General features: G+C 68.4%; 54 protein-coding genes (1 of these 54 running past the window's edge). 38 read left to right on the top strand and 16 right to left on the bottom strand.

Translation table 11 applies throughout. The annotated features are described in order from the left end of the window. Together alaS and B7L05_RS02000 are read left to right on the top strand one after the other, a co-directional pair. On the top strand, positions 1–102 hold the final stretch of the coding sequence (alaS, locus tag B7L05_RS02005) for an alanine--tRNA ligase (protein WP_085808559.1). The gene continues 2,562 nt to the left of window position 1, outside the view; only the last 102 of its 2,664 coding nucleotides appear in the window; the start codon falls outside the window, past its left edge; it ends in the stop codon at positions 100–102. A gap of 87 nt (positions 103–189) precedes the next feature. Further along, positions 190–408: a DUF2945 domain-containing protein gene (locus B7L05_RS02000; protein WP_085808558.1), complete on the top strand. Its 219-nt coding sequence runs from the start codon at positions 190–192 to the stop codon at positions 406–408. 265 nt (positions 409–673) lie between these two features. Here the strand turns inward: B7L05_RS02000 and B7L05_RS01995 are convergent, their stop codons facing one another. After that, on the bottom strand, positions 674–1,237 hold the full coding sequence (locus B7L05_RS01995; protein ID WP_256926568.1) for a hypothetical protein: 564 nt from the start codon (positions 1,235–1,237) through the stop codon (positions 674–676). Between the two features lie 183 nt (positions 1,238–1,420). Here B7L05_RS01995 and B7L05_RS01990 point away from each other — a divergent pair, with 183 nt between their 5' ends. After that, complete coding sequence (locus B7L05_RS01990; RefSeq protein WP_085808557.1) at positions 1,421–2,125, top strand: glutathione S-transferase N-terminal domain-containing protein; 705 nt, start codon at positions 1,421–1,423, stop codon at positions 2,123–2,125. A 30-nt stretch (positions 2,126–2,155) separates the two neighbouring features. Here the strand turns inward: B7L05_RS01990 and B7L05_RS01985 are convergent, their stop codons facing one another. Genes B7L05_RS01985 through B7L05_RS01975 form a run of 3 tightly spaced genes read right to left on the bottom strand, consistent with a single transcriptional unit; the run spans position 2,156 to position 3,308 of the window. Beyond that, positions 2,156–2,644, bottom strand: coding sequence for a DNA-deoxyinosine glycosylase (locus B7L05_RS01985; protein ID WP_085808556.1), 489 nt, complete (start codon positions 2,642–2,644; stop codon positions 2,156–2,158). Beyond that, positions 2,641–3,033 carry a type II toxin-antitoxin system VapC family toxin gene (locus B7L05_RS01980; RefSeq protein ID WP_085808555.1) on the bottom strand — a complete coding sequence of 131 codons (393 nt, stop codon included), beginning with the start codon at positions 3,031–3,033 and terminating at the stop codon, positions 2,641–2,643. Before B7L05_RS01980 ends, B7L05_RS01985 begins: the two co-directional genes overlap by 4 nt. Beyond that, positions 3,030–3,308, bottom strand: coding sequence for a type II toxin-antitoxin system VapB family antitoxin (locus B7L05_RS01975; protein WP_179187094.1), 279 nt, complete (start codon positions 3,306–3,308; stop codon positions 3,030–3,032). Before B7L05_RS01975 ends, B7L05_RS01980 begins: the two co-directional genes overlap by 4 nt. 99 nt (positions 3,309–3,407) lie before the next feature. Between B7L05_RS01975 and B7L05_RS01970 the strand changes: the two genes are divergently transcribed. From B7L05_RS01970 to B7L05_RS01875, 21 genes are all read left to right on the top strand, one after another. Then, positions 3,408–4,388 (top strand): cysteine synthase A, encoded by a 981-nt coding sequence (locus B7L05_RS01970; protein WP_085808553.1) that lies wholly within the window; start codon positions 3,408–3,410, stop codon positions 4,386–4,388. A gap of 48 nt (positions 4,389–4,436) precedes the next feature. Continuing rightward, on the top strand, positions 4,437–4,721 hold the full coding sequence (locus B7L05_RS01965) for a hypothetical protein (RefSeq protein ID WP_085809045.1): 285 nt from the start codon (positions 4,437–4,439) through the stop codon (positions 4,719–4,721). A gap of 322 nt (positions 4,722–5,043) precedes the next feature. After that, positions 5,044–5,547, top strand: coding sequence for a division/cell wall cluster transcriptional repressor MraZ (locus tag B7L05_RS01960; protein ID WP_085809044.1), 504 nt, complete (start codon positions 5,044–5,046; stop codon positions 5,545–5,547). Next, positions 5,544–6,551 (top strand): 16S rRNA (cytosine(1402)-N(4))-methyltransferase RsmH, encoded by a 1,008-nt coding sequence (rsmH, locus tag B7L05_RS01955; protein ID WP_085808552.1) that lies wholly within the window; start codon positions 5,544–5,546, stop codon positions 6,549–6,551. Before B7L05_RS01960 ends, rsmH begins: the two co-directional genes overlap by 4 nt. Beyond that, on the top strand, positions 6,552–7,238 hold the full coding sequence (locus tag B7L05_RS01950) for a hypothetical protein (RefSeq protein WP_085808551.1): 687 nt from the start codon (positions 6,552–6,554) through the stop codon (positions 7,236–7,238). It begins immediately after the preceding gene. Then, the gene (locus B7L05_RS01945) at positions 7,235–8,962 is read left to right on the top strand and encodes a peptidoglycan D,D-transpeptidase FtsI family protein (protein WP_375601240.1); all 1,728 of its coding nucleotides are present in this window, start codon (positions 7,235–7,237) and stop codon (positions 8,960–8,962) included. Before B7L05_RS01950 ends, B7L05_RS01945 begins: the two co-directional genes overlap by 4 nt. Next, a complete protein-coding gene (locus B7L05_RS01940) occupies positions 8,959–10,380 on the top strand; it encodes a UDP-N-acetylmuramoyl-L-alanyl-D-glutamate--2,6-diaminopimelate ligase (protein WP_085808550.1) in 1,422 nt (473 codons plus the stop codon). The genes B7L05_RS01945 and B7L05_RS01940 overlap by 4 nt, the downstream gene beginning before the upstream one ends. Beyond that, on the top strand, positions 10,370–10,498 hold the full coding sequence (locus tag B7L05_RS17635) for a hypothetical protein (protein ID WP_256926567.1): 129 nt from the start codon (positions 10,370–10,372) through the stop codon (positions 10,496–10,498). The genes B7L05_RS01940 and B7L05_RS17635 overlap by 11 nt, the downstream gene beginning before the upstream one ends. Positions 10,499–10,611: 113 nt before the next feature. After that, a complete protein-coding gene (gene murF / locus B7L05_RS01935; protein WP_085808549.1) occupies positions 10,612–11,985 on the top strand; it encodes a UDP-N-acetylmuramoyl-tripeptide--D-alanyl-D-alanine ligase in 1,374 nt (457 codons plus the stop codon). Continuing rightward, entirely contained in the window at positions 11,985–13,055 is a 1,071-nt protein-coding gene (gene mraY / locus B7L05_RS01930) for a phospho-N-acetylmuramoyl-pentapeptide-transferase (RefSeq protein WP_085808548.1), read from the top strand. The genes murF and mraY overlap by 1 nt, the downstream gene beginning before the upstream one ends. Continuing rightward, entirely contained in the window at positions 13,052–14,344 is a 1,293-nt protein-coding gene (gene murD / locus B7L05_RS01925; protein WP_085808547.1) for a UDP-N-acetylmuramoyl-L-alanine--D-glutamate ligase, read from the top strand. The genes mraY and murD overlap by 4 nt, the downstream gene beginning before the upstream one ends. Positions 14,345–14,349: 5 nt before the next feature. Beyond that, a complete protein-coding gene (locus B7L05_RS01920; protein ID WP_085808546.1) occupies positions 14,350–15,567 on the top strand; it encodes a putative peptidoglycan glycosyltransferase FtsW in 1,218 nt (405 codons plus the stop codon). Next, on the top strand, positions 15,564–16,709 hold the full coding sequence (murG, locus tag B7L05_RS01915) for an undecaprenyldiphospho-muramoylpentapeptide beta-N-acetylglucosaminyltransferase (protein WP_085808545.1): 1,146 nt from the start codon (positions 15,564–15,566) through the stop codon (positions 16,707–16,709). Before B7L05_RS01920 ends, murG begins: the two co-directional genes overlap by 4 nt. Before the next feature lie 52 nt (positions 16,710–16,761). Further along, positions 16,762–18,180 carry a UDP-N-acetylmuramate--L-alanine ligase gene (murC, locus tag B7L05_RS01910; protein WP_085808544.1) on the top strand — a complete coding sequence of 473 codons (1,419 nt, stop codon included), beginning with the start codon at positions 16,762–16,764 and terminating at the stop codon, positions 18,178–18,180. Then, positions 18,177–19,130 (top strand): UDP-N-acetylmuramate dehydrogenase, encoded by a 954-nt coding sequence (gene murB / locus B7L05_RS01905; protein ID WP_085809042.1) that lies wholly within the window; start codon positions 18,177–18,179, stop codon positions 19,128–19,130. Before murC ends, murB begins: the two co-directional genes overlap by 4 nt. Then, positions 19,127–20,089 (top strand): D-alanine--D-alanine ligase, encoded by a 963-nt coding sequence (locus tag B7L05_RS01900; protein ID WP_256926566.1) that lies wholly within the window; start codon positions 19,127–19,129, stop codon positions 20,087–20,089. Before murB ends, B7L05_RS01900 begins: the two co-directional genes overlap by 4 nt. Then, positions 20,086–21,003 (top strand): cell division protein FtsQ/DivIB, encoded by a 918-nt coding sequence (locus tag B7L05_RS01895; RefSeq protein ID WP_085808543.1) that lies wholly within the window; start codon positions 20,086–20,088, stop codon positions 21,001–21,003. The genes B7L05_RS01900 and B7L05_RS01895 overlap by 4 nt, the downstream gene beginning before the upstream one ends. A gap of 37 nt (positions 21,004–21,040) precedes the next feature. Beyond that, the gene (gene ftsA, locus B7L05_RS01890; RefSeq protein WP_085808542.1) at positions 21,041–22,300 is read left to right on the top strand and encodes a cell division protein FtsA; all 1,260 of its coding nucleotides are present in this window, start codon (positions 21,041–21,043) and stop codon (positions 22,298–22,300) included. A gap of 108 nt (positions 22,301–22,408) precedes the next feature. Then, the gene (ftsZ, locus tag B7L05_RS01885) at positions 22,409–23,920 is read left to right on the top strand and encodes a cell division protein FtsZ (protein ID WP_085808541.1); all 1,512 of its coding nucleotides are present in this window, start codon (positions 22,409–22,411) and stop codon (positions 23,918–23,920) included. Positions 23,921–24,033: 113 nt separating this feature from the next. Then, entirely contained in the window at positions 24,034–26,688 is a 2,655-nt protein-coding gene (locus tag B7L05_RS01880) for an SPOR domain-containing protein (RefSeq protein WP_085808540.1), read from the top strand. Further along, entirely contained in the window at positions 26,685–27,872 is a 1,188-nt protein-coding gene (locus B7L05_RS01875) for a deoxyguanosinetriphosphate triphosphohydrolase (RefSeq protein WP_085808539.1), read from the top strand. Before B7L05_RS01880 ends, B7L05_RS01875 begins: the two co-directional genes overlap by 4 nt. A 37-nt stretch (positions 27,873–27,909) precedes the next feature. On the opposite strand, the gene B7L05_RS01870 is transcribed toward B7L05_RS01875, so the two are convergent. Next, on the bottom strand, positions 27,910–28,761 hold the full coding sequence (locus B7L05_RS01870; RefSeq protein ID WP_085808538.1) for an ABC transporter permease: 852 nt from the start codon (positions 28,759–28,761) through the stop codon (positions 27,910–27,912). A gap of 67 nt (positions 28,762–28,828) precedes the next feature. Between B7L05_RS01870 and B7L05_RS01865 the strand changes: the two genes are divergently transcribed. The 3 genes from B7L05_RS01865 (at position 28,829) to B7L05_RS01855 (ending at position 31,817) form a co-directional block, all read left to right on the top strand. Then, the gene (locus B7L05_RS01865) at positions 28,829–29,563 is read left to right on the top strand and encodes a GcrA family cell cycle regulator (RefSeq protein WP_085808537.1); all 735 of its coding nucleotides are present in this window, start codon (positions 28,829–28,831) and stop codon (positions 29,561–29,563) included. 170 nt (positions 29,564–29,733) lie between these two features. After that, a complete protein-coding gene (locus B7L05_RS01860; RefSeq protein ID WP_179187093.1) occupies positions 29,734–30,132 on the top strand; it encodes a TadE/TadG family type IV pilus assembly protein in 399 nt (132 codons plus the stop codon). Then, entirely contained in the window at positions 30,132–31,817 is a 1,686-nt protein-coding gene (locus tag B7L05_RS01855; protein WP_085808535.1) for a pilus assembly protein TadG-related protein, read from the top strand. Before B7L05_RS01860 ends, B7L05_RS01855 begins: the two co-directional genes overlap by 1 nt. Before the next feature lie 15 nt (positions 31,818–31,832). Here B7L05_RS01855 and B7L05_RS01850 read toward each other — a convergent pair whose 3' ends face one another. After that, entirely contained in the window at positions 31,833–32,696 is an 864-nt protein-coding gene (locus tag B7L05_RS01850) for an outer membrane protein (protein WP_085808534.1), read from the bottom strand. A gap of 158 nt (positions 32,697–32,854) precedes the next feature. On the opposite strand from B7L05_RS01850, the gene parE reads away from it, so the two are divergent. From parE to B7L05_RS01835, 3 genes are read left to right on the top strand one after another with little or no spacing between them, the layout of a single operon-like run. Continuing rightward, the gene (gene parE / locus B7L05_RS01845; RefSeq protein ID WP_085809040.1) at positions 32,855–34,834 is read left to right on the top strand and encodes a DNA topoisomerase IV subunit B; all 1,980 of its coding nucleotides are present in this window, start codon (positions 32,855–32,857) and stop codon (positions 34,832–34,834) included. A 31-nt stretch (positions 34,835–34,865) separates the two neighbouring features. Beyond that, positions 34,866–37,103, top strand: a complete 2,238-nt coding sequence (locus tag B7L05_RS01840; protein ID WP_144037083.1) for a ribonuclease R family protein — start codon at positions 34,866–34,868, stop codon at positions 37,101–37,103. A 2-nt stretch (positions 37,104–37,105) separates the two neighbouring features. Next, a complete protein-coding gene (locus B7L05_RS01835; protein ID WP_144037082.1) occupies positions 37,106–37,414 on the top strand; it encodes a hypothetical protein in 309 nt (102 codons plus the stop codon). 44 nt (positions 37,415–37,458) lie between these two features. Here B7L05_RS01835 and B7L05_RS01830 read toward each other — a convergent pair whose 3' ends face one another. Next, positions 37,459–38,631 carry a trans-acting enoyl reductase family protein gene (locus B7L05_RS01830; protein ID WP_085808531.1) on the bottom strand — a complete coding sequence of 391 codons (1,173 nt, stop codon included), beginning with the start codon at positions 38,629–38,631 and terminating at the stop codon, positions 37,459–37,461. 14 nt (positions 38,632–38,645) lie between these two features. After that, a complete protein-coding gene (locus B7L05_RS01825; RefSeq protein ID WP_085808530.1) occupies positions 38,646–40,424 on the bottom strand; it encodes an ABC transporter transmembrane domain-containing protein in 1,779 nt (592 codons plus the stop codon). A 129-nt stretch (positions 40,425–40,553) separates the two neighbouring features. Between B7L05_RS01825 and B7L05_RS01820 the strand changes: the two genes are divergently transcribed. Next, on the top strand, positions 40,554–41,771 hold the full coding sequence (locus tag B7L05_RS01820; protein WP_085808529.1) for a polyhydroxyalkanoate depolymerase: 1,218 nt from the start codon (positions 40,554–40,556) through the stop codon (positions 41,769–41,771). Positions 41,772–42,020: 249 nt separating this feature from the next. On the opposite strand, the gene B7L05_RS01815 is transcribed toward B7L05_RS01820, so the two are convergent. The 3 genes from B7L05_RS01815 to B7L05_RS01805 form a co-directional block, all read right to left on the bottom strand. Beyond that, positions 42,021–42,497, bottom strand: coding sequence for a pyridoxamine 5'-phosphate oxidase family protein (locus tag B7L05_RS01815; protein WP_085808528.1), 477 nt, complete (start codon positions 42,495–42,497; stop codon positions 42,021–42,023). 162 nt (positions 42,498–42,659) lie between these two features. Continuing rightward, positions 42,660–43,838, bottom strand: coding sequence for an acetyl-CoA C-acyltransferase (locus B7L05_RS01810; protein WP_085808527.1), 1,179 nt, complete (start codon positions 43,836–43,838; stop codon positions 42,660–42,662). A gap of 90 nt (positions 43,839–43,928) precedes the next feature. Continuing rightward, positions 43,929–44,363 (bottom strand): MaoC family dehydratase, encoded by a 435-nt coding sequence (locus B7L05_RS01805; RefSeq protein WP_085808526.1) that lies wholly within the window; start codon positions 44,361–44,363, stop codon positions 43,929–43,931. Positions 44,364–44,619: 256 nt separating this feature from the next. Between B7L05_RS01805 and B7L05_RS01800 the strand changes: the two genes are divergently transcribed. Both B7L05_RS01800 and rpiA read left to right on the top strand, forming a co-directional pair. Beyond that, positions 44,620–45,513, top strand: coding sequence for a crotonase/enoyl-CoA hydratase family protein (locus B7L05_RS01800; RefSeq protein ID WP_085808525.1), 894 nt, complete (start codon positions 44,620–44,622; stop codon positions 45,511–45,513). A gap of 33 nt (positions 45,514–45,546) precedes the next feature. Beyond that, a complete protein-coding gene (rpiA, locus tag B7L05_RS01795; protein WP_085808524.1) occupies positions 45,547–46,212 on the top strand; it encodes a ribose-5-phosphate isomerase RpiA in 666 nt (221 codons plus the stop codon). Here the strand turns inward: rpiA and B7L05_RS01790 are convergent. Continuing rightward, positions 46,209–46,925, bottom strand: coding sequence for a CPBP family intramembrane glutamic endopeptidase (locus B7L05_RS01790; RefSeq protein ID WP_085808523.1), 717 nt, complete (start codon positions 46,923–46,925; stop codon positions 46,209–46,211). The two genes, rpiA and B7L05_RS01790, sit on opposite strands and share 4 nt — an antisense overlap. Positions 46,926–47,105: 180 nt before the next feature. On the opposite strand from B7L05_RS01790, the gene tkt reads away from it, so the two are divergent. The 5 genes from tkt to B7L05_RS01765 all read left to right on the top strand — a co-directional run bounded on the left by tkt (position 47,106) and on the right by B7L05_RS01765 (position 53,065). Continuing rightward, complete coding sequence (tkt, locus tag B7L05_RS01785; protein ID WP_085808522.1) at positions 47,106–49,169, top strand: transketolase; 2,064 nt, start codon at positions 47,106–47,108, stop codon at positions 49,167–49,169. Positions 49,170–49,283: 114 nt separating this feature from the next. Then, complete coding sequence (gene tal / locus B7L05_RS01780) at positions 49,284–50,393, top strand: transaldolase (protein ID WP_085808521.1); 1,110 nt, start codon at positions 49,284–49,286, stop codon at positions 50,391–50,393. A gap of 131 nt (positions 50,394–50,524) precedes the next feature. Further along, positions 50,525–51,511, top strand: coding sequence for a phosphogluconate dehydrogenase (NAD(+)-dependent, decarboxylating) (gene gnd / locus B7L05_RS01775; RefSeq protein ID WP_085808520.1), 987 nt, complete (start codon positions 50,525–50,527; stop codon positions 51,509–51,511). A gap of 10 nt (positions 51,512–51,521) precedes the next feature. Further along, the gene (locus B7L05_RS01770) at positions 51,522–52,322 is read left to right on the top strand and encodes a Cof-type HAD-IIB family hydrolase (RefSeq protein ID WP_085808519.1); all 801 of its coding nucleotides are present in this window, start codon (positions 51,522–51,524) and stop codon (positions 52,320–52,322) included. Continuing rightward, entirely contained in the window at positions 52,319–53,065 is a 747-nt protein-coding gene (locus B7L05_RS01765; protein ID WP_085808518.1) for an HAD-IIB family hydrolase, read from the top strand. The genes B7L05_RS01770 and B7L05_RS01765 overlap by 4 nt, the downstream gene beginning before the upstream one ends. A gap of 58 nt (positions 53,066–53,123) precedes the next feature. Here the strand turns inward: B7L05_RS01765 and B7L05_RS01760 are convergent, their stop codons facing one another. The 4 genes from B7L05_RS01760 to ubiA form a co-directional block, all read right to left on the bottom strand. Beyond that, on the bottom strand, positions 53,124–53,912 hold the full coding sequence (locus B7L05_RS01760) for a 3'(2'),5'-bisphosphate nucleotidase CysQ (RefSeq protein ID WP_085808517.1): 789 nt from the start codon (positions 53,910–53,912) through the stop codon (positions 53,124–53,126). Continuing rightward, positions 53,905–55,251 (bottom strand): TldD/PmbA family protein, encoded by a 1,347-nt coding sequence (locus B7L05_RS01755; protein WP_085808516.1) that lies wholly within the window; start codon positions 55,249–55,251, stop codon positions 53,905–53,907. The genes B7L05_RS01760 and B7L05_RS01755 overlap by 8 nt, the downstream gene beginning before the upstream one ends. A gap of 82 nt (positions 55,252–55,333) precedes the next feature. After that, a complete protein-coding gene (locus B7L05_RS01750; RefSeq protein ID WP_085808515.1) occupies positions 55,334–55,825 on the bottom strand; it encodes an ATP-binding protein in 492 nt (163 codons plus the stop codon). A 173-nt stretch (positions 55,826–55,998) separates the two neighbouring features. Further along, positions 55,999–56,919: a 4-hydroxybenzoate octaprenyltransferase gene (gene ubiA / locus B7L05_RS01745; RefSeq protein WP_085808514.1), complete on the bottom strand. Its 921-nt coding sequence runs from the start codon at positions 56,917–56,919 to the stop codon at positions 55,999–56,001. Between the last annotated feature and the right edge of the window lie 119 nt (positions 56,920–57,038).

Here is a 57,038-nt window from a genome sequence, read left to right as displayed (position 1 = left end):
CGGCCCGACATGGCGCAGGGCGGCGGGCCGGATGGCGCCAAGGCGGCCGACGCAATCGCCGCGGTGCGCGCGGCGCTGGAGGCGGCGAAGGAAGTCGCCTGATTGAGCGTCACCTTGCCGATTCTGCGCGGCGGCGTGCAGCCCCGCGGGGTTGCCCGCGTTGTTCATTGTTCCAACAGGAGGCGATGAATGGCGAACAGCTTCAAGAAGGGTGACAAGGTCTCGTGGTCGTGGGGCAACGGCAAGGCGCACGGCAAAGTCGAGGAGAAGTTCGAGCGGCGCGTGCAGCGGACGATCAAGGGATCCAAGGTCGTTAAGAACGGGACCAAGGACAATCCAGCGTATGAGGTGTCGCAGGACGACGGCGGCAAGGTGCTGAAGCGCGGCTCCGAGCTCGAGAAGGGCTGAACGCGGCGTTGCGCCCGGGGTCGCGCTCAGGTCGCGGTCGTTGTCACTTAAGCGTGCGTAAGGCGAAACGGGGGCAACACGAGCTGTGAGTAACTCCCGATAAAAGCGCTGAGAAGCAACAAATTTGTCGAGGGCGGATGCCTCGGCGCTTGACGCGCGTATTGCATAACGATTGCGGTAGGCATCGGTAGCGAAGCTGATCTTGCTCAAGGCAAATGCAGGGCGGCACGCTGTGCCGCCCTGCCTCGCGATCCGCAGATTCGCGTTACTTGCCGCCCATCGCAGCCTGAAGCTGCGCCGCCGTCATCCCGATGGTGACGCCCTGCGCGCCCGGGCCGAACGAGCCGACCGGGATCTTCGCGTCGCCCTTCGGCGTCGTCAGCGTCACGAACTGCGCGTCTATGGTCTTGATCGTGCCGAGCGACGCGCCGCCGGTGCCGTAGACGGTGGTGCCGGCAACGAGCTTCGACTTGAAGTCGGCGGTCGCCTGCGCGGTCGCCTGGCCGGCGGCGGCGTCAAGCTCCGCCTTGGTCATGCCGAGTGTCGGACCCTTGGGGCTGGTGCCGAACGACGTCAGCGGCACGGCGGCTTTGTTGGTGCCGGTATCGACGACGGCGTTGGTGCCGTCGGTCGACGCGATCGTGCCGACGACACCGCCCTGCGCGTCATAGATCGTGGCACCGACGGTCGGTGCGGCGCCAGTGGCGGCTGCGGGTGCTGCGCCCGTCGCCGGGGCTGCCTGGGTTGCCGCCTCGGGAGCCGGTGCGGCAGTCTGCGCATGTGCGGCGAGCGGCGTCGCAGCCAGCAGGACGAATGCGTAACGGTACATAAAAACTCCTCGTTGTTGCATCACATAGGCAACGAGGGTCCAGCAGCAGGGTTCCTTGCAAGTGGCGCGCGATGGATCGGCTCCTCGGCCCGGTGAATGGAGTGGCCGTCGGATCGAGATTGCAGAAGATTGGTTCGTCGCACAGTGAATGAATAGAAGATGAACAATCATTGGAGATAGAGGGTGGCGGATCTTTCGACTTATGCGATCACGCGGCGCTGGGCGCCACAACATGCCGATCGTCTACAATATTACGGTTTGCCGACGCCCAATGGCGTCAAGGTGTCGATCATGCTTGAGGAGACGGGTCTGTCGTACGACGCGCATCTGATCGATTTTGCCATCAACGATCAGAAATCGCCTGAATTCCTATCGCTCAATCCCAATGGCAAGATTCCCGCGATCCTCGATCCCGACGGGCCGGACGGCGCGCCGCTGGCGTTGTTCGAGAGCGGGGCGATCCTGCTGTATCTCGCCGAGAAGACGGGGCGCTTTCTGCCGGCGGATGCCGCGCGCCGCTGGCAAACCGTGCAGTGGGTGATGTTCCAGATGGGCGGCGTCGGGCCGATGTTCGGCCAGCTCGGCTTCTTCCACAAGTTCGCGGGCAAGGAGTGGGAGGACAAGCGCCCGCTGCAGCGCTACGCCGACGAGACCAAGCGGCTGCTTGGCGTGATGGACACGGCGCTCGACGGGCGGGCGTGGTTCATGGGGGACGACTATAGCATCGCCGACATTTCGATGCTGGGCTGGGTCAACGGGCTGGTCAATTTCTACGAGGCGGGGGCGCTCGTAGGGTTCGACCAGCATCGCAACGTCGCGGCGTGGCTGGAGCGCGGGCTTGCGCGGCCGGCGGTGCAGCGCGGGTTGAAGATACCGGCGCGCGGTTAGGCGTCGCAGGCCCGCGGCATTGCGGCTGGACTAGGCGAGATAGTCGACAATTGCGTTCCAGGCGGGTTGCTTGGCAACGCGGCCGATCGTGTGCAGCGGGCTCGACGAGGGGAGCGCGAGGATCGCGACCGGTCGATCGGCGACAAGCGGCCGGCCGATCGCCAGCGCGCTGCCACCATTGAACGCCACCGCGCGCAGATCGGGCAGGCGGGCGAGCAGCGCGGGCAGATCATTGGCGGCAGCGTCGCGGATCGCGGCGTCGCTGCTGCCGGTGCGCCGCGCAGTGGCGACGACGTCCCACAGCGCGATGCGTGCGGCGATCAGCGCCGCGAGGCGATCGTCGTACGATAGCGCCGGCAGATCTTGCCCTACGATCGGGGCGAGTAGGTGCCAGAACTGGTTCTGCGGATGCGCGTAATAGCGCTGCTGCGCGAGGCTGCGGTCCCCCGGCAGGCTGCCGAGGATCAGCACGCGCGCGTCGGCGCGGGCGACCGGGGGGAAGGAGGCCTTGAGGGTCACGCGGCAGGTGTGACGTCGGTCCGGGTGAAATCGGCGCCTTTGTAGAGCAGTGGGCGGCCGGTTTCCTTGGCGAGCGCGTAGGCGAAGCAATCGCCGAAGTTGAGCGCGGCGGGATGGCGCCCCTTACCGAACTGGCGATAGGCGGTGCGCGCGAGCCGCGCCTGCTCGGGGGTGACGGGTGCGACTGCGATGTGCCAGAATTCGATCACGGCATCGAAGCGCTCGCTAAGCGCTGGATTGTTGTTAGCATCTATAACGATTGCAGTTTCGAGATAATTCGCGGCCGATATCGTGATTTCGTCGGCGGACTCGGCAAGTGCGTGAACAAAGCGGCCATGATCCGGCTCTTCGCGCAGCAGACATATCAATACTGATGTGTCGACGATCACCGTGGCAGGCCGCCCGCATCATAGAGGACGTCGCCGTGATCCTGCGTCAGCGCGGCCGGGTGCCACAGTTGGCGCGCGCCTTTGATCAGGGCTTCAAAATCACGCGTCCGCGCCTCGGCATGATCGCGGTCGGCAGCGGAAACGCGCCGTGCTTCCACGAGCTGTTTGCGCAACGCGTCGACCACGACCTCTGTCACGCTCCTGCCAGTGAGCCGTGCGAGATCGAGCGCCAGCTTGCGGGCTTCTTCGCTCTTTATATTGAGCTGGCTAACCATTCTACCTCCATTGCTAGCTGTTCTACCATGCGCTGCACTATCCGCCAACAAAGGCCGTCGGCGGTTGCCGCCCGGCGGCCTGCGCGCCATCTAGGTGCGATGCATATCGCCAACGACACGCTCTCGCTCATCGGCCACACTCCGCTCGTCCGGCTGAAGGGGCCCAGCGAGGCAACAGGCTGCGACATTTTCGGCAAGTGCGAGTTCGCCAATCCCGGCGCGAGCGTGAAGGATCGCGCGGCGCTGTTCATCGTCGAGGATGCCGAAGCCCGCGGGGCATTGCAGCCGGGCGGGACGATCGTCGAAGGGACCGCCGGGAATACCGGGATCGGGCTGGCGCTGGTCGCCAATGCCAAGGGCTATCGTACGATCATCGTGATGCCCGACACGCAATCGAAGGAGAAGATGGACACGCTGGTCGCGCTCGGCGCCGAGTTGGTGACGGTACCCGCTGCTCCCTATTCGAGCCCGTGCCATTTCGTTCATCAGTCGCGCCGCATCGCCGAGGAGACGCCGGGTGCGATCTGGGCCAACCAGTTCGACAATATCGCCAATCGCCGCGCGCATATCGTCGGCACCGCGGAGGAGATCTGGAACCAGATGGACGGGCGGATCGACGGCTTTACCTGCGCCGCGGGAACCGGCGGGACCATCGCGGGCGTCGGGCTGGGACTGAAGGAGAAGGACGAGCGGATCACGATTGCGCTCAGCGACCCGCACGGAGCGGCGCTGTTCAACTATTACGCCAACGGCGAGTTGAAGAGCGAGGGATCGTCGGTTGCCGAGGGGATCGGGCAGGGACGGATCACCGGCAATCTCGAAGGCGCCCCGATCGATACGCAGTTCCGTATTTCGGACGACGAGGGTCTCGTTTGGGTCGACCGACTCCTCAAGGAGGAGGGACTGTGCCTTGGCCTGTCATCGGGCATCAACGTCGCCGGCGCGGTTCGGCTGGCCGAGCATCTCGGGCCGGGCAAACGCGTCGCGACGATCCTATGCGACACGGGTTTTCGCTACCTTTCGAGCCTCTACAATCCGACATGGCGCGCCGCCAAGGGACTGGCGCCCGCCCGTGACTGACCGCGCATTCGACAAAGCTGCGACGACCCGTTAACGATGCGCGGCAAAATGAAGTCTGTCGCACCACCCAGCCAGACGATGCAGCGCGTTAAGGTCGGCATGGTCGGCCTTGCCGCGGTCGTCCTTCTGATCGGCCTCGCGAGCGCTATCTTCAGCGCTGCCAATCGCGAGCGGCCGATCACCGCCGCGGGCGCGCCGCAGGCGGCCGTCGTCGCCAACATGACCATCGCCAATTCGGCGCAAGCCGCCGACCCCGCGAACGAGCCGCTCGCCGAACTGGGCGTCGCCCCCAGTGCCGCCGAATCGAACGCCGCGAAGGAGCCCGCGCGATGAAGCGCGTGACGGGCTGGGCAGCGTCGGGGAAATTCGGGGACGGTGCGGTGAGTCGGTCGAATCCGGTGCAATCCGACGCTCCTTCAAATAGAACGAAAATAGAACGTGGCGACGCGCTGTCGCAGGGGTGCAACGCTTTCCCTCCAGACTGACGTCGTTTCCCCGGTTCTCCCCGAATTTCCCTTTTCATCCCCGACGTCTGTTGATACCAATCAACGGACAGAGGGGCAGGACCACTGTTTTTTGTCGAGGGCGGCAACCGGGTGCAGTGGGAACTGCTTCTCGGAACGGGGAAGTCTTGCGCGCCTTGTGCGAGGTGGGCGTGTCGGAACGGGTGGACTATCTTGGAAAGGGGGTTGGCCTTGTCGATGACAAGGGCCGCGTCGCCATTCCAAACACCCTGCGCGCCGCGCTGGCGCAGAATGCGCCGCGCCCCGACGGTAAGGATGGCGGCACCGTACTGGTCGGCGTCCATCCCGATTTCCCCTGCCTGATCGCGCACGATCGCGGCTATCTCGATTTCGCCAAGTCGCAGCTGATCCAGCGCCAGGCCGAGGCCAATGCGGCGATCGGATCGGCCGCCTATTATGCGCCGCGCATGCGCGGCGCCTCGGTCGAGCCCGTGCCGTTCGACGGCAGCGGCCGCTTCATCCTGCCCGCGGCCGAGCGCGAACTTGCCGGGATCAGCGACATCGCCTTCTTCCTGGGCGATTACGAGAGCTTCATGATCTGGGATCCGCGCGCGCTGGTGGCGCACGACGGCGTCGACGAGATGGTGAAGCGGCACGCCATGATCATGTGCCGCGACAAGGGAATCACGCTGTGAGCGCGCCCGCTCCCGAAGCTGCGGTCCCCGAAGCCCTGCACATCCCCGTCCTGCTCGACGAGGTGGTCGAGGCGCTGGCGCCGGCGGCGGGCGAGACGATGGTCGATGCGACGTTCGGCGCCGGCGGCTATACGCGCGCGCTGCTTGCCCGCGGCGCGCGCGTGTTCGCGTTCGATCGCGATCCCGACGCGATCGTCAATGGGCGCGCGCTTGAGGCTGCCGAGGCGGGGCTGACGCTCGTCCCCGCCGAATTCTCGCGACTCGATCGCGAGCTCGCGGCGATCGGCGTCGATTCGGTCGACGGCGTGACGATGGATATCGGCGTGTCGTCGATGCATCTCGACCAGGCGGCGCGCGGCTTCTCGTTCCAACAGGATGGCCCGCTCGACATGCGCATGAGCCAGGCGGGCGAGAGCGCGGCGGATTTTCTTAACACCGCCGACGAGGCCGAGATCGCCGACGTGCTGTGGCGCTACGGCGACGAGCCCAAGTCGCGCCGCGTGGCGCGCGCGATCGTCGCCGCGCGGCCGCTGGCGACGACGGGCGAGCTGGCGCGCGTCGTGCGCAAGGCGTTGGGGCACCGGCCGCACGACAAGAAGGATCCGGCGACGCGCGCGTTCCAGGCGATCCGTATCCATGTGAACCGCGAGCTGGAGGAGCTGGCCGCGGGTCTGGAGGCGGCCGAGCGCATGCTGGCGCCCGGCGGACGGCTGGCGGTGGTGAGCTTCCACTCGCTGGAGGATCGCATGGTGAAGCGCTTCCTGCGCGAGCGGAGCGGCGCGACGCCGGCGGGATCGCGGCATCGCCCGGCAGCGGTCGCGGCACGCGCGGCAACGTTCGAAATCACGGCCCGCGCGGTGCGCGCGGGCGCGGCGGAGCTGGCGCGCAATCCGCGCGCACGCTCCGCGACCTTGCGGACCGCGCGGCGCACCGAAGCGTCGGCGTGGCGGGGCGACGACAGACAAGCAGGCATGGCGGGCGGGCCGGCGAGTGGAGACGAGTAAATGACGGCGGCGTATCGATTGAAGGGACTTGGGTGGTTCGGCGGCGTGGTGATCGTGTCGCTGAGCTTCTATCTCGTCAGCCTGCAGGTGGCGGCCGAGCGCAAGCGACTGGCGCAGGTGGATGCCAAGATCAGCGCGGCCGAGCGTGACATCCGCGCGCTAGAGACCGAGTTCGATGTGCGCGCCAACCTGGCGCAGCTCGAGCGGTGGAACGGCGACACGCTGGCGCTGGTCGCGCCGACCGCCGGCCAGTTCGTGCGCGACGAGGGGCAGCTGGCGGCGATCAGCTTCCGCCCCGGGCAACCGGGCTTCGGCGCGGGTGAGGGCGACGTGCGCACCGCACAGCTGATCGTGCCGTCGCGGCTCGGCGACGTCGTGCCGACCGCACCCGCCGTGATCGACGAGGCGCCGGCCGCCGCGCCCGCTACGCTGGTGAAAGTCGCCGTGCGCGCGCCCGCAGCGCGCCCGATCAGCGTGCGCGTCGCGATGCCGGTGACGCAGCCGCGCGCACAGGAGCAGCTCGGCCACGTAGGTGCGATCAAGGCGGTGGCGATGGTGAGCGCGCCGCCCGCCGCCTCGATCCGCAAGGCGCGCGCGGTCGCGATGCTCGACAAGTCGCTGCTGAGCGACACGACGCTGGGTGATCTGCTGAGCGGTGCGCGCTCCGAGACGAGCCGCCTTCGTTGAGCACGCTCGCCGCCCGGCAGGCCGCGCGCCCGATGCGCGCCAACGAGCAGCGCCAGGCGCTGCTCGCGACGCAGCACCAGCGGCTGATGATGCTGATGCTGCTGTTCGGGGCGGGCGTGCTGCTGATCGTTGGGCGGCTGGCGATGCTGGCGCTCGACGCCGGGCCGCGGCGGGTGGCAGCGATTGCGACCGCGCCGCGCGGCGATATCGTCGATCGCAACGGCCAGCAGCTGGCGCGCACGATCGATGCCTGGACGATCGGGGTGCACCCGGCGAAACTGCTGGGCGACCGCAACGAGATCGCCAAGCGGCTGGCGGACCTGATGCCCGATACGGGCGATCAGGCCTATTTCTATCGCATGATCACTCGGCCGGTGAATTTCACCTACCTCAACCGTCGCGCCTCGCCCGCGCTGGTGCAGGCGGTGAACGCGATCGGCGAGCCGGGCATCGTGTTCGAACGCGAGACACAGCGGCTCTACCCGCAATCGACGATGGCGGCGCACGTGCTGGGCTATATCGGCACGACGCAGAAGGACCCGACGGTGCACGGCCGTCTGGGGATGGAGCGCGCGCTCGACGAGCGGCTGACCAATCCGGCGCTGTCGGGGACGCCGGTGGCGCTGTCGATCGACAGTCGTGTCCAGGCGGCGATGGAGAGCGAGCTCGGCCGCGCGATGGCGGAGATGCAGGCGCGCGCCGCGGCGGGCGTGGTGCTCGACGTCGACACCGGCGAGGTGATCTCGATGGTGTCGCTGCCGCTGTTCAACCCCAATCGCGTCGGGATGGCGGGCAGCGAGCAGCTGCGCAACACGGTGACGCAAAGCGTGTATGAGCTGGGATCGGCGTTCAAGCCGATCGCGATGGCGACCGCGATCGACACCGGCGTCGTGACCGACATGTCGCGCCGCTTCGATGCGACCGCGCCGTTGCAGGTGGGCCGGTTCAAGATCAAGGACGATCACGCGCAGAACCGCTGGCTCAACATCCCCGAGACGCTGATCCACTCGTCCAATATCGCCACCGCGCGGATCGCCGACGAGATCGGCGCGGCGCGGATGCAGGCGATGTTCCGCAAGATGGGCTTCGATACCAAGCCGGATATCGAGCTGATCGAGAAGGGCCGTCCGTTGTGGCCGCATTACTGGGCGCGCACCACGGTGATGACGACCGCCTACGGCCACGGCATCGCGGTGACGCCGCTGCACCTCGCCAACGCTTATGCGACGCTGGTCAACGGCGGGATCTGGCGCCCGACGACGCTGTTGAAGGTGGCGCCAGGCCATGCGCCCAAGGGCCGGCGCGTGATCAAGGAGACGACCAGCGTGCGGCTACGTCAGCTGCTGCGGCTGATCGTGACCGACGGCACGGGGCGCAAGGCGGAGGCGCCGGGCTATCGCGTCGGTGGCAAGACGGGCACCGCCGAAGCCGCCGAGGCCGGCGGCTATGCGCGCAACCGCAACGTGTCCACCTTCGCCGCCGCCTTTCCGATGGATGCGCCGCGTTACGTGGTGCTGACGATGATGGACAGCCCGAAGCGGGTGGAGGCGAATTCGTTTCAGACGACCGCCGCCTATACCGCCGCCCCCGTCGTCAGCCGCGTGATCAGCCGCACCGGTGCGATGCTGGGCGTGATCCCCGATGCGCAGCGCGACATCGACATGCGCGACCTGCAGGGGCTGCTGTGGCACGCGCCGGGCGACAAGAAGGTCGAGGGCGAATGAAGCTCGGCGCGCTGATCGGCGGCGACGCGGACGCGAGCGTCACCGGCTTCGCGATCGATCACCGCAAGGTGGCGCCGGGAACGATCTTCGGCGCGTTCGAGGGCGCGCGCGTCAACGGCGAGGACTTCATTCCCGCCGCGATTGCTGCCGGCGCAGTGGCGGTGGTCGCGCGGCGTGGCGCGACGGTCGAGGGCGCAGTGCATATCGTCTCGGACAATCCGCGCGCGCGTTTCGCCGACCTTGCTGCGCAGTTCTTCGCGCCATTTCCAGCGACGTGCGTCGCGGTGACGGGGACCAACGGCAAGACCTCCACCGTCGAGCTGACGCGGCAATTGTGGAACATGGCGGGGCAGCACGCGGCGTCTATCGGCACGCTGGGCGTCACCACCAGCGACGAGCGCGTGACGACCGGGCTGACGACGCCGGACGTCGTCACCTTCCTGTCGAACGTCGCTGGTCTTGCGCGCGAGGGCGTGACTCACCTTGCTTTCGAGGCATCGAGCCACGGACTGACTCAATATCGCACCGAGGGGCTGCGCGTATCGGCGGCGGCGTTCACCAATTTGAGCCGCGACCACCTCGACTATCACGGCGACATGGCGGCGTATTTTACCGCCAAGCTGCGGCTGTTCTCGGAGGTGCTCGCGCCCGACGGGACGGCGGTTGTCTGGGCTGACGATCCGCAGTCCGACCGCGTGATCGATCTGGCGCGGCAGCGGCGCAACCGGCTGCTGACGGTGGGCGAGCATGGCGACGAACTGCGCCTCGTATCGCGTGATCCGACGCTGCTTGGGCAGGGGCTGGTGATCGCCGCCGACGGCCGCGAGCATCGCGTGACGCTGCCGCTGATCGGCGCGTATCAGGCGGCGAACGCGTTGGTCGCGGCGGGGCTGGTGATCGCGACCGGCGGCGATGTCGCGCAGACAATTGCCGGGCTCGCGCGATTGCAGCCCGTCAGGGGCCGGCTGGAGCGCGCCGTCATTACTGCGAGCGGCGCGCCGGTCTATGTCGATTACGCGCACACGCCCGACGCGCTCGAGGCAGCGATCGCCGCGCTGCGCCCGCATGTCACGGGACGGCTGATCCTGGTGTTCGGCGCCGGCGGCGACCGCGACCAGGGCAAGCGCGAGCCGATGGGCGCGGTCGCCGCGGCGCTGGCCGATGTCGCGATCGTCACCGACGATAACCCGCGTAGCGAGCAATCCGCCGCGATCCGCGCCGATATCCTGAAAGGTGCACCCAGCGCGATCGAGCACGGCGACCGGCGCGGCGCGATCCGGCTGGCGATCAGCCAGGCCGGGGCGGACGATATCGTGCTGATCGCGGGCAAGGGACACGAGCAGGGGCAGATCGTCGGCGATCTTGTCCTGCCGTTCGACGATGTGAGCGTAGCCAGGGAGGTTGCAGGTGAAGCGTAAGTTCGTTGTTCCATCGAAGCCCGCGGTTAGCGACGCCGACAAGAAGCCGCGCGAGCGACGCACGCTCGGTTTGCGCTACGAACTGGTGACGGGCGACAGCGTCAGCGGGCTGCGTTGAGCGGCGACGCGCGCCGCGACGACAGCGCGACCGGGCGCGGGCGGACGCGCGCGATGAGGCGGCGATCGATCGATTGGCGCGCGACCGGCGCGCCGCGGATGCTATAGGGCCGTATGGACACGCTCTGGACCTCGGACGCCATCGCGGTCGCCACCGACGGCACCGCGTCGGCGGACTTTTCCGCCGGCGGCGTCGCGTTCGATTCGCGCGAGGTGGGCGCGGGCGACCTGTTCGTCGCGCTGTCGGGCGAGGCGACCGACGGCCATCGCTTCCTCGATCAGGCGTTCGCGCAAGGGGCCGCCGGGGCGATCGTTTCGGCCGAAACGGCGCACCCCGCTGTGCGCGTCGGCGACACTTTTGCGGCGCTGGAGGATCTGGCCCGCGCGGCGCGCGCGCGTACCGACGCGCGGATCATCGGCGTGACCGGATCGGTCGGCAAGACATCGACCAAGGAGGCGCTGTTCGCGGCGCTCGAGCGCGGCGCGCGCGGCGCGACGCACCGTTCGGTCAAGAGTTACAACAACCATACCGGCGTGCCGCTGAGCCTGGCGCGGATGCCGGCGGCGACACGCTTCGGCGTGTTCGAGATGGGGATGAACCACCCCGGTGAACTGGCGCATCTGACGACCCTTGTCCGTCCGCACGTCGCGATCGTGACCGCGATCGCGCCGGCGCATACCGAATTCTTCCCCGACGAAAGCGCCATCGCCGACGCCAAGGGGGAGATCTTTCAGGGGCTTGAGCCGGGCGGCGTCGCGATCGTCCCCTATGACAGCCCGCATCGCGAGCGGCTGATCGCGGCGGCAGCGCCCTATGCGGCGCGGATCGTGACGTTCGGCCTGTCGCGCGAGGCGGACGTGCGCCCGATCGAGACGATGCCGCTCAAGACCGGCGGTACCTTCGTTACCGCCAAGGTCGGCGAGCGCGAACTGAGTTTCACCATCGCGCAGCCGGGCCAGCATTGGGTATCGAATGCGCTGGCGGTGATCGCCGCGGTCGACGCGGTGGATGGCGATCTGGGGCTGGCAGGCCTGGCGCTGGGCGAACTCGGCGGACTCGCGGGGCGCGGCGCGCGGCAGATGGTGCGCGTGCCGGGCGGCGAAGCGCTGGTGATCGACGAGAGCTACAACGCCAATCCCGCATCGATGGCGGCAACGCTGGCGGTCCTCGCCAATGAGCCCGGGCGGCACGTCGCGGTACTAGGCGAGATGCGCGAACTGGGCGCGGGTTCGGCGGACTATCACGCTGCGCTCGCCGCGCCGATCGTGGCGGCACGCGTCGAAGCGGCGCTGCTCGTCGGCGAAGCGATGGCGCCGCTCGCGCAGGCGCTTGAGGGACGGACCGATTTCGTCCATGTGCCCAGCGCTGCGGCGGCGCTGGAGGTTCTTCCGGGAATGCTCGCGCCGGGTGACGCGGTGCTCGTCAAGGGATCGAACGGGGTCGGGCTGTCGCGGGTCGTCGCGGCGCTCGCTGGGGGCATGTTTTAGTGTTGTACTGGATCGCCGAGCAGCTCGGGTTTCCCGGCGGGCTGAACCTCATCCGCTACCTGTCGTTCCGTGCCGGGGCGGCGGTGGCGACGGCGCTGCTGATCGGCCTCATCATCGGTCCCAAGTTCATCGGCTGGCTGCGCGTGCGGCAGGGCAAGGGGCAGCCAATCCGCGCCGACGGGCCGCAGACGCACCTCGCCAAGCGCGGCACGCCGACGATGGGCGGGCTGATGATCCTGACCAGCCTCGCGCTGTCGATCCTGCTATGGATGGACCTACGGAACCCGTTCGTCTGGGCGTGCCTGTTCGTGACGCTGGGCTTCGGCGCGATCGGCTTCCTCGACGACTATGACAAGGTGCGAAAGGCGAGCACGGCGGGCGTCTCCGGCCGGACGCGGCTGCTGCTCGAATTCGCGATCGCCGGGATCGCGGCGTGGATCATCAGCTACGAGAACGGGACGGGGCTGTTCCTGCCGTTCACCAACCGCACCTATATCGAACTCGGGTTGTTCTACCCGATCTTCGCCGCCTTCACGATCGTGGCGTTCGGCAATGCGGTGAACCTGACCGACGGGCTCGACGGCCTGGCGACGATGCCGGTGATCATCGCCAGCGTGGCGTTCATGCTGATCGTGTACCTTGCCGGCAACGTGAAGTTTGCCGACTATCTTGGCATCCCGCACGTGGCGCGCGCGGGCGATCTGGCGATCTTCTGCGGGGCGATGATCGGCGCTGGGCTCGCGTTCCTGTGGTACAATGCGCCGCCGGCGGCGGTGTTCATGGGCGATACCGGCAGCCTTGCGCTGGGCGGCGCGCTCGGCACGATCGCCGTTGTCGCGCACCACGAGATCGTGCTCGGCATCATCGGCGGGCTGTTCGTGGTCGAGGCGATGAGCGTCATCATTCAGGTGTTCTGGTACAAGCGAACGGGCAAGCGCGTGTTCCGCATGGCGCCGATCCACCATCATTTTGAGCAATTGGGCTGGAGCGAGCCGACGGTGGTGATCCGTTTCTGGATCATCAGCCTGGTGCTGGCGCTCGCCGGCCTGTCGACGTTGAAGCTGCGGTGATTACGTCGCCCGCCTGGTCCGGTAAGCGGTATGCGGTGCTCGGCCTCGCGCGGTCGGGGCTCGCCACCGTGCGCGCGCTGGCGGCGGCGGGCGCACACGTCGTCGCGTGGGACAGCGATGCCGAGGCACGCGCGCGGGCCGAAGAGATCGACGGCGTCATCGTCCACGACCTTGCGACGCTGAACCTTGAGGGCGCGGCGGGGCTGGTCGTTTCGCCCGGCGTCCCGCTCAACACGCATCCGCTGGTGGCGCAGGCACGCGCGGCGGGCGTGCCGATCGTCGGCGATATCGAGCTGTTCGCCGAGGCTAGGGGCACGCTGCCGCCGCACAAGGTGGTGGGCATCACCGGCACCAACGGCAAGTCGACGACGACAGCGCTGGTCGCGCATATCCTGCAGACGGCGGGCATGCCGGTGCTGATGGGCGGCAACATCGGGCTGCCGATCCTGGGGCAGGAGCCACTGGTGGCGGGCGGGATCTATGTGCTCGAGCTGTCGAGCTACCAGATCGATCTGACGCGCAGCCTCGACTGCGACGTGGCGGTGCTGCTCAACATCACGCCCGATCACCTCGACCGCTACGACGGGTTCGAGGGCTATGCCGCATCCAAGGCGCGGCTGTTCTCGATGCAGTCCCCCGATCACGAGGCGGTGATCGGGATCGGCGACGCGGCCTCGGCGGCGATCGCGCGCAGCCTGTCGGCCCGTGCCGAACATCTAACCAAGATCGCGCCGGGCGTGTGCATGGACCAGCGCGGCTGGCCGGCATTGCAGGGGCCGCACAATGCGCAGAACGCACTGGCGGCGATCGCCGTGGCGCAGGCGCTGGGCGTCGGCGAGGCGGACATCGATCGCGGGCTGGCGAGCTTCGGCGGACTGCCACACCGGATGGAGAAGGTGGCCGAGGTGAACGGCGTTACCTTCGTCGACGACAGCAAGGCGACCAACCCGGAGAGCAGCGCACCCGCGCTCGCCGCGTTCGATCGCGTGCACTGGATCGTCGGCGGGCGGGCGAAAGGCGACGATCTCAACGCCTGCGTGCCGCAGCTCACCCATGTCGTGCGCGCCTATACGATCGGCGAGGCCGGCGCGGTGTTCGCGCGCGATTTGGAAGGCAAGGTGGCGGTGGAGGAAGCAGGGACGCTGGCCGCCGCGGTCGCCAGCGCAGCGCGCCAGGCGCAGCCGGGGGACACGGTGCTGCTGTCGCCGGCGGCGGCATCGTTTGATCAGTTCCGCGATTACGAGCATCGCGGGCAGGCATTTCGTGAAGCGGTAGGGGGGCTGGCTTGAACGACATGTCGACCAGGGCGGGGTTCCGCGGACGACTGAAGGAACGCGGCGGGCGCGGCGATCGATCGCCGCTGGGCACGTGGTTCTGGGATACCGACCGCGTGCTGCTGCTGCTGACCTTTGCGCTGATCGCGGTCGGGCTGCTCGCGGTCGCTGCGGCATCACCGGCGAGCGCGGTGCGTTATTCGGGCGAGCAGCTGAAGATCGCGCCGCTCTATTATTTCTGGCGGCAGGTGATGTGGGTGGCGGTGTCGCTGCCGGTGATGATCGGCATCTCGATGCTGCCCGCGAACGTGGCGCGGCGCGCGGCGGTGATCGGCGCGGCGGGCTTCGGCGCGATGCTGGTGGTGGTGCTGATCCCGGGCGTCGGCGTCGAGGTGAACGGGGCGAAGCGCTGGCTGGGTGTCAGCATCGCGCAGTTCCAGCCGTCCGAATTCCTGAAGCCGTGCTTCATCGTGACGGTGGCGTGGCTGCTGTCGCTGCGATCGAAGGAAGACGGGCTGCCGCTGACCGCGATCACCTTTGCGATGACCGCGACGGTGGCGGGGCTGCTGATGCTGCAGCCCGATTTCGGGCAGACGATCGTCTTCTCGACGGTGTGGATGGTGCTGCTGATGATCGCGGGGACGCCGATCCGCACGCTGGCGGCGTTCTTCGCGATGGCGCCGGTGGGGGTCGGCGCGGCGTACCTGTTCTACGGCACGGCGCGCGCGCGCATCGACGCGTTCCTGTTCCGCGATCCCAACGAGGCGGAAGGCGCGCATTTCCAGACCGACGCGGCACACGCGACGCTGACGTCGGGCGGCTGGACCGGTACGGGGCCGGGTGCGGGCACGGTGAAGTTCGGCCTGCCCGAGGCGCATACCGACTATATCTTTTCCGTCATCGGCGAGGAATTCGGGCTGATCGCCTGCATGGTGATCGCGGTACTGTTTCTCGCGATCGTGGTGCGCGTGTTCGTCAAGATGCTCGACGAGCAGGACAGCTTCAAGCTGCTCGCCGCATCGGGCCTCGCGACTCAGTTCGGCGTGCAGGCGATGGTATCGATGGCGGTCAATACCGGCCTCGCGCCTTCGAAGGGAATGACGTTGCCGTTCATCAGTTACGGCGGCTCGTCGATGATCGCGCTGTCGATCGGGATGGGGTTGCTGCTCGCCTTTACCCGGCGCAATCCGTTTTTGCTGCGTAGCCCGTACGTCACGCGCTGGGGCGCGGCGCAGTGACGCGCGCGCGGCATTTCGTGCTCGCGGCGGGCGGGACCGGTGGGCACATGGTGCCGGCTGCTGCGTTGGCCGAGGAGCTGATGCGGCGCGGGCATCGCGTGGCGCTGGTCAGCGATGCGCGCGGCGTGCGCTTCCCCGGGCTTTTCGAGGGCGTGCAGACGCACGTGCTGCCCGCCGGGCGCTTCTCGGGCGGGCCGATCGGCTGGGCGAAGGCCGCGCGCGAGATGTGGCGCGGTCGCGCGATGGCACGGCAATTGTACCGCACGTTCAAGCCGGCGGCGGTGATCGGCTTCGGCGGCTATCCGGCGTTCCCGGCGCTGGCGGCAGCGTTCGCGGAGAAGATCCCGACCGCGGTGCACGAGCAGAATGCGGTGCTTGGCCGAGTTAACCGCCTCGTCGCCGGGCGCGTCGATGCGATCGCCACCTCCTATGCTACGACCGAGCGGCTGAAGCCGGCCTATGCGGCGAAGGCACACCATGTCGGCAATCCGGTGCGCGACAGCATCCTCGCGCTTCGTTCGCAGGCTTATCCGCTGCTGGAGGAAGACGGCATCTTCCGCGTGCTGGTGACGGGCGGATCGCAGGGCGCGAGCGTGCTGTCGAAGGTGGTGCCCGAGGGACTGGCGATGCTGCCCGTCGCATTCCGCCGGCGTCTGCAGGTGACGCATCAAGCGCGGATCGAGGATATCGACTCGGCGCGCGCCAAATATGCCGAGCTCGACATCGCGGCGACGCTGGCGACGTATCTGCCCGATCTGCCAGAGGAGCTCGGCTGGGCGCATCTGGTGATCGCGCGCGCGGGCGCCTCGACGATCTCGGAACTGACCGCCGCAGGGCGGCCGGCGATCCTGGTGCCGCTGCCCGGGGCCACGGACGATCACCAGACGGCGAACGCGCGCGAGATCACTGCGGCGGGCGGCGCTCGAACGATCCCGCAGACCGCCTTTACGCCGGCCGAACTCGCCAAGCAGATGCAGAAGCTCGGGCTCGATCCCGCCGCCTTGGAGAATGCCGCCGGGCGCGCGCGCGGCTGCGGCAAGCCCAACGCGGCAATCGATCTCGCCGATCTGGTCGAGAGCCTTGATGCGCCGCGCGCCAAGCTGCCGGTCGGCGTCGCGCGGCCCAAGGAGGCGTTCGCGTGAAAGGCCCTTCGACAAGCTCAGGACAGGCGACACCTTTCATCGGAGGGAGCCGATGAAAGGTGTCGCGACCGATATCGGCACGATCCATTTCGTCGGCATCGGCGGGATCGGCATGTCGGGCATCGCCGAGGTGATGCACAACCTCGGCTATACCGTGCAGGGCTCTGACGTTGCCGAGGGCTATGTCATCGAGGGGTTGCGCAAGCGCGGCATCGCGGTGACGATCGGGCACGATGCGGCGAACGTCGAAGGGGCGGCGGTGGTCGTTACGTCGACCGCGGTGAAGCGCGGCAACCCGGAGGTGGAGGCGGCGCTCAACCGCCGCATTCCGGTGGTGCGGCGCGCCGAGATGCTGGCCGAGCTGATGCGGCTCAAATCGACCGTCGCGGTGGCGGGCACGCACGGCAAGACGACGACGACGTCGATGGTCGCCGCGCTGCTCGACGCCGGCGGGGTCGACCCGACGGTAATCAACGGCGGAATCATCAACAGCTACGGATCGAACGCGCGGCTCGGCACCAGCGATTGGATGGTGGTGGAGGCCGACGAGAGCGACGGCAGCTTCCTGCGGCTCGACGGGACGATCGCGGTCGTCACCAACATCGATCCCGAGCATCTCGACCATTACGGCAGCTTCGAGCGCGCCAAGGACGCTTACGTTGAGTTCGTCGAGAACGTGCCGTTCTACGGCGCGGCTTTGCTGTGCCTCGACCATCCGGAGGTGCAGGCGCTGATCCCGCGCGTGCGCGACCGGCGCATCGTGACGTACGGCTTCGCGGCGAGCGCCGACGTGCGCGGGGTGAACGTTGCGCCCTATCCTGGCGGCAATCGGTTCGAGGCGATTATCCGCGGGCGCGACGGGACGACGCGCTCGATCGAGGAGATCGACCTGCCGATGCCTGGGCGGCACAATGTGCAGAACGCGCTGGCGGCGATCGGCGTGGCGCTCGAGCTCGGCATCGACGATGCGACGATCCAGCGCGGGTTCCAGAAGTTCGACGGCGTGAAGCGGCGCTTCACCAAGGTGGGCGAAGTGGCGCTCGACGGCGGCATCGCGACGGTGATCGACGATTACGGCCACCATCCGGTCGAGATCCGCGCGGTGCTGGCGGCGGCGCGCGAGAGCGCTCAAGGACGGGTGATCGCGGTGGTGCAGCCGCACCGTTACTCGCGGCTCGGCAATCTGATGGAGGATTTCCAAGGCGCGTTCAACGACGCCGACGCGGTGTACGTGACACCGGTCTATGCCGCGGGCGAGGCACCGGTGGCGGGTGTCGATGCGGACGCGCTGGTCGAAGGGCTGCGGCGGCGCGGGCATCGCGCGGCGGAGGCGGTGACCGACGCCGCAGCGCTCGCCGCCGTGCTGGCCGGCGACCTGCGCGCGGGCGATCAGGTGGTGTGCCTAGGCGCTGGCGACATCACCAAATGGGCCGCTGGCCTTGCGCCGGCGATCGAGGCGGCGCGGCGATGAGCAACAGCGCGCAACCGGCCGCCTCGTCGATCGAGGAGCGGGAAGTGGGGCAGGGCGGTGCCGTCTCGCCGGCGTCCACCCCGACACGCCTGCGGCAGAATGCGCCGCTCGCGCCGCTCGTCTGGTTCAAGAGCGGCGGCGCGGCGGATTTCTTGCTTGAGCCGGGCTCGGTCGACGATCTCGCCAAGTTCCTCGCCAACCTCGATTCGGCGGTGCCGGTGATGGCGCTTGGCCTTGGTTCCAACCTGATCGTGCGCGATGGCGGGGTGCGTGGGATCGTCGTGCGGCTGGGCAAGCCGTTCGCGACGGTCGAGCGGATCGACGCGACGACGCTGCGCTGCGGCGGCGGGGCGAGCGGCATCCTGGTGTCGTCGACGGCGCGCGATGCGGGAATCGCTGGGCTCGAATTCCTCCGCTCGATCCCCGGCACGGTCGGCGGGTTCGTGCGGATGAACGGCGGCGCCTACGGTCGCGAAACGGCCGACGTTCTGGTTGACTGCGACGTGGTGTTGAGAAGCGGCGAGCGGCACACGCTGATGGCAAGCGATCTCGGCTACACCTATCGCCACTCGGCGCTGCCCGATGGCGCGATCGTCGTCGGCGCAACCTTTCGCGGCGCGCCCGGCGATCCGGCGGCGATTCAGGCCGAGATGAACCGGATCGCGGCGAGCCGCGAAGCCTCGCAACCGCTGCGCTCGAAGACGGGCGGATCGACGTTCAAGAACCCGTCGGGGCACAAGGCGTGGCAGCTGGTCGATGCGGCCGGTTGTCGGGGCTTGCGGCGCGGCGACGCGCAGGTCAGCGAGAAGCATACCAACTTCCTCCTCAACCTCGGCAGTGCGACGAGCGCGGATATCGAGGCGCTGGGCGAGGAGGTGCGCGCTCGGGTGAAGGCGGAGAGCGGGGTGACGCTCGAGTGGGAAATCCAGCGGGTCGGAGTGGCGTCGTGAGTGCTGATCGTGCGGCCGTGGCGCCGCTCCATATCGCCGTGCTGATGGGCGGCTGGTCGGCCGAGCGCGACGTATCGCTGTCGTCGGGCGCGGGGGTCGCCGATGCGCTCGAATCGCTGGGCCACCGCGTAACGCGGATCGACATGGACCGCGACGTCGCCGCGCGACTCGCCGAGGCACGGCCCGATCTGGTGTTCAACGCGCTGCACGGGACGCCGGGCGAGGACGGATCGATCCAGGGGCTGATGGACGTGATGGGGCTGCGCTACACGCACAGCGGGCTCGCGACATCGGTGATCGCGATCGACAAGGTGCTGACGAAGCAGGCGCTGGTGCCGCACGGCGTGCCGATGCCGGGCGGGCGGATCGTGACCACTGAGGAACTGCACGCCGGCGATCCGCTGGCGCGGCCCTATGTGCTGAAGCCGGTCAACGAGGGATCGTCGGTCGGCGTCGCGATCGTCACCCAGGACGGCAATTACGGCAATCCGATCGGCCGCGACGTGGCGGGGCCGTGGCAGGAGTTCGACGAGCTGCTCGCCGAACCCTATGTGCGCGGGCGCGAGCTGACGACGGCGGTGCTGGGCGAGCGCGCGCTGGGCGTCACCGAGCTGAGGCCGAAGACCGGCTGGTACGATTACCAGTCGAAATATACCGACGGGATGACCGATCACCTGTTTCCGGCGCCGATTCCAGACGCCATTACCGAGGCGTGCATGGCGATCGCGCTGCGTGCGCATTGGCTACTCGGCTGCGCCGGGTGCAGCCGCGCCGATTTCCGCTGGGACGACGAGCGCGGCGTCGACGGGCTTTTCCTGCTCGAGGTAAACACGCAGCCGGGGATGACGCCGCTGAGCCTGGTGCCCGAGCAGGCGCGGCATATTGGCATGAGCTATCCCGACCTCGTGCAGGCGATCGTCGACGAAGCGATGCGCAAGCCGATGAAGGGCGCGGCATGAGCCGGGCGATCAAGCGCGACACGCCGCCGCGCCGCCCGGTGGTGCGCCGCCCGCCGCCTAAGAAGTCGCTCGGCGACCGGATCGTCGCGATGCTGCCGGTAAGCGAAGCGACGCTGAAGCGGATCGTGACGTGGACGATCCTTGGTGTCGCGGGGACCGCGGCAGTCGCGACCGCATCGTGGTTCGGCGTGCCCGCCGCGATCGGCACCGCGGTGGCGGACAGCACGGGGCAGCTGGGGCTGCGCGTCGAGCAGGTCGACATCACGGGGCTCAAGCGAATGAACCGCGAGACGGTGTACGCGGTTGCGCTGGAGGATCAGCCGCCGGCGATGCTGCGCGTCGATCTGACGCAGATCCGCGATCGCCTGCTCGCTTACGGCTGGGTCGAGGACGCCTATGTCTCGCGCCGGCTTCCCGACCGGCTGCTGATCCACATCGTCGAGCGTGCGCCGGCGGCGATCTGGCAGAACGGCGGCAATCTGACGCTGATCGACGCCAAGGGCGTGCCGCTGGAGGCGGTGGACCGCAACAACATGCCCGATCTGCCGCTGGTGATCGGGCCGGGGGCGGACCGGCAGGAGGCGGCGTATCAGCGATTGCTCGCCGCTGCGCCCGCGCTCAAGCCGCGGGTGAAGGCGGCGACGTGGGTCGGCAACCGCCGCTGGGACCTTACCTTTGACACCGGGGAGACGCTGGCGCTGCCGCAAGAGGGCGCGGCGAGCGCGCTGGTGCGCTTCGCGCAGCTCGACGGAGCACGCGCGCTGCTCGGCAAGGGGTGGCTGCGGTTCGACATGCGTGATCCGGCGAAGCTGGTGGCGCGCAAGCCGGGGGCGGACATGGAGCATCAGGTGCCCGACGCCGGCGACGGCGCGGCGGTCGAGCCGGAGCGGCTGGCACGGATAAGCGACGCGTAAGACGAATGGTTCGGGGCAGGGAACAGGGGCACAGGCAATGGCGAAGGCAGCACCGGAAGGTCTGATCACCGCACTCGATATCGGCACGTCGAAGGTGTCGGCGATGATCGCGCAGCGCGGCGACGGCGGCGAGCTGATCGTGCTTGGCACGGGGCAGCGCGAATCGAAGGGCGTCAAGCGCGGCTACATCGCCGACATGGCGCTGACCGAGGTAGCGGTGCGCGAGGCGGTGGCGCAGGCCGAGCGAATCGCCGGGCTCAACATCGAAAACGTCTGGGCGGGCTTCTCGGCGGGCGGGCTGGTCAGCGACGAGGCGTTCATCGAGGTCGAACTGAACGGTCATCGTATCGAGCAGCAGGACATCGACGCGCTGCTGCAGGAAGGGCGGCAGGCGATCGACCCGCAGGGGCGGATGGTGCTGCACGCGCAGCCCGCGCTCTACACGCTCGACGGGCTGACGGGGGTGAAGAAGCCGCTGGGGCTGCATGCCGACCGGCTGGGGGTGCATATCCACGTCATCGCCGCGGATGGATCGCCGGTGCGCAATCTCGACCTTACCGTGCGGTCGGCGCATCTCGAGGTGAAATCGATCATCGCCTCGCCGGTGGCGACGGGGCTCGCCTGCCTGAGTGACGAGGAGCGCGACCTTGGCGTCGCGCTGGTCGAGATCGGCGCGGGGATCACCAACGTGTCGCTGTTCGCGGGCGGGATGCTGGTGGGGCTGAAATCGCTCGCGATCGGATCGGCGGACATCACCGACGACATCGCTTCGGCGTTCGGCACGACGCGCGGGCAGGCCGAGCGGATGAAGTGTTTTCACGGCTCCGCCAATGCTTCGCCGCGCGACAATCACGAGATGATCACCATCCGCCCCGGCGTGGCGGAGGACGACGTCGATCCGCTGCAGATCACCAAGGCGGCGCTGATCTCGGTTATCCGCACCCGGCTGGAACATCTGGTATCGGAGATCCAGGCCGCGCTGAAGGAGCTGAAGTTCGACGGCCCGGTCGGGCGGCAGGTGGTGCTGACAGGCGGCGGTGCGGAGCTGAAGGGTATTGCGGATTACACGCAGCAGGTGCTCGGCCGATCGGTGCGCGTCGGGCGGCCGCGCGGGCTGACCGGACTGCCCGAGGCGCACGGCGGGCCGGGCTTTGCCACGCTCGCCGGCCTTGCCTTCTTCGCTGCGTCCGACCCGGTCGACCTGCGCGGACTGGTGCCGCAGCAGCAGATGGTGGTGCGGCAGAAGGGGCTCGGCGCGCTGAGGCGGTTGTTTCAGGCGGCGAAGGCGAATTATTGATCGCGAACGGCCGCTTTTCGGCTGGTACGCAGGTTCGCGATGCTGCACAAAGATTAATGGCGATGACGGGCCAGTGTTTCGTGCCCGAAATGACGGAGTAATTTGGCGATGGGCATCGAATTCATTGCACCCGAGGTGGACGAGCTGACCCCGAAGATTGCCGTGATCGGCGTCGGCGGCGCGGGCGGCAATGCGATCGCAAACATGATGCGCGCCGACGTGCAGGGCGTCGACTTCCTCGTTGCGAACACCGACGCGCAGGCGCTGAAACAGTCGATCGCGCCGCAGAAGATCCAGCTTGGCGCGAAGATCACGCAGGGGCTGGGCGCAGGTAGCCGGCCCGAGATCGGCCGCGCTGCGGCGGAAGAGACGATCGAGCAGGTATCTAAGCTGCTCGAAGGCGCACACATGTGCTTCATCGCCGCCGGCATGGGCGGCGGCACCGGCACGGGCGCTGCGCCGGTAATCGCCAAGGCCGCGCGCGACATGGGCATCCTGACCGTCGGCGTCGTCACCAAGCCGTTCGCGTTCGAGGGCGCGCGCCGCTCCAAATCGGCCGAGCAGGGCATCGAGGAGCTGCAGAAGTTCGTCGACACGCTGATCGTCATCCCGAACCAGAATCTGTTTTTGATCGCCAACGCCAACACCACCTTCAAGCAGGCGTTCGAACTCGCCGACGAGGTGCTGCAGCAGGGCGTGCGCGGGATTACCGACCTGATGGTGATGCCGGGCCTCATCAACCTCGACTTCGCCGACGTCCGATCGGTGATGCAGGAGATGGGCAAGGCGATGATGGGCACCGGCGAGGCGGACGGCGACGACCGCGCGCTCGTCGCGGCACAGAAGGCGATCGCCAACCCGCTGCTTGACGGGGTGAGCATGCAGGGCGCGAAGGGCGTCATCATCTCGATCACCGGCGGCGACGACATGCGCCTGCTCGAGGTGGACGAGGCGGCGAACCACATCCGCGAGCTGGTCGATCCCGAAGCCAACATCATCTGGGGTTCCGCGTTCAACCCTGAGCTCGAGGGCAAGATCCGCGTCTCGGTCGTCGCGACCGGGATCGAGGCGATCGCGCCGAGCGAGGCACCCGCCGCCGAGCCGGCGCGCGCGTTCAGCTTCGCCGCGCCGCGTCGGATCGAGACGCCGGCCGCTGCGCCCGTCGCACCGGCCGCTGCGGCACCTGCTGCCCCCGCCGCCGCGACGCCGCGCCCGAGCGGCGCCGCCGCCGGCGCGATGGCCGCCGGCGTGCCCGCGCCCGGCGCGCAGCCGCACGTCGAGTTGACACCCGCCGCGCGCCAGGTTGAGGAAGAGGCCGGCGGCGACGAGCTGCTGCTGGGCAGCGACACGATCGTTCCCGAAACGCCCGCCGCCCCGGCGGCAGCGCCCGCGCAGCCGCGCGTTTTCGGCGAGGACGCACCGGCCGAGGCGCCCAAGCGGCGCTGGCTGTCGGGCGGCGAGGCGGCGGACGACGTGCCGCCGCAACCGCGCGTGAAGCTTGGCGGTACGCTGTTCGAGCGGATGCAGAACGCGTCCCGCGGCGCACCGCGCGGCGACGAGGAAGAGGGCAAGGATTCGCTCGATATTCCGCGTTTCCTGCACCGCCAGAACAACCAATAAAGCAGCGCGGCCGCGCGCGGCCGACGTTCGTCGGTCGCCGCGTCCGGCTCGGCGCGCGCGGGGCATCCGGTTCATTGCCGTTTCAGCGTGTTTGCCCCAGATAATTGCTTCCCATGCTGATCACCCGACCCTTGATCCTCGCCGCCGCGCTGGTAGGCGCGCCGTCCGTGCTGGCGCAGGGTTTCGCCGCCGCGCCGATGCAGACGATGCCGCGTGTGACGCCGGACGCCGATGCGCTCGCAGCGGCGATGCGCCGGCTCGGCGCGAACCCGCGCGACGTGTCCGCGCTGATCGAGGCGGGCGAACTGTCGCTTCGGCTGGGCGACGTCTCAGCCGCCGCGGCGCTGTTCAAGCGCGCCGAGAACGTCGATCCGATGAACGCGCGCGTGAAGGCGGGCATGGCGCGCATCCTGGTCACGCAGGAGCGCCCCGGCGAGGCATTGCGCTATTTCGACCAGGCGACTGGCTATGGGCTCGATCCGGCAAGTTTCGCCGGGGATCGCGGGCTGGCCTATGATTTGATCGGCGAGCAGGAGCGTGCGCAGCGCGACTATCGCGCCGCACTGAAGCGCGATCGCAACGACGAGGTGCAGCGGCGTTACGCATTGTCGCTCGGCATTGCGGGCAAGCGCGATGCGGCGCTGACCGAGATCGACGACCTCGTCCGGCGCAACGATCGCGGCGCGTGGCGCGTGCGGGCGTTCATCCTGGCGATGACGGGCGACGTGCCGGGGGCGGAGAAGATTGCGGGTACGATGATGCCGCCGGGGATGGGCGCGGCGCTCGGGCCTTTCTTTGCCCGGCTTGCGACGCTGCCGGCAGTCGATCGCGCCTTTGCGGTGCATTTCGGCGAGTTGCGCGCGAGCCCGCAGCGCATGGCCGACGCGCGCATGACGCCGCCGCTGCCGGTGCTGCAGCCGGAAGCGCCGGTACAGCTTGCCGCCGTCGCGCCGCCCGTCGCGGCAAAACCCGATCCGCGCCGAGCTCGGCAGCTGGCGCGTGAGGAAGCCAAGCGTCGCCGCGAACAGGCGCGGGCGGAGCGGCTGGCGCGGCGCAACGGGCAGACGCCGCAGGGCGTCGCGCTGGCGAGCGCCGCGTCGCCCCGCCGTGTCCGGCTGGCGAGTGATGGCATGCAGCCGCCGCGCTACGGCAATGGCGTCACCTACGCGGCCCCGCGCGCGGTGGTGCAGGCGCTGCCGGCGAATACGCCGTCGGCGTTGACGGCCGGGTCGTCGGTACCTGCGGCGACGCCGGTGACGCAGACGGCGGCGCTTGACCGCCGAGGCGTAGCGGCCAACGCCGCGGCGGGGACGGTGGGGCAATCGGCCGGGCGGTCGGCTCCGGGAATGCTCGCTTCGTCGATCGGTGCGCAGGGAACGGCTGTCGTTACCGACCGAACGGCGACGACGATGGGCGGGCAGGCGCCGGTGTCGCCGAACCTTCCGAGTTCGTTGCCGTCCGCGTTGCCGTCACCGCTTGCTGGCGGTTCGCGCCTCGCGTCGGTTGCGGGCGGCAGCGCTGCGTCGCAGGCGACGAGCGGTATTCCGGGCGCTGCGCCGGTGGCCGCGTCTCCGTTGGGTGCTGTTCGAACGGCGAGCGGGGCGCCTGCCGCTCCCACAGCGCTCACGCAAGCGCCGCCGTCGGGTGTCGCGACGGTCGCGGCGTCGCCAGGTGCGGTCCAACCGACGGGCGGTGCGTCCGCGACGTCGACGCTGCTTGCGCAAGCGCCGTCGTCGGGCACCGCAACGGTCGCCGCATCGCCGCTGGATGCTGTCCGTTCCACGAGCGGCGTGTCCAGGGCGCCGGCGATGCTTACGCAGGCGCCGGTAGCAGGTGGTGCTACGCCGAGCGCACTGTCGGCAGCACCAACCCAGGGCGCCGGATCGGCAGTGTCGTCGCCCGCCGCCGGCAGCCTTGCCGCGAGCTCCGGTACCGTCACGCAGGTAGCCGCCGTGACCGCGCCAGCGACGCCGGTCGTCCCACGGGTCAGCGAGGATACGATTCTCGCCCGGATCATGGCCGGTATCTCGATTCCGGCGGAGGAGCTGGGCGTCGCGCCGGTTAGGCCGCAGCCGCAAGCGGCAGCGCCCGGCACGTCGATCGCCACGCCAGAGAGTATCGCGTCGGCCGAGGCGGCACGCCGTGCGGCGGAGGCGGAGCGGGTTGCGCGTCAGTCAAAGGCGGCCGAAGCGGCTCGTGTCGCCGCAGCCGGTGCTGCCGCGAAGCCGACGCGTTCGAAGGCAGACGGCACGAAGCTCGCTGCCGCCGATCCTGCACCAATCAAGGGTGCAAATGGTCGCGGACGCTCCAAGCCAGTCGATGATGCTGCGGGCGAAGACGAGGCGACGGCGCCAGCCAAGGTCAAGAAGCCGCTGGCGGTCGACCCGAAGAAGGCGGCGGCCGAGCGCAAGGCGGCCGAGGCGAAGAAGCTCGCCGACGCGAAGAAGGCCGAGGAGGCCAAGAAGGCGGCGGCCGAAGCCAAGTCGGCAAAGGCGGACCCGCCGCGCATCTGGGTGCAGGTAGCCGGCGGCGCGAACGAGAGCGACCTGCCCAAGGCGTGGTCCGCCGCGGCGGGCAAGGCGGCGGCGCTGAAGGGCCGCGCTGCCTATTCGACGCCGCTGCGCGCGACCAACCGCGTCGTGACCGGGCCGTTCAAGACCGATGCCGAGGCGCGCGCTTTCGTCAACACGCTCGCCAAACAGGGCGTATCGGCATTTCCCTTCACCAGCGAGAAGGGCCAGAAGATGAAGAAGCTCGACGCCAAGTGAGGACGCTGGCGCCCTGGGCTTCGGACCCGGCGCACAGCAAAGGCCGCCTTCACGAAGAACAAAGCGGGTCCGGTGGTGCAGGGCACGGGATAGAGCGCGGCCCGCGCGACGCGTATCAGCGCGATCGCGATCGCATCGTCCACTCGATCGCGTTCCGGCGCTTGCGCCACAAGACGCAGGTGTTCCTGGCGCCCGACGGCGATCACTTTCGTGTCCGGCTGACGCACAGCCTGGAAGTGGCGCAGATCGGGCGGACCATCGCGCGCGCGCTAGGCCTCAACGAAGATCTCACCGAGGCGCTGTGCCTGGCGCATGATATCGGCCACCCGCCGTTCGGCCACGCCGGCGAGGATGCGCTGAAGGCGGCGATGGCGGGGGCGGGTGGGTTCGATCACAACGGCCATACGCTGCGCACGCTGATGCGGATCGAGCGCGCCTATCCGCGGTTCGACGGGCTCAACCTGACGTGGGAGACGCTGGAGGGGCTGGCGAAACACAACGGCCCGGCGCGCCACCCCGGCTGGGCGCTGCGCGAAGCCGATACGCAAGCGTGTCTCGAGCTCGACAGCTATGCCAGCCTGGAGGCGCAGGTCGCCGCGCTCGCCGACGATATTGCGTACGACAATCACGACATCGACGATGGCGTGCGCGCGGGGCTGCTCGAAATCGATCAGCTCCTCGCCGTACCGCTGGTGGCGCAAGGCTGGGAGCGCGTGCGCGCGACCTTCGCCGATGTCAGCGTGCGGCGGCAGACGCGCGAGTTGGTACGCAGCCAGATCGGCGTGATGGTCAATGATCTGATCGCCGAAACGCGCGCCCGGGTCGCGGCGGCGGGCGTCGCGAGCGTCGCCGACGTGCGCGCCGCGGGGTGCGCGCTGGTGAGCTTTTCCGACGCGATGCGAACCGCGGAGCGCGATCTGAAGCGCTTCATGTACGCCAATCTCTATCACCATCCGCTGCAGCTGGAGGCGGCGGAGGCGGCGCACGGTGTGGTTTCCGGACTGTTCGCGGCGTTTCACGCCGATCCGGCGACGCTGCCCGAAGAGTGGCGCGCGAGCTTGCCCGGCGGCGAGCCCGCGCTGAGCCGACACATCGCCGACTATATCGCGGGGATGACCGATCGTTACGCGGTGCGCGAATATCGCCGCGTGGTCGGACCGGTAACGATGCCCGAGGGCTTCTGAGCCGTCGCGCCGTGCCGAACGGCGCCGTCTGCGCTGGTCAGTTCTTCAGCCGCCAGCCGCGCCGCAGCAGCGTGTAGCACAGGATGCCGAGCGCGACGTCGATCGCGAGGATCACCAGGCTGCCGAGCAGCACGGGCGAGTCGGCGATGCCGAGGAAGCCGTAACGGAAGCCGGAGATGATGTAGAAGAATGGGTTGGCATGGCTGATCGCCTGGAACGCGGGTGCGAGGCGATCGACCGAGTAGAAGGTGCCGGACAGCAGCGTGAGCGGCGCGATGACGAAATTGGTCACCGCCGCGGCGTGATCGAACTTCTCCGCCCAGATCGAGGTCAGCACGCCGATCAGCGCGAGGAACGTCGAGCCGAGCAGCCCGAACCATAGCACGGCGACCGGGTGGCGCGGCAGGATGTGGACGCCGGGCCACAGCAGCATAGCCAGCCACACCGTCACGCCGACGAGGAAGGCGCGCGTCACCGCGCCGCCGACCAGCGCGGCGAGCAGTTCCGCGGTCGACAGCGGCGGCATCAAATAGTCGACGATCGTGCCCTGGATCTTGCCGACGAGCAGCGAGAAGCTGGCATTGGCGAAGGCATTGTTGAGCATGCCCATGACGATGAGGCCGGGCGCGACGAAATCGGCGAACTGCACCGTGCCGCCGCCGATCGGTACCGCGCTGCGCCCGCCCAGCGCGACGGTGAAGATGACGAGATAGAGGAGCGTGGTGATCGCCGGTGCCCAGATCGTCTGGAGCTGCACCTTGAAGAAGCGGCGCACCTCCTTCACATATAGGGTCTTCAGGCCGCCCCAATTGACGTTCCGGATCGTCGGCACGCCGGGCGCGCTCCTGATCAACGATTGATCTCTGCCGATCGGGGGGTGGCTGCTCATCGCGATATCGCGTAGTCGCTGCCGCCGCCTGCCGCAACCGGCGCCAAGTGAAGGAACGACGAGGCCCATGTCCTGGACCGACGAACGCATCGATACGCTGCGCAAGATGTGGGAAGGCGGCCAGACCGCCAGCCAGATCGCCGAGGCGCTCGGCGGGGTGAGTCGCAATGCCGTGATCGGCAAGGCGCATCGCCTTGGGCTGCAGTCGCGTCCGTCGCCGGTGGTGCCCAAGGACGCCGAGGCGAAGGCCGAGCCGGCGGCGCCGGAGATCGCGGCTGCACCTGTCGAGGCAGCGCCCGAGCCGGTTGCTGCCGCACCCGCTGCGCCCGAGCCGGCACTCGAGGTGGAAGAAACCGAAGCCGACGCCGAGCCCGAGGCGACGTCCGGCCCCGTCTTCACGCAGTCGGCGGATCACCGGCCGATCACGATCACCACGCCACTTGAGCCCGAACGATCGGTCGATCAGATGCGCATGGTACGATCGGTCGGGCCGGGCGGGTTCGTGCGGCAGGCGCCGGGCGAGCAGCAGGCGCCGAGCACGCCCGCGCCGCCGCGCCGGCTGGTGCCGGCCAAGCCCTCCGCGGAGATTGCGGGCAAGACGACGCTGCTCGAACTGAGCGACAAGGTGTGCAAGTGGCCGCTCGGCCATCCGGGCGAGCCCGATTTCCACTTTTGCGGCGACAAGGTGAACCCCGGTTTCCCGTATTGCGTGTCGCACTGCGGCCATGCCTATCAAGCGCAATTGCCGCGTCGCGATCGCCGCGCCGCGCCGCTGCCCTTCGGCGGACCGCGCGCACGCTGATTGCGCATCCCGGCATCCGGAATGGTGTAAACCATGCCGGCCAAGGTACGAGGATCATACGCAATCTGCGCTGATCACGGCGTGATTGGCGCAGTGCGGCGCTAAGCTGACAAGCGGTATTCCTGCGTCCGGAAGGACCGGGGATAGCCGTGCGACAAACTGCGTCATCGTTGGCCGACAGCCGCCGCGGGGTGGCGGTGATCGAGTTCGCGCTCGTCCTGCCGCTGCTCGCGCTGCTGACGCTCGGTATCCTCAGCTACGGCCAGTATTTCCTGCTGGCCCATTCGGTGCAGCAGATTGCAAACGATGCCGCGCGGGCGACGATCGGCGGGCTGAGCCCGGCGGAACGCGTTGCGCTGGCGAATGGCACGGTGGCGCGCGAACTGCGGCAACTGCCGGCGGTGCAGTCGGGGCAAATGAGCGTCGCGGTCGAGGATGCGGGCGAGCTGACGATCGTGCGGCTGCGGCTCGATGCCGCGACGCACGGCGTGTTCGCGGCGCGCATGGTACCGATGCCCGATCCGGTGATCGAGCGGCGCGCGACGGTTCGCCAGGGCGGGATCGAGTGATGCGGCCGGCGGCCGCAGCGCGCTTCCACCCGCTCAGCGGCGTGCGGCGGTTGGTGCGCGATCGGCGGGGCGGCGTCGGGCTGATGGTGGCGGGCATGATGCCCGTGCTGGTCGGCTTCGCGGCCTTCGCGATCGATGTCGGCGCGGTGCAGCTCGAGACGCGGCGCCTGCAGGGCATCGCCGACGCCGCCGCGCTGGCGGCGGCGAGCACGACCAGCGGCGCGGCGCAGCGAGCGCAGGCGATCGTTACCGGATCGGGATGGCAACACCCGGTCGCGGTGCGCGTCGAACAGGGCGCCTATTCGGCCGATCCCACCAAGGCGCCATCGGCGCGCTTCGTGGCCAGCGCCAGCGGTGCTGATGCGGCGCGCGTGACGCTGGAAAGCACGGTGCCGACATTTTTCGCGCGCGTGTTCGGCACGCGCGAGGTGTCCATCGCCCGAACCGCGACGGCACGCCGTCAACGCTTTGCCGCCTTTTCGATCGGATCGCGGCTGGCGAGCATCGATGCCGGGCTGCTCAACGCCTATCTCGGCGCGTTGACCGGCAGCGAAGTCCGGCTGACGGCGATGGACTATGACGCGCTGGCGAGCGCGCAGGTCGATCTGTTCGCGCTGCTGCCGCTGGTGCGCAGCAGCGCAACGCTCGACGCGGTGACGTTTCGCGACATCCTGACGAGCCAGGTGGCGACGCCCAAGCTGCTCGACGCCCTGGCGCAGGCGCTGACTGGCAGCAACCAGACGACCGCGGCGGCGGCGGTGCGGCAGATCGCGACGGTGGCGGGTGGAGCCTCAGTGTCGCTCGGTGCGCTGATCGACGCCGGGCCGCTCGGTGGGCAGGCCGCGGGCGGCACGGGCATCGCGCAGGTCGATGCAATGGCGCTGGCGACGGCGATCTTGCAGCTCGCCGGGCCGCGGCGGCAGGTGGCGATCGATCTGGGGACGTCGATCCCGGGGCTCGCGTCGACCCGCCTGATGCTCGCCGTCGGCGAACGCACGCAGCAGTCGCCGTGGATCGCGATCACCGAAACCGGCACGCCGATCGTGCGTACGGCGCAGGCGAGGGCATATCTCGAGACGCTATTGTCGCGGGTGGCGCTGCCGGGACTCGGCAGCCTTGTGTCGATCAATCTGCCGGTGCTTGTCGAACTGGCGAGCGCGGAGGGGCGTCTGGCTGCGATCAATTGCGCGGCAGGTGCAGGGCGCGGGGTGACGCTGGAAGGACGGACCGATGTCGGCAGCGCGGCGATCGGGACGATCGACACAAGCCGGCTCGACGATTTCTCGACCGCGCTAGTGCCCGCGCGTGCGGCGCTGGTGGATACGCTGCTGATCGATGTGATCGGAAGCAGCCGGCTGTCGCTCGGGGCGGCCGAGCCGTGGCGGTCGCTGCGGTTCAGCGAGGGCGAGATCGCGACCCGGTCGCGCAAAACGGTGGCGAGCAGCCAGCCGCTCGGCGGCATCGTCAGCTCGCTGATCGGTCAGGCGTCGCTCAGCGTTCAAGTTATTGGGTTGCCGATTCCGATCGATCCGCTGCTGCGCGGTGTCGGTGCGGCGCTGACGCCGATCGCGCCGGCACTCGATCGCCTGCTGATGACGGCGACGGGCACGCTTGGTGTCGGGTTGGGTGAGGCGGACCTCAGCGTTACGGGGATGCGATGCGGCCAGGCGATACTCGTCGCCTGACCGCAGCGCAGCCGATCAGAAGCGGAACGCCGCCGTTGCGCGGATCGAGTGCCAGCGGAACTTGTCGTCGCTGCGACGGAAATCGGTACCGCCGGCGTTGCCGAGCAGGAACGGATTGGTCGCAGGCGTCGTACCCGAGTTGCCGGCGCGGACGCGATAGTCGTCGTCCTGATACTCGTGGAACATGTATTCCAGACCGACCGAAAAGTTGCGGCCAAGCTTCTGCTCGACGCCGCCGCCGCCGGTGATGCCCCACTGGTTGCGCTTGCCGCGCTCGGCGAAGCCGTTGGCGGTATTGGTGGTGTAGAAGCTTCGGTCGACGCGCGCGTAGCCGGGGCCGAACGTGCCGTAGAACAGCGTCGTGTCGTTGGGCGTGTAGCCGATGCGGCCGCGGATCGAGCTTTCCCACTCGATCGAGCGCGTCATCACGTACGACGCGGGCGTCGTTGAGAAAGCGGTGACGCTGTCGTTGATCTCGCTCTTGCCGAACTCGCCCAGCACGCCGACGACGATGCGGCCACGCTGCTGATCGGCGCCAATGCGCGCGTAATACGACCAGCCGTCCTTGTCGTTGCGGCAGCCGGCGGGCGCGGTGGTGTTGGTCGGCGAGGTGGCGGCGCGGGTGCTGCCGTTGCAGAAGCCACCGACCGGGCCACCGAACGCGTTCGCGCCGGTCGCGGTCGTCACCGTGTCACCGAAGCGGCCGTCGAGGTTGCGATCGAATAGGATGCGCGAGCCGATGTCGTTGCCCTGCACGTCGTAGCCGCCGGCGGCGCCGATGTAAATACCGTTGAATCCGGTTTCGTCGTCGACCGTCTGCGCGGCGACCGCGGGCGCGATCAGGGTGGCAGCAATGCCGGCGAGAATAAGGGACTTCATACGCGAACCTTTCGAATAGACTTGATCGAGGATAGCCGCAGGAACGGTGCCGCCCCGCGAAAGGATGCATGTCGAAAGGTTGCTTCGGCACCATCGCCGGAAACCGTTGCATCGATGCAACAGGTCGCCGCGCGGCGCGGATCGGCTATATGGACGAAATGCCCGATCAAGATCTGTTCCGCACGGCAGCACCGGCCGGCACGTACGACGCCTCGTCGATCGAGGTTCTCGAAGGGCTGGAACCGGTGCGGCGGCGGCCGGGCATGTACGTCGGCGGTACCGACGAGCGCGCGCTGCACCATCTGGCGGCCGAGGTGCTCGACAATGCGATGGACGAGGCAGTCGCGGGGCATGCGACGCGGATCGACGTGACGTTGGAGCCGGGCAACCGGCTGACGATCGTCGACAACGGGCGGGGCATTCCGGTCGACCCGCATCCCAAGTTTCCGGACAAGAGCGCGCTCGAGGTGATTCTGTCGACGCTGCATTCGGGCGGCAAGTTCACCGGCAAGGCCTATGCGACGTCGGGCGGACTGCACGGTGTGGGCGTGTCGGTGGTCAACGCGCTGTCGTCCGACACGGTGGTTGAGGTGGCGCGCGACCGGCAGCTGTATCGCCAGCGCTTCGCCAAGGGGCAGACGCTTGGGCCGCTGGAAGCGGTCGGCGCGGCGCCCAACCGGCGCGGTACCTCGGTCGCGTTCACGCCCGACGCGGAGATCTTCGGCCCTGAGCTCGGCTTCAAGCCGGCGCGGCTGTACCGGCTGGCACGATCCAAGGCGTATCTGTTCGCCGGCGTCGAAATCCGCTGGAAATGCGCGGCCGAGCTGATCGCCGACGATACGCCGGCGGAGGCGGTGTTCCAGTTCCCAGGCGGGCTTGCCGATCATCTGCGCGAGCAGGTGGCAGGGCGCGAATGCGCGACGGCGGACTTCTTCTCCGGCGCGCAGGACTTTCCCGGCGAGGCCGGCCGCGTCGAATGGGCGGTTGCCTGGCCCTTGTGGTCCGACGGCAGCTACAGCTGGTATTGCAACACAATTCCGACGCCCGACGGCGGCACGCACGAGCAGGGATTGCGGCAGGCGCTGGTGCGCGGGCTGCGATCGTTCGGCGAGCTGGTAAAGGACAAGCGCGTCAAGGATCTGACCGCCGACGACGTGATGGTCGGCAGCGAGCTGATGCTGTCCGTCTTCATCCGCGAACCGCAGTTCCAGTCGCAGACCAAGGACCGGCTGACCTCGCCCGAGGCAGCGGGGCTGGTCGAGAAAGCGGTGCGCGATCATTTCGACCATTGGCTGGGCCAGAACATGGACCGCGGGCGCGCGCTGCTCGGTTACGTGCTCGAGCGGATGGACGATCGGCTGCGTCGCAAGGAGGAGCGCGACGTCAAGCGCAAGACGGCGACGTCGGCGCGCAAGCTGCGGCTGCCGGGCAAGCTGACCGACTGTTCGGCCAACGCGCCGGGCGGGACCGAATTGTTCATCGTCGAGGGCGACAGCGCCGGCGGCAGCGCGAAGCAGGCGCGCGACCGCAAGACGCAGGCGATCCTGCCGATCCGCGGCAAGATCCTCAACGTCGCGTCGGCCACCAGCGCCAAGATCTTCGCCAATCAGGAGATCGCCGATCTAGGGCAGGCGCTGGGCTGCGGGACGCGCAAGGACTGCCAGCCCGACAATCTGCGCTACGAGCGCGTCATCATCATGACCGACGCCGACGTCGATGGCGCGCATATCGCGACGCTGCTGATGACATTCTTCTTCCAGGAGATGCCCGATCTGGTGCGGCGCGGGCATCTGTATCTTGCGCAGCCGCCGCTCTACCGGCTGACTGCGGGGACGAAGTCGCTCTACGCGCGCGACGATGCGCATCGCGCCGAGATCGAGCGGACGGTGTTCCGCGGCAAGAAGGTGGAGGTCGCGCGGTTCAAGGGGCTGGGCGAGATGAACCCCGGTCAGCTGCGCGAGACGACGATGGATCCCAAGACGCGCAGCCTGATCCGCATCACCCTGCCGCAGGAATATGAAGAGCGTGCCGGCGTGAAGGATCTGGTCGACCGACTGATGGGGACCAATCCGGCGCATCGCTTCGCCTTCATCCAGGAGAATGCGGCGCGGATGGACGAGGAAGCGATCGACGCGTGACCGCGGGGGATCGAGTACCTATCTAAGCTGGATGCGAAAACCACGGGCCGGGCTGCCGAGCCGCCAGCAGATCCTCGACTTCATCACCGGCAGCGATACGCCCGCGGGCAAGCGCGAGATCGCGCGCGCCTTCGGTCTGTCGGCACAGGACAAGATCGCGCTCAAGGCGCTGCTCAAGGACATGGCCGACGAGGGGCTGATCGACAGCGCGCCGGGGCGGGCGTTCCACAAGATGGGCGGGCTGCCCAAGGTGACGGTGCTGCGTATCGTCGACGTTGACGACAGCGGCACGATCTGGGCGACCCCTGAGCGGTGGGAGGCGGACACGCCGCCGCCGCGGCTGCGCGTGCGCGAGCGCAAGCGCGGCGAGAGCGGCGTCGGCATGCGCATCCTGGCGCGCACCGAGGAGGCGGGCAACGGCTGGATCGCCCATCCGCTGAAGGCGATCGCGCCGGCGGCGGAGCAGATGATCGGCGTGCTGCGCGGCGAGGGCGACCGGCTGTGGTTACAGGGCGTCGAGAAGAAGGACCGGCGCGAATATGCCGTGTCCGACGCGGGCGGCGCCGAGGCGGGCGATCTGGTGCTCGCCGAGCGCGCCGGGCGGCCGCCGCGGATCACCGCGCGCGTCGTCGAGCGGCTGGGCGATCCCTTCGCGCCAAAGAGCTTCTCGCTGATCGCGATCCACAAGCACGAGATCCCGCACGTCTTCAACCAGGAGACGCTGGACGAGGCGGCGCGCGTGGCGCGCCAGCCGCTGGGTGATCGGCGCGAGGATCTGACGCACCTGCCGATCGTCGCGATCGATCCCGCCGACGCGCGCGACCACGACGACGCGATCTGGGCCGAGCCCGACGACGATCCGGCGAACGTCGGCGGGTGGCGCGCGATCGTCGCGATCGCCGACGTCAGCTTCTACGTGCGGGCGGGCAGCGAGATTGACCGCGAGGCGCGGCGGCGCGGCAATTCGGTGTATTTCCCCGACCGCGTCGTGCCGATGCTGCCGGAGGTGTTGTCGGCGGATGTCTGCTCGCTGAAGGAGGGCGCCGATCGCGCCGCGCTCGCCTGCCACCTGCAGGTGACCAAGGCGGGGGCGCTCAAATCGTGGCGCTTCAGCCGTGCGACGGTGCGGATCGCGTCGAACATCGCGTACGAGGATGCGCAGGCGATGATCGACGGTCGCGCCGAGGCGCCGGTCGACGAGGCGTTGCTGACGGCGCTGCGTCATCTGTGGGATTGCTGGGCGGCGCTGCTGGCGGCGCGCGACAAGCGCGAGCCGCTGGCGCTCGACCTGCCCGAGCGGCAAGTGGCACTCGACGAGAAAGGGCGGCTCCTGTCGGTCGCGCCGCGCGAGCGGCTCGACGCGCACCGGCTGGTCGAGGATTACATGATCGCCGCGAACGTCGCCGCCGCCAAGGCGCTGGAGGCGAAGAAGGCGCCGGTGATGTATCGCATCCACGAGCCGCCGGCGCGCGAGAAGCTTGTCGCGCTGAAGGATTATCTCGAGACGTTCGACGTGCCCTTCGCGCTCGGCCAGGTCATCAAGCCGGCGACCTTTAACCGCATCATCGAGCGGATCGGCGACGCCGATTTCCGCCCGCAGGTGATGGAGCAGATCCTGCGCAGCCAGACGCAGGCCTATTACGGGCCGGGCAACCACGGGCATTTCGGCCTGTCACTGGGCAGCTACGCGCATTTCACCTCGCCGATCCGCCGCTATGCCGACCTTCTGGTCCATCGCGCGCTGACGAGCGCCTATGCGCTCGGCCCCGGCGGGCTGGCGGGCAACGAGGATTTCGAGCGGCTGGGCGAGACGATCAGCAAGCTCGAACGCCGCGCGATGGAGGCGGAGCGCGACACGATCGACCGCTACGTCGCCGCGTTCCTCGCCGAACGCGTCGGCGAGGTGGTCGACGCGCGAATCACGGGCATCCAGAACTTCGGCTTCTTCGCAACCGTCGAGGGTGTCGGCGGCGACGGGCTGATGCCGATCAGCGATCTCGGCGGCGAATATTTCCGCTTCGACGAGGCGGCGCGCAAGCTGGTGGGCGAGACGAGCGGCGAGGAATATACGCTGGGGCAGCGCATCAAGCTGCGGCTGGCAGAGGCCAATCCGGTGTCGGGCGCGCTGCGCTTCGAGCTGGCGGAGGGCAAGGGCGCGCCGCCGGTGCGCGGCAGCGGGCGCGACGCGCGTCCGCCGCGAGTGTTGAAGCATCGTGGGCGGCCGGCGAATATCCGGCACCAGAAGCGCGACAGAAAACGGGGGAAGTGACGATGGCGAATTTCGTGGTGCGGGCGGCGGAACGCTATTCGACCCGGGCGCAGAACCGGCTGGTCGAGCGGCTGCGCGCGGCGAACGCGCTGACCGCGGCACGTGCGATCACGCTGGCCCCCGAGGGGCGCGGTGAGACGCGGATGCTGGCGCGGATGACGGTGTTTCACGCGATCCGCGAGGAGGGCGGCCGGCACTGGCTGGACGAGCAGGCGCTGGTGCATTTTCGCAAGGAGGAGCTCGCCCGCGTACTCGGCGCGATCGCGGTGGCCGGCTTTGCCGCGGCGGGGGCGATCGCGCTGGGGCGGTGAGCGCGGAGGTGCCTCGCGCCGGTTAGCCCCAATCGCGGGCGGGCTCAGCTTGCAGTGAACGTCATTCCGGCGTGATCGATGAGGCGTTTGCGCAGTTCGGGACCCATCAGCGCGCCGGGGGTCCACACGCCACCGTCGCCCTTCACGTCGCGCACCAGGCACAGCGCGCTCTCGGCGAGCATCTTGCTGGTCGAGCCGTAGCCGGGATCGCGATCGCCGGTGACGACCGCGTCGAGCCGCGTGCCATCGGGCATCAGCCCGGCGAACAGCACGTCGTAGTGGCCGGTCTCGCGCTCCTCCTTGGTCGGGCCCTCGCCGGGCTTGGGGCCCTTGTTATCGGCGAACGGATTGAGCTTGGCGAGCGCCTCCGCCGCCGCTTTGCCAAGATCGCCGAGCCCGGTGACGACCATCTCATCGTAGACGAAATCGTCGCCGTAGTGCTGGCCGAGCAGAAAATTGGTGCGGTGAACGTTCTTGGTGTTGATCGGCGCCATGACGAACGGCGCGACCCATGCGCCGATCGTCGTGTCATATTCGGGGAGCAGCCCGGTCGGTTGATGCGGGCCATTGTGCCCCGGCGTCAGCGCGAAGGGGCTGGCGAGCAGCGGGATGAGCGACGGGTCCTTCACCGCTGCGGCCATCGTTGCCTTGAGGCTGGCCGCGGTACCGCCCGAGAAGCCGCCCTTCATCGTGCGGACGCGGCATTTGATGCGCGGGACGGGGCGGCCGAAGCGGGCGATCGCGGCCTCCTGCAGCGTCAGCACGCCGAGATCGAACGGGATTGAATCGAATCCGCAGGAGAAGACGATGCGCGCGCCGCTCGCCTTGGCGGCTTCGTGATGCGCGTCGATCATGCGGCGCATCCAGCCAGGCTCGCCGCACAGATCGACATAGGCGGTGCCCGTTTCGGCGCAGGCGGCAACAAGGTCGGTGCCGTAGAGCTGGTACGGGCCGACGGTGGTGATTACGACGGCGGTGCGGCGGCATAGCGCGCGCAGCGAGGCGGGGTCATCGGCGTCGGCGGTGACGAGCGGCACGTCCGCGCCGATCCCCATCTCGCGTCGGACTTCCTCGAGTTTCGTCAGCGAGCGGCCGGCCATCGCCCAGCGCACGCCTTCGGGATAAGCGCCGGCGATATATTCGGCGACGAGGCGACCGGTGTAGCCCGTCGCGCCATAGACGATCACGTCGAAGTCGGTTGCGGTCGCGTCGGCCATCGTCTCTCTCCCTCTCAGGCGGCTTCGCTGAACTGGAGGCTGGCGAGGCGCGCGTAGAGCCCGCCGCGCGCCATCAGCGCCGCATGGTTACCCTGCTCCACGATGCGGCCCTCGTCCATCACCACGATGCGGTTCGCGGCACGCACGGTGGCGAGGCGGTGCGCGATGACGAGCGTGGTGCGATCGGCCATCAACCGTTCGAGCGCCTCCTGCACCAGTCGCTCGCTCTCCGCGTCGAGCGCGCTGGTCGCCTCGTCGAGCAGCAGGATCGGCGCGTCGCGCAGCAGCGCGCGGGCGATCGCGACGCGCTGGCGCTGCCCGCCCGACAGCCGCGCGCCGCCCTCGCCGAGGAAGGTGTCGAGTCCATCGGGGAGCGCGCGTAGGAAGGTGGCAGCGTTGGCGGCCTCGGCCGCAGCCCATAGCGCGGCGTCATCGGCGTCCCAACGGCCGTAGCGCAGATTGTCGCGCGCGGTAGCGCCGAAGATCACGGTTTCCTGCGGCACCATCGCGATCCGCGCACGGACGGCGGCGGGATCGGCGGCGCGCAGATCGACGCCGTCGATCGAGACAGTGCCAGCAGCGGGATCGTAGAAGCGCTGGAGCAGCTGGAACAGCGTTGTCTTGCCGGCACCCGACGGGCCGACCAGCGCGACCGTCTCGCCCGGTTCGACGACGAGCGAGAAATCGTGCAGCGCGGCGGCGTCCTGCCGCGTCGGGTAGCGGAAGGCGACGTGATCGAAGGCGATCGCGCCGCGCGGCGGCTGCGGCAGCGTGGTGGGCTGCGGCGGCGCGGCGATCTCGGGCGTCTCGCTCATCAGCTCGGCGAGGCGGCCGGCGGCGCCTGCGCCGCGCAGCAGCTCGCCGTATACCTCGGTCAGCGCGCCGAACGCGCCGGCGACGATCCCGCCGGTCAGCACGAACGCGGCGATCGACCCGCCCGAGATGCGGCCAGCGGCGACGTCAACTGCGCCTTCCCATAGGACCAAGGTGATCGACCCAAAGATGAGGCCGATGACGATGGCGGTCATTACCGCTCGCAGCGCGATACGCTTCTCGGCCGCCGCCATCGTCGCCTCGACCGCGCCGGCGAAGCGCTGGCTCTCACGCCCTTCTTGCCCGAACGCCTGGACGATCTTCATCGCGCCGAGCGTCTCCGTCACCATCGATCCGACGTCAGCGATGCGATCCTGCGAGGTGCGCGAATAGGTGCGCACGCGCTTGCCGAGCAGCATGATCGGCAGGATGATCAGCGGGATGCCGAGGACGAGCAGGCCCGCGAGCTTTGGCGAGATCGCGAACAGGTAGATCAGCCCGCCGACGCCGGTGAAGGCGTTGCGCAGCGCGACCGACACTGTGGTGCCGACGACCGTCTCGATCTGGGAGGTATCGGCCGTCATGCGGCTGGCGATCTCGGACGGGCGGTTCTCCTCGAAGAAGCGCGGGCTGAGCGTCAAAAGGTGGCGGTGTACGCCGGTGCGGATATCGGCAACGACGCGCTCGCCGAGCCACGAGACGAAATAGAAGCGTACCGCAGTGCCGATCGCGAGCACGCCGACGATCATCAGCATGTAGTGGAACGCGCCGTTCACCGCCTCGCCGCCGCCGGCAGTGAAGCCGCGGTCGATCACGCGCTTGAAACTATACGGAATGGCGATCGTCGCGGCGGAGGTGATCGCGAGCGCGATCCAGGCGGCGGCGATCTGCCCCGGGTAGCGTTTGGCATGATGCCAAACGAGCGCGAGGTTGCCGATCCGACGGCTGGTGGGCGGTTCGTTCGCCGGGTTGCTTGCCATCGCCGCCGCCTAGCAGCGGCGCGACTGTGGCTCAACGGCCACCCGCCGGACCCATCGTGTCCCAGCCCCGTTGTGCAGTTGCACAATTGCGTTACGACACGTCCGTCGAAACCGCGCTCAGGATACCCGATGCTCTACGACGCCTATGAATTCCAGCGTTCCATGCTTGCTACGGCGAGCGCGATGGCCAATTTCGGCGCCGGGATGCTGAGCAATCCGGCAAACCCGTTCGCCTATTTCGGCGGCGGGCAGGTGATGGCATCGGCGCTCGACGTGTTCGCGCATGCGGCGGCATCGCGCGGCAAGCCGGCGTTCGGGCTCGACCATACGACGATCGACGGGCGGCGCGTCGCGGTGCACGAGCAGATCGTGCTGCAGAAGCCGTTCGGCCAGCTGAAGCGCTTCGCGCGCGACGGCATCGAGGGCGGGCCGCGGCTGCTGATCGTCGCGCCGATGTCGGGCCATTACGCGACGCTGCTGCGCGGCACGGTGGAGCGGATGCTGCCGTTCGCCGACGTGTACATCACCGACTGGCGCGACGCGAAGCTGGTGCCGACAAGCGAGGGGCGGTTTGATCTCGACGACTACGTCGATTACCTCGCCGCGTTCCTCGAGCATATCGGGCCCGGCGCGCACATGCTGGCGGTGTGCCAGCCATCGGTGCCCGCCTATGCCGCCGCCTGCCTGATGAGCGCCAAGGCGCATCCCTGCCGGCCGCGGACGCTGACGATGATGGGCGGGCCGATCGACACGCGCGAGGCGCCGACCGCGGTGAACCTGCTCGCGACGCAGCGCCCGCACGCATGGTTTGAGCAGAACGTCATCGCGACCGTGCCGGCGATGTATCCGGGGGCGGGGCGTCAGGTCTATCCCGGCTTCCTGCAATTGACCGGCTTCATGTCGATGAACCTCGGCAATCACATGATGAGCCACTGGGAGATGTTCAAACATCTCGTCCGCGGCGACGGCGAGAGCGCGGACGCGACCAAGGAATTCTACGACGAATATCGCGCGGTGTGCGACATGACGGCGGAATTCTATCTACAGACGGTCGATCTCGTCTTCCAGACGCACGCGCTGCCTAATGGTACGATGCAGCATCGTGGCGAGCCCATCGATCCCGGTGCGATCATCGACATCGGCATCCTCGCGATCGAGGGTGAGCGCGACGATATCTCGGGGCTGGGCCAGACCAAGGCGGCGCTCTCGCTCGCGCGCAACCTGCCGGCCGACAAGAAGCGCTATCATATGGCGGAGAGCGTCGGCCACTACGGGATCTTCAACGGATCGAAGTGGCGCGACCGGATCGCGCCGGTGGTGGAAGAGTGGATCAGCGCGCACGATTGAGGCGTCACCCAAGGCTAGCCTAGCCCCGGGGCGCGGACCCCGGCGCGCGGTCGCGTCTTGCGATCCTCTAATTCGCTGGCACTACGCTATCGCCAAGCAGTGACGTGCGGGTATCGATCGTCGATCAGCGTCGCCGATCATAATAAGCTCGAGCGGCGATCGAGTGCTCACACGAAAACGGCGCGTGCTGCAGATAGCACGCGCCGTTCGAATTCAGCGGCAGGCGCTAGGCGGCCTGCCGGCGTTGGATCAGGCGATCGAGCCGACCTTGGCGTGGCTCGACGATTCCGACGCCTTGATCGTGCCGCCGAAGAGCATCTTGAGGCGGCCGCTGAGCGACACGTCAGTCTCCCACAGCTCGGCCGAGGTGATGTCGAAGCGGTTCAGCCGCGCATCGGCCTTGCCGTTCGGGAACCATGCCTCGACGCGGTTGTCCCAAAGCTTGTCGAACGTCGCCTGATCGGTCTCCTGCGACACGCGGCCCGACAGGCAGCCGAAGAAATCGTGGCCCTTGCCGACGAACTGCGCCATCGCTTCGCCGCCCTTGGCGATGCGATTGTCGTGCGCCGAGAAGATGAACAGCGTGTTCGGCTGTGCATCGTCGAGCTTGACGTTCATCGGCTCCGAGTGGTTGCCGTCCATCAGGCCGATCATGATGAAGGGGCTTTCCTCAAGCTTCTTGAGGAAGGTTTCGGCGACTTCCTGCGGGCTGTCGTGATCGGCCATGTCTCTGCTCTCCTTGAGATGGATCAGCCGGGAGAACGACACGGATCAAGGTTGGTTGCGATCTTGCGGGCCCGAAACGACCGAAGCCCCCGATCGCGCGCGGCGACCGGAGGCTTCGCTTAGCGGGCGGAACATACGTGCCGCCCCGCCTTCACCGAAGGCTCAGAGGACTTCGAACAGCCCCGCCGCGCCCATGCCGCCGCCAACGCACATCGTGACGACGACGTACTTGGCGCCGCGGCGCTTGCCCTCGATCAGCGCGTGGCCGGTCATGCGCGCGCCCGACATGCCATAGGGGTGGCCGATCGAGATCGCGCCGCCGTTGACGTTGAGCAGCTCGTCAGGGATGCCCAGCTTGTCGCGGCAGTAGAGCACCTGGACCGCGAACGCCTCGTTGAGCTCCCACAGGCCGATGTCGTCCATCTTAAGGTTGAAGCGCTCGAGCAACTTGGGGATCGCGAAGACCGGGCCGATGCCCATCTCGTCGGGCTCGGTGCCGGCAACCGCCATGCCGACGTAGCGGCCGAGCGGGGTAAGGCCTTTCTGCTCGGCGACCTTCTCCTCCATCAGCACGCTGGCCGATGCGCCGTCCGACAGCTGCGAGGCGTTGCCGGCGGTGATGTTGAGGTCTGGACCGAGGACGGGCTTGAGGGCCTTGAGGCCCTCCAGCGTCGTGTCGGCGCGGTTGCCCTCGTCCTTCGACAGCGTCACTTCCTTGTAGGAGACTTCCTTGGTCTCCTTGTTCACCACTGCCATGTTGGCGGTGACGGGAACGATCTCGTCGTCGAACTTGCCGGCGGCCTGCGCGGCGGCGGTGCGCATCTGCGATTGATAGCCGTATTCGTCCTGCGCATCGCGGCTGATGCCGTAGCGCTTGGCGACCACTTCGGCGGTCTGCAGCATCGGCATGTAGATGTCCTTGTGCATCGCGACCAGTTCGGGGTCGGGCTGCACGCGCATCTGCGGCGTCTGGACGATGCTGATCGAATCGACACCCGCGCCGATCGTCACGTCCATGTTGTCGACGATGATCTGCTTCGCGGCGGTGGCGATCGCCATCAGCCCCGAGGCGCACTGGCGATCGAGCGACATGCCGGAAACCGAAGTCGGCAAGCCGGCGCGCAGCAGGGAGGTGCGCGCGATGTTGGTCGCCTGCGCGCCCTGCTGGAGCGCGGCGCCCATCACCACGTCCTGCACTTCCCCGCCGTCGATCTTGGCGCGCTCTACCGCGGCCTTGAGTGCGTGGCTGGCGAGCGTGGGCGACAGCGTGTTGTTGAAGGCGCCGCGATAGGCACGGCCGATCGGCGTGCGGGCGGTGGAGACGATGACGGCGGAACGCATGATTCGATTGTCCTTCGGTATCTCGGTTGCCGGCCGGCCGCGGGAGTGCGGCCGGCGCTTTCCCCGGGGAGGGCGGCGGTCAGTGCTGGATCAGGCGAACACCTGCGTGATCCACTCGGCGATCATTGCCGGCTTCTGCGAGCCTTCGATCTCGATCGTGGTTTCCGTGGTGAATTGGTACTGGCCGGGGCGCTTTTCCTCGAACTCGGTCAGCTTCGAGCGGCCACGCACCTTCGAGCCCGACGGCACGGGAGCGAGGAAACGCACTTTGTTGCCGCCGTAGTTGACGCCCATCTTGACGCCGTCGAGGCGCGGCATGTCCGGGTTCTTCGCCGACAGCAGCGGCAGCAGCGACAGCGTGAGGAAGCCGTGCGCGATGGTGGTGCCGAACGGCGTTTCCTTCGCGCGGACGGGATCGATGTGGATGAACTGGTGATCGCCCGTCGCATCGGCGAACTTGTTGATCATCTCCTGCGTCACCTCGACCCACTCGGACACGCTTTCCTTGCCGATCGCGGCCTTCATCTCGTCTGCCGTCACTAGGTTCCCCCTTTGGCCTGCCGCCCCCTGCGCGGGGCTCCGCGACCCTCTAGGCGCGGGGCTTTGACCTCGCAAGCCTGCTGGACCGGAAGCTCCAAAGCCGGCGGGCGGCAAAGCGTGCGGGGCGGACCCGATCTTCTAAAAGCACCGTCGCGGCGCCGGCCGCTTGCGTGCGCCACCATAAATAATGTTATGGTGGCGCGACGGCCGCGATCGCAGCGGCGCTTTGGGAGAGGCAAGCGTGGCTTACGAGCAGATCATCTACGACGTTAAGGACGGCATCGCGACCATCACGCTCAACCGGCCGGAGAAGCTCAACGCGTTCACCGGCACGATGATGGCCGAGATGATCGATGCATTCGACAAGATCGACGCCGACGACGACGTGCGCGCGGTGATCGTGACCGGTGCGGGGCGGGCCTTTTGTGCGGGCGCGGATCTGTCGGCAGGGGCGAAGACGTTCGATTACGACAAGCGCACCGATCGCCCGGATCACGGCAGCGGCCAGGGCGGGCTCACCTATGAGATGGAGGAGGCGCGCGACGGCGGCGGGCGGCTGACGCTGCGCATCTTCGAATGCCTGAAGCCGGTGATCGCGGCGGTGAACGGCCCCGCGGTGGGCATCGGATCGACGATGCAGCTGGCGATGGACATCCGCATCGCGAGCGACACGGCGCGCTTCGGCTTCGTCTTCGCGCGGCGCGGCATCGTGCCTGAAGCGGCGTCGAGCTTCTTCCTGCCGCGCGTCGTGGGCATCAGCCAGGCGCTCGAATGGTGCTATTCGGGCCGAGTGTTCGATGCGCAGGAGGCGCTGAGCGGCGGCCTCGTCAAGCAGGTGGTGCCGGGCGCCGACCTGCTCGCGACCGCCACCGCGTTGGCGCGCGAGATCGCCGACAATACCGCGCCGGTCTCGGTCGCGCTGACACGGCAGATGCTGTGGCGCGGGTTGGGCATGAGCCACCCGATGGACGCGCACAAGATCGACAGCCGCGCGATCCTGTCGCGCGGTCGCTCGGGCGATGCCAAGGAAGGCGTCACCTCATTCCTCGAGAAGCGCCAGCCGAACTATCCCGACAAGGTGTCCGCCAACATGCCGGACTATTTCCCGTGGTGGGAGGAGCAGAAGTACGGCTGATCCGATGACACGCCTGCCGCGTTATGACGCGGCATGAGCGTCGAGAATGACAAGAGGCTGGCCGCGGCGGCTGCGGTGGATGAGGTGCGCGACGGGATGATCGTCGGCCTCGGCACCGGATCGACCGCGGCCTTCGCCATCGCGGCGCTGGTCGCGCGGGTGCGTGCGGGCCTCGCGATCGAGGCGGTGGCAACGAGCGAGGCGAGCGCGGCGGCGGCGTGCGCGGGCGGGATCGCCGTGCGCGACTTCGCCGACGTGGCGCAGATCGACCTCGCGATCGACGGTGCGGACGAGATCGACGACCGGCTGTGGGCGATCAAGGGCGCCGGCGGCGCGATGCTGCGCGAGAAGGCGGTCGCGGCCGCGGCGCGGCGGATGATCGTGATTGCTGACGGATCGAAGCGCGCGCCGGCGATCGGCGCGGCGAAGCTGCCGGTCGAGGTACTGCCCTTCGCGCGCGCGTTCGTCGTTGCGCGGCTGGAGCAGCTTGGCGCGGCGGTCACGGTGCGCGAGGGGTATCTGACAGACAACGGCAACCTCGTGGCCGACTGCCGCTTCGCCGCGATGCCTGATGCGCGCGCGCTGGCGGCGGCGATTGCAGCGATCCCCGGCGCGCTGGGGCATGGCCTGTTCCTCGACGAGGTGGATGCCGCCTATGTCGCGGACGGCGGCGTCGTCACACGGCTGGAGCGCGGCTAGATCAGGAAACCGATCGTGTTGCCGAAATTGTGCAGCAGGATCGGGATCAGCACGCTGCCGGTGCGCAGCCGGATCCACACCGCGAGCAGCGATGGGACGGCGGTGAGCGCCATGAACAGCGGCTCGAACGCGAACCCATCGTCGCCGTAGCTGAAGGCGTGCGCGAGGCCGAAGATGGCGCAGGCCAGCAGCGCACCCAGGCTCCAGTCGACGCCCAGGAAGCGGCGGCGGCCGGCAAAGGCGCGCTCGAGCAGCAGCAGCAGGAGGCCGCGGTAGAAGGTCTCCTCCTCGATCCCCGGCATCGTCATCTGGAAGGCGAGCGCCTCAGGCGTCGCGGGATCCTCGGGGCGCATCAGCGCGAGCGCGACGAACAATGCGACGTAGATCGCCGCGACAGGGACGACGGCGACGAGGCTGCGCGGCGCCTGCCGCAGCGTCAGCCCGGCGGCGCGCCATCCGATCGCCGGGTGCGCGGCGACAAATAAGGTGACACCGAGCGCGAGCAGCTTGCCCTGCCAGTTCCACTCAGCGGCAGGAAGGAAATCGGGGATGGTGCGATAGACGCGCGTCAGCAGCGCATCGTTGACGAGGATCGCGGCGGCAGCGGCGAGCAGCCAGCGCCAGCGTACCGTGCCGGGGCGAACCATCGTCGCGATGGCGCCAACGCCGAGCAGCATCGCGATCACCGCGCCGATGGAAACAAGCCCGTTCATGTCGATCCCCAACACGCGGTGACGCGCGCGCTGTCGTTAGCCGCCGGAGGGGCCGAAAGCGATATCGTTACGGCGCTGCAACGCGGGTGGATCGGGCACCGGCGAGCGACTAGAGGAGCGGGGACTCGGCAACCGGGCCACGGCCCGCGCGTTCGACGCCATGAACCAGCGAGGGCTCCGATGACCGATACGAAGACTGCGCCTGCCGGCGTGCACGAGGACGGATCGTCCGAGCGGCTGGCGATCGATACGATCCGCACGCTGGCGATGGACGCCGTGCAGGCGGCGAATTCGGGCCATCCGGGCACGCCGATGGCGCTCGCCCCCGTCGGCCACACGCTGTGGACCAAGTTCCTGCGCTACGATCCCGCGCAGCCGCACTGGCCGAACCGCGACCGCTTCGTCCTGTCGGTCGGCCATGCATCGATGCTGCTCTACTCGCTGCTGCACCTTGCCGGGGTGAAGCAGCCCGACGGCGCGCCGGCGGTGAGCCTCGACGACATCAAGGCGTTCCGCCAGCTCGGCTCGAAAACGCCGGGGCATCCCGAATACAGCCACACCGTCGGCGTCGAGACGACGACGGGGCCGCTCGGGCAGGGCTGCGGCAATTCGGTCGGCATGGCGATCGCCGAGCGCTGGATGGCGGCGCGCTACAACAAGCCGGGGTTCACGCTGTTCGACCACGATGTCTATTCGCTGTGCGGCGACGGCGACATGATGGAAGGCGTCGCGGCGGAGGCGGCGAGCCTTGCCGGGCATTTGAAGCTCGCCAACCTGTGCTGGATCTACGACAGCAATCATATCTCGATCGAGGGCGGAACCGATCTCGCGTTCGACGAGGACGTGGGCAAGCGGTTCGAGGCCTATGGCTGGGCGGTGATTCACGTCGACGACGCCAACGACGTCGGCGCGCTGACGCGTGCGTTCGAGCAGTTCCGCGCGACGAACGACAAGCCGACGCTCATCGTCGTCCACTCGGTGATTGGCTGGGGCAGCCCGCGCGCCGGCAGCGAGAAGGCGCACGGTGAGGCGCTGGGCGAGGAGAACGTCAAGCTCACCAAGCAGGCCTATGGTTGGCCCGAGGACAAGAGCTTCTACGTGCCCGACGGCGTGCAGCAGGGCTTCGAGCAGGCGATGACGGACCGCGCCGTGCCGCTGCGCGAAGCGTGGGAGGCGAGCCTTGCGAAGTATCGCAGCGAGCATGCCGATCTGGCGAAGGAGGTCGACGCGATCCTTTCGGGCTCGCTGCCCAAGGGATGGGACGCGGATATCCCGGTGTTCGAGGCGGATGCCAAGGGGGTCGCCAGCCGCGATTCGGGCGGCAAGGTGCTGAACGCGATCGCCAAGAAGATGCCGTGGCTGATCGGCGGTTCGGCCGATCTGGCGCCGTCGACCAAGACCGACATCAAGGACGCGGGATCGTTCGAGGCGAGCAATTACGCCGGGCGCAACTTCCACTTCGGCGTGCGCGAACATGCGATGGGCGCGATCGTCAACGGCATGACGCTGTCGGGGCTGCGCGGCTACGGCAGCACCTTTTTCGTGTTCCTCGACTATATGCGCCCGCCGGTCCGCCTGTCGGCGCTGATGGAATTGGGCGCGGTGTGGGTGTTCACCCACGATTCGATCGGCGTGGGGGAGGACGGGCCGACGCACCAGCCGATCGAGCAGATGGTGATGCTGCGCGCGACGCCGGGGCTCGACATGTTCCGGCCCGGCGACGCGAACGAGGTTGCGGCCGCATGGCGCGCGATCGTCGAGGATCACCGCCAGCCGGCGGCGCTGGTGCTCTCGCGCCAGGCGCTGCCGACGCTCGACCGTAGCAAATATGCCAGCGCCGATGGCGTGAAGCAGGGCGGCTACGTGCTGGCCGACAGTGACGGCACGCCCGACGTGATCCTGATCGCGACGGGCAGCGAGGTGAGCTTGGCGATCGCGGCGCACGAGAAGCTGCAGGGCGAGGGGGTCAAGAGCCGTGTCGTCTCGATGCCGAGCTGGTTCCGCTACGAGAAGCAGTCTGACGAATACAAGGAGAGCGTGCTGCCGGCGAGCGTCGGCGCGCGGGTGGCGATCGAGATGGCGGGCGAGATCGGCTGGGACCGCTATGTCGGCTTGAAGGGGCGCACGATCACCATGTCGACCTTCGGCGCGTCCGCCCCGATCGCCAAGCTGGCCGACAAATACGGCTTCACGCCCGACAATGTCGCCAAAGTCGCGAAAGAGGCGATCGCCGCGAACCGCTGACCACGCACCTCCGCCGATCGCCTCTGCCGGCGGGTGGATCGCGATCGGGCGGGGGACGTTGACAGGGCAAGGGTGACGCGTGGTGCGCGCGGCACGAAGATATAGGTATCGATGATGGGCAAGCTGAACGATCTCGCGAATGCCGGGCAGGCGATATGGCTCGATTTCGTCGCGCGCGATTTCCTGAACGACGGTGGGCTGAAGAAGCTGATCGACGAGGATGCGGTGACGGGCGTCACCTCCAACCCAACGATCTTCCAGCAGGCGATGGGCGAGGGAACCGCGTATGACACGAGCCTGGCCGCGTACGACAAGGCGCACCCCGGCGCGCCGGCGATCGACCGCTACGAGCATCTCGCGATCGAGGACATCAAGGCCGCGGCGGATACGCTACGCGCGGTGTACGACCGGCTGGGAGCAAAGGACGGCTACGTCAGCCTCGAAGTGTCGCCCTATGTCGCCAATGATACCGATGCGACGATCGCCGAAGCGAAGAAGTTGTGGGCCGCGGTCGACCGGCCCAATCTGATGATCAAGATCCCCGGGACGCCGGCGGGCGTGCCGGCGATAGCGGCGACGATCGCGGCGGGGATCAACGTCAACGTCACGCTGCTGTTCTCGCAGCAGAGCTACCAGGCGGTCGCGCTGGCCTATGCCGACGGGCTCGAGCAGCGCGTCGCGCGGGGCGAGCCTATCGATCAGATCGCGAGCGTCGCCAGCTTCTTCGTCAGCCGGATCGACAGCAAGATCGACAAGAAGATCGAGGACGGCACAGGCGGTGAGGCGGGCAAGGCGCTCGCCGGCAAGGTGGCGATCGCCAACGCCAAGCTCGCCTATGCCTGGTACCAGGAGTTCATCGCGTCCGACCGGTGGCAGGCGCTGGCGGCGAAGGGCGCACAGCCGCAGCGGCTGCTGTGGGCGTCAACCGGGGTCAAGAACCCCGACTATCCCGACACGCTTTACGTCGACACGCTGATTGGGCCCGACACCGTAAACACGATGCCGCCCAAGACGATGGACGCGTTCCGCGAGCGCGGCACCGCGCGCGCGACGCTGACCGACGATCTCGACGGTGCGCGCCACGTGCTGGCGGAGGCCGAGCGGCTCGGGCTCGACCTCGATGGGGTGACGGCGACGCTGGTCGAGGAGGGCGTCGCCTCCTTCTCGAAATCGTTCGACGAACTGCTCGGCTCGATCGCGGCGAAGCACCCGGCCGAGGCGTGAGAGGCGCGCGGAACGGAAAGCTATGTTGCTCCGTTCCGCGCTGAGATCGTCGGTGTCGGCGCGGGTGAACCATCACTCGCGCGGACGTTCGGCGCATGCGGTCGGGACCAGGCCGTTGGGAGAATCGTGACATGAAGATCGGCATCGTCGGCCTCGGCCGGATGGGCGGCAACATCGCGCGGCGGCTGATGCGTGGCGGCCATGAGGTGGTAGTATGGGATCGCGACGCGGAGGCTGTGTCGAAGCTCGCTGGCGAGGGCGCGATCGCGGCAGACGCCTTGGAGAGCATGAAGGACAAGCTCGACACGCCGGCGATCTACTGGATCATGCTGCCGGCGGGCGCGCCGACCGAGAGTACGATCGAGACGCTGTGCAGCCACGAGTGCGCGGCCGGCGACATCATCATCGACGGCGGCAACACCTTTTGGAAGGACGACGTGCGCCGCGCCAAGGCGCTGGCGGAGAAGGACGTACACTATGTAGACGTCGGCACGTCGGGCGGCGTGTGGGGGCTCGAGCGCGGCTATTGCATGATGATCGGCGGCGACAAGGAGACGGTCGATTTGCTCGATCCGATCTTCGACACGCTGGCGCCCGGGCTCGGCTCGGTCGGCCGGACGCCGGATCGCGACGGCACGAACGAGGATCCGCGCGCGGAGAAGGGCTATATCCACGCCGGGCGCGCAGGCGCGGGCCATTTCGTGAAGATGGTGCACAACGGCATCGAATACGGCCTGATGCAGGCGTACGCCGAGGGCTTCGACGTTTTATGGGGCCGCAACGTCGATCACTTGCCGGAGGACGAGCGGTTCAATTTCAACCTGACCGACATCGCCGAGGTATGGCGGCGCGGATCGGTGATCTCGTCATGGCTGCTAGACCTTACCGCCGCGGCGCTCGCCAAAGACCAGACGCTCGAGCATTTTTCGGGCAGCGTCGCCGATTCGGGTGAGGGGCAGTGGACGATTCAGGCCGCGATGGAGCAGGCGACGCCGGTTTCTGTGCTGACCACGGCGCTGTTTGCGCGCTATCGCAGCCGCATCGACGACATGTTCGGCGACAAACTGCTTTCCGCAATGCGCTACGGCTTCGGCGGCCACGTCGAGATCCCGCAATGATCGCTAGCCGATGACGCTGGTCGTCTGCGACGTCGACGGCACGCTGGTCGACAAGAACAAGAAGCTGACGCCCGGGACGATCGCGGCGGTCGGCCGATTGCGCGCGGCCGGCATCGGCTTCACGATCATCAGCGCGCGGCCGATGTCGGGCATCCGCCCGATCCTCGACGCGCTCGATCTCGACGTGCCCGTCGGCGCGTTCAACGGCGGGATTGTGTTCGCGCGCGATGGCAGCGTGGCGCAGCGCGAGACGGTGCCCGCCGAGGTGGCGCGCGGTGTGTTCGAGATCGCGAAGGATGCTGATGTCGATCGTTGGGTATTTGCTGACGACGTCTGGTACGCATCGAGCACGGACGGTGCGCACGTGCCGAGCGAGCGGCTGGCATCGAACCAGGAGCCGGTGATCCGTGACGATTTCGATGATCTGCTCGACCATGCCGACAAGATCACCTTCGTCAGCGACGACGAGGCGCTGCTGCGCGAGCTGACCAAGCAGGCAGAGGCGCGCTTTGGCAAGGCAGCGACGATCGTCCAGTCACAGACCTATTATCTCGACGTGACGGCGAAGCGGGCGAACAAGGGGGACGGCATCGCCGCGCTGGCAGACGCGATCGGCACGTCGCTCGACCGCACGATCGCGATCGGTGATCAGGCGAACGACCTTGCGATGTTCGCGCGCGCCGGGCGATCGATCGCAATGGGCAATGCAGCAGACGCAGTGAAGGCGAAAGCCGGCGACGTGACGCGCGGCAACGACGCCGACGGTGTCGCCTATGCCATCGACCATTTCATCCTTGGGAGAATGATGTGAAGCAATTGGTTGCGTTCGACCTCGACGGCACGCTGGCGGAGAGCAAGCAGGCGATCCAGGCCGACATGGGCGAGGCGCTGGCCGATCTGCTTGGCGTCGCGCACGTTGCCGTCATCTCGGGCGGGGATTGGCCGCAGTTCGACAAGCAGGTCGCCTCGCGCCTGCCCGAGCGCGCCGACCGGTCGAGGCTGTGGCTGATGCCGACGACGGGAACGAAGCTTTTCACCTATCGCGACGGCAAGTGGGGCTCGGTCTACGCGGAGCTGTTCACCGACGAGCAGAAAAAGAAGATCCTGACAGCGTTCGACGAGGCGCTGGAGGCGACGGGCTTCGTGCCCGAGAAGACGTGGGGCGAGCGGATCGAGGATCGCGGCAGCCAGATCACCTTCTCCGCGCTGGGCCAGGAAGCGCCGATCGACGCCAAGGAGCATTGGGATCCCGATTTCGCCAAGCGCAAGGTGATCCAGGCGGATCTCAAGAAGCGGCTGCCGGGGCTGTCGATCAACATGGGCGGTGCGACGTCGATCGACATCACGCAGGAAGGCGTCGACAAGGCCTATGGCCTGAAGCGGCTGCGCGATGAGAGCGGCATCCCGCTCGACGCGATGATGTTCATCGGCGACGCGATCTTCCCCGGCGGCAACGATTATCCGGCGAAGGAGCTCGGACTTGATACGGTGCGCGTGCGCGATCCCAAGGAAACGCTGAGCGTGATCGCAGCGATCGTCGCCTGCCAGAAGTAAGCGGCGATCGATAGCGGAGCGGGGCTCGCCGGCGTGGCGGCGGGCTCGTTACCTTCGGCTAGCGCCCGATGATCGCGCGGGCGCGGTTCGAGAGGCGCGCGATCGCCGCGTCGTGGATGCCGCGACTGCTGGTGATGACGCCGAACGCGCGCGGATCGGGCTTGTTGAAGACGAGCTGCGCGCCAAGCGCGTCGGTGACGCAGCCGCCCGCCTCCGCCGCGATCAGTACCGCAGCCGCAATGTCCCATTCATTGCCCCAGCGCAGCGTCGCGACGAGATCGGCGCGGTCGTCGGCGACCATCGCCATGCGCAGCGCGATCGAATTGGGCTTTTCGACCGTGGTGAGATCGCGATCGGTCTTGGGCAAGGCATCGGTCGGCACGCGCGCGCCGGCGAAGTCCTGACGCGTGCTGGCGGTGAGCGGGTTGCCGTTGAGCGTGGCGCCACTGCCGGCGACGGCGCACCACACCTCGTTGCGGGCCGGCGCATCCAGCACGCCGATCACCGGGCGGCCCTGATCGACGAGCGCGACCGATACCGCCCAGCCGGGGCGACCGCGAATATAGTCGCGCGTGCCGTCGATCGGATCGACCACCCAGATCCGCTCGCGCTCCAGCCGGTCGGGATGATCGGCGGTCTCCTCCGACAACCACCCCGCATCCGGCAGCAGCGCCGACAGGCGCGTACGCAGCAGCGTGTCGACCGCGAGATCGATCTCGCACACCGGCTCGCCCGGCGACTTTTCCCAACGTGCGAAATCGGTGCGGAAACGCGCCTGCGCGAGCGACGCCGCTTCGCGCGTGATCGCGGCGACTGCATCGGCGAGGCCAGCGGCGTTATCAGCCACCGGCGATCGTCATCCCGTCGATGCGGACAGTCGGTACGTTGGTGCCGTAACGGAATTCGAGATCGTTCGCGGGCGTCAGGAGGCGGAACATGTCCTTGAGGTTGCCCGCGATGGTGAATTCGGCGATCGGCCCGGCGATCTCGCCGTCCTCGATCAGGAAGCCCGCCGCGCCGCGGCTGTAATCGCCGGTCACGCCATTGACGCCCTGGCCGATCAATTCGGTGACGTAGACGCCGCGCTTGATGTCGCCGATCAGCGTCGCGACGGGCACGTGGCCAGCGTGCATGTAGAGATTGCTGGTGGTGATCCCCGGCGCGCCGCCGATGCCGCGCGCGGCGTGCCCGGTCGGTTCGAGCCCGAGCTGCCGCGCGGACGCCGAATCGAGCAGCCAGCTTTCCAGCATACCGTCAGCGATGATGTCGGTCGGCGACACCGGCAGGCCCTCGCCGTCGAACGGGCGCGAGCGCAGGCCGTGGGGACGGTGCGGATCGTCGGAGATCGTGATGCCGGGCGCGAAGACCTGCGTGCCGAGCGCGTCGAGCAGGAAGCTGGTGCGCCGCGCGATCGCCTGGCCCGAGATTGCACCGGTGAGGTGGCCGAGAAGCCCCGCGCCGACGCGCGGATCGAACACGACGGGAAGCGCGGCGCTGTCGATCTTGGCGGGGTTGAGCCGCGCGACAGCGCGCTCGCCGGCGCGGCGGCCGACCTCTTCGGGCGCATCGAGGCGATTGTGGTGGCGCGCCGACGTGAACGAATAGTCGCGTTGCATGCCGCCGCCCTCGCCGGCGATGACGCTGGCGGAGAGGCCGTAGCCAGTGGTGGCGTAGGCACCGGCGAAGCCATGGCTGGTGGCGAGCGCCCAGACGCTGCGCGAGGCGCTCGCCCCGCCGCCCTCGCTGTTGGTGACGCCGGGAACGGCGCGTGCCGCCTCCTCAGCGGCTTCGGCAGCTGCGCGCAGCTCGACCGGGGACAGATCGCCGCCATCGTCGAGATCGAGCAGCGGCGGCGCGCCCTTCATCAGCCGATCCCCTGGCGCGAGCCCTGCCCAGCGATCCTCAGGCGCCTCGCGTGCCATCGCCACCGCGCGCTCGACCAGCGCATCGAGTGCGTCGGACGAGAGATCGGACGTCGATACGCTGGCCGAGCGCTGGCCCACGAAAACACGCAGACCGAGATCCTCGCTCTCCGACCGGCCGACATCCTCGAGCTTGCCGAGGCGGACGGAGATTTCGGACGAGGCGTCGGCGGCGAAGACTGCATCGGCGGCGTCCACGCCCGCCCTGACGGCGCGGGCAACGATATCGGCGGCGCGTTCCTGCGCCTTGGTCGGGTTAAGCATGGTCGCGACTTAGGACGGCGGCGGGTCGGTTGCTAGGTGGCGTGGCGCCGCATGTGGCGTGCAGCGCGTTCCTGCGAGCGGATCACGTGCGATGTATAATAATATCGAGCCCTTCATCGGTGCTCGGCGCGACGAAGCGCTCGGTGAACAGCGCGAAATCGGCGTCGCTGACGGCGAATTGATGCGTGCCCGCGCGGTTGCGGTGGTGCAGCCGCTCGAGGCAGATCGCGTCGGGCACGTCGAGATAGTGGAGTTGGTGCGCGCAGCCAGCTTGGTCGGCGAGTGCACGCATCCAGGCGCGACTGGAAGGCGTGTTAGCGGGAAAGTCGAGCACCACCGATACGCCCGTCCGCAAAAGGTCGACGAGATGTGGGCCGATCGCGGCGCGCAGCCGAGAGGCGTTGCGGACGTAGTCGGCGAGCGTCGTCTGCTCGCCCGGATAGAGGGTGGCGAGCCAGTGATCTTCGGCGACTAGGATGGTGTGCGGTGCGCGCGCGATCTGCGTGGTGAGCGTCGATTTGCCGGCGGCGATCTTGCCGCACACGAGGTGCAGCATTGGTGAGGGTGGGGCCACAAGATGATCCTTGAGGGACGGCCGAACGGCCGTGCGGTACTGGCGAGCTGGGCGATCGGCTCCGGCCTGACGGATCAGGCTGAGCGGCTAATTCGCACCGACAAGGCGGAGAGGCGTATTGCGCGGATCATAGCGGCATCATGCATGGGGCGTGGGAGCTGTAAAGGCCGGAGTCAGAGCTGGGTGCCGACGACGAGGCAGGCGAGGAACATCAGCAGGCCGGCGAAGCGATTGGCGCGGAAGCGGGCGAGGGCGCCCGCGCCGTCATCCGGACGGAGTGTCGCGACCTGCCACAGGAGGTGAAGCGCGATCGGTAGCAGCGCGACGAGGACGAGCGGATCGGCGCGGCGCTGCCAGAAGGCGAGAGCCCAAAGCGCCAGTGCGCCGGCATAGCACAGCGCGGTGCCGCCGCGGACATGACGGCCCATGCGTAATGCGGAGGACCGCACGCCGATCAGCGCATCATCCTCGCGATCCTGAAGCGCGTAGATCGTGTCGTAGCCGACGACCCAAAGCACCGAGCCGGCGTAGAGCAGCAGGCCCGGTGCGGTGAGCGCGCCCCACGCCTCGAGCCAGCCGACAAGCGCCGCCCAGGAGAAAACGAGCCCGAGCCACGCCTGCGGCCACCAGGTGATTCGCTTCATGAACGGATAGGCCGCGACGAGCACAAGGCTGGCGACGGCGAGGACCGCGGTGTCGAAGCGCAGCTGGATCAGCACGGCAAGCCCGACGAGGCAAAGCAGGCCGAGCCAGCTCCAGGCGGCGCGCAGCGAGACCGCGCCGCTGGCGAGCGGTCGCGAGCGCGTGCGCGCGACGCTGGCGTCGAGGTCGCGGTCGACGATGTCGTTGTAGACGCATCCCGCGCCGCGCATCGCGACGCTGCCGGCGAGCAGCCACGCGATCAGTGGCCAGCGATCGATCGCGCCGCCCGCGAGCGCGACCGCCCAGGCGCCGGGCCAGAATAGCAGCCACCAACCGATCGGGCGATCGAAGCGCGCGAGCAGCGCGAACGGGCGGAGGCCGGCGGGGAGTGCGGCGACGAGCCCGCGGTGCTCGCTGTCAGGCGTGATATCGGGCGCGGTAGGGGGCGGCATGGTCACGCCGCGCTGCCTATCGCCGCTGCCCCGCTTTCGCCACAGGCGAGTAGTAGCCCTAGGGTCAGGACCCATTGATGTGAGTGTCGCGATCTGATTCAGGCTTCGCGAGGAGACCC

Source organism: Sphingomonas sp. TZW2008, assembly GCF_002117915.1.
In the GTDB taxonomy this organism is placed as follows: domain Bacteria; phylum Pseudomonadota; class Alphaproteobacteria; order Sphingomonadales; family Sphingomonadaceae; genus Sphingomonas.
This window is presented reverse-complemented; position numbering and strand designations above follow the sequence as displayed.

Coding starts and splice junctions, on each gene's coding strand:
- B7L05_RS01850 (WP_085808534.1), bottom strand. CDS start 32,696: ATGAAGTCCCTTATTCTCGCCGGCATTGCTGCCACCCTGATCGCGCCC.
- rpiA (WP_085808524.1), top strand. CDS start 45,547: ATGAGCGTCGAGAATGACAAGAGGCTGGCCGCGGCGGCTGCGGTGGAT.
- B7L05_RS01865 (WP_085808537.1), top strand. CDS start 28,829: ATGTCCTGGACCGACGAACGCATCGATACGCTGCGCAAGATGTGGGAA.
- B7L05_RS01810 (WP_085808527.1), bottom strand. CDS start 43,838: ATGCGTTCCGCCGTCATCGTCTCCACCGCCCGCACGCCGATCGGCCGT.
- tkt (WP_085808522.1), top strand. CDS start 47,106: ATGACCGATACGAAGACTGCGCCTGCCGGCGTGCACGAGGACGGATCG.
- B7L05_RS01790 (WP_085808523.1), bottom strand. CDS start 46,925: ATGAACGGGCTTGTTTCCATCGGCGCGGTGATCGCGATGCTGCTCGGC.
- gnd (WP_085808520.1), top strand. CDS start 50,525: ATGAAGATCGGCATCGTCGGCCTCGGCCGGATGGGCGGCAACATCGCG.
- B7L05_RS01770 (WP_085808519.1), top strand. CDS start 51,522: ATGACGCTGGTCGTCTGCGACGTCGACGGCACGCTGGTCGACAAGAAC.
- B7L05_RS01840 (WP_144037083.1), top strand. CDS start 34,866: ATGCGAAAACCACGGGCCGGGCTGCCGAGCCGCCAGCAGATCCTCGAC.
- B7L05_RS01970 (WP_085808553.1), top strand. CDS start 3,408: ATGCATATCGCCAACGACACGCTCTCGCTCATCGGCCACACTCCGCTC.
- tal (WP_085808521.1), top strand. CDS start 49,284: ATGGGCAAGCTGAACGATCTCGCGAATGCCGGGCAGGCGATATGGCTC.
- B7L05_RS01880 (WP_085808540.1), top strand. CDS start 24,034: ATGCTGATCACCCGACCCTTGATCCTCGCCGCCGCGCTGGTAGGCGCG.
- B7L05_RS01815 (WP_085808528.1), bottom strand. CDS start 42,497: ATGGCCGATCACGACAGCCCGCAGGAAGTCGCCGAAACCTTCCTCAAG.
- B7L05_RS01820 (WP_085808529.1), top strand. CDS start 40,554: ATGCTCTACGACGCCTATGAATTCCAGCGTTCCATGCTTGCTACGGCG.
- B7L05_RS01825 (WP_085808530.1), bottom strand. CDS start 40,424: ATGGCAAGCAACCCGGCGAACGAACCGCCCACCAGCCGTCGGATCGGC.
- B7L05_RS01975 (WP_179187094.1), bottom strand. CDS start 3,308: ATGGTTAGCCAGCTCAATATAAAGAGCGAAGAAGCCCGCAAGCTGGCG.
- B7L05_RS01870 (WP_085808538.1), bottom strand. CDS start 28,761: ATGAGCAGCCACCCCCCGATCGGCAGAGATCAATCGTTGATCAGGAGC.
- B7L05_RS01995 (WP_256926568.1), bottom strand. CDS start 1,237: ATGTACCGTTACGCATTCGTCCTGCTGGCTGCGACGCCGCTCGCCGCA.
- B7L05_RS01950 (WP_085808551.1), top strand. CDS start 6,552: ATGACGGCGGCGTATCGATTGAAGGGACTTGGGTGGTTCGGCGGCGTG.
- B7L05_RS01835 (WP_144037082.1), top strand. CDS start 37,106: ATGGCGAATTTCGTGGTGCGGGCGGCGGAACGCTATTCGACCCGGGCG.
- murB (WP_085809042.1), top strand. CDS start 18,177: ATGAGCAACAGCGCGCAACCGGCCGCCTCGTCGATCGAGGAGCGGGAA.
- B7L05_RS01965 (WP_085809045.1), top strand. CDS start 4,437: ATGAAGTCTGTCGCACCACCCAGCCAGACGATGCAGCGCGTTAAGGTC.
- B7L05_RS01830 (WP_085808531.1), bottom strand. CDS start 38,631: ATGGCCGACGCGACCGCAACCGACTTCGACGTGATCGTCTATGGCGCG.
- B7L05_RS01895 (WP_085808543.1), top strand. CDS start 20,086: ATGAGCCGGGCGATCAAGCGCGACACGCCGCCGCGCCGCCCGGTGGTG.
- B7L05_RS01755 (WP_085808516.1), bottom strand. CDS start 55,251: ATGCTTAACCCGACCAAGGCGCAGGAACGCGCCGCCGATATCGTTGCC.
- parE (WP_085809040.1), top strand. CDS start 32,855: ATGCCCGATCAAGATCTGTTCCGCACGGCAGCACCGGCCGGCACGTAC.
- B7L05_RS02000 (WP_085808558.1), top strand. CDS start 190: ATGGCGAACAGCTTCAAGAAGGGTGACAAGGTCTCGTGGTCGTGGGGC.
- murC (WP_085808544.1), top strand. CDS start 16,762: ATGAAAGGTGTCGCGACCGATATCGGCACGATCCATTTCGTCGGCATC.
- ftsZ (WP_085808541.1), top strand. CDS start 22,409: ATGGGCATCGAATTCATTGCACCCGAGGTGGACGAGCTGACCCCGAAG.
- B7L05_RS01805 (WP_085808526.1), bottom strand. CDS start 44,363: ATGAAGGCCGCGATCGGCAAGGAAAGCGTGTCCGAGTGGGTCGAGGTG.
- ftsA (WP_085808542.1), top strand. CDS start 21,041: ATGGCGAAGGCAGCACCGGAAGGTCTGATCACCGCACTCGATATCGGC.
- B7L05_RS01940 (WP_085808550.1), top strand. CDS start 8,959: ATGAAGCTCGGCGCGCTGATCGGCGGCGACGCGGACGCGAGCGTCACC.
- B7L05_RS01920 (WP_085808546.1), top strand. CDS start 14,350: ATGTCGACCAGGGCGGGGTTCCGCGGACGACTGAAGGAACGCGGCGGG.
- ubiA (WP_085808514.1), bottom strand. CDS start 56,919: ATGCCGCCCCCTACCGCGCCCGATATCACGCCTGACAGCGAGCACCGC.
- B7L05_RS01855 (WP_085808535.1), top strand. CDS start 30,132: ATGCGGCCGGCGGCCGCAGCGCGCTTCCACCCGCTCAGCGGCGTGCGG.
- murF (WP_085808549.1), top strand. CDS start 10,612: ATGGACACGCTCTGGACCTCGGACGCCATCGCGGTCGCCACCGACGGC.